Consider the following 56736-nt stretch of genomic DNA (forward strand, 5'->3'; position numbering starts at 1 on the left):
CCGCCCGGCCGCCCGCGGCCGGCGGGGGGCGGGGGGCGCCCGCGCGCCTGCCGGGAGGGTGTTGACCCGCCGTTCCATGGCTGGCTAACTTCACCGCACGGATCATCGTTTCCGTACAGCGGAAATGGCTGGAAGGGCGGCGAACGGACATGGAGCCTCAGGAGACGGTGCGGACCAGTCTGACCGGTGCCGTACGGGCGTCCATCGCCGACTCCCTCGCCGCCGTCGACGCCGATCTCGCCCGCCGCTACCCCGGCGACCCGGGCACCCGCCAGCCCGTCCACACCGTCTACGTCCCCGCCGACCTCTTCACCGCCGGTACCGTGCGCGACTGGGGCGACCAGGCGCTGGCGGCCCTCGACCGGCACGCCCCCGACGCCGCCTCCTTCGCCGCCGTCCTCGGCCTCCCCGACGAACTCGCCGAGCCCGTCCACACCCGGGTGCGGGCCAAGCTGGAGCGCGAGCCCGTGGAGGACCTGCGGATCGACTTCGAGGACGGCTACGGCCCCCGCCCCGACGCCGAGGAGGACGCCGCGGCCGCCCGCGCCGCCTCGCTCGTAGCGGCCGCCCGCGCCGACGGCACCGCGCCGCCCTATGCGGGCATCCGCATGAAATGCCTGGAGGCCGCCGTACGCGACCGCGGCATCCGCACCCTCGACATCTTCCTCACCGGGCTGATGGCGGCCGGAGGGCTGCCGGACGGCCTGGTGCTCACCCTCCCCAAGGTGACGTACGCCGAGCAGGTCACCGCGATGGCCCGGCTGTGCGAGGAGTTCGAGAAGGCGCACGGGCTCGCCCCCGGCCGTATCGGCTTCGAGATCCAGATCGAGACCACCCAGGCCATCCTCGGCCCCGACGGCCGCGCCACCGTCGCCCGGATGATCGACGCCGCCGAGGGGCGGGTCACCGGACTGCACTACGGCACCTTCGACTACAGCGCCTCCTGTGGCGTCGGCGCCGCCCATCAGTCCATGGACCACCCCGTGGCCGACCACGCCAAGGCCGTCATGCAGGTCGCCGCCGCGGGCACCGGCGTACGGCTCTCCGACGGCTCCACCAACGTGCTGCCGGTCGGCCCCACCGAGCGGGTCCACGACGCCTGGCGGCTCCACCACCGCCTGGTCCGGCGGTCGTTGGCGCGCGCGTACTACCAGGGCTGGGACATGCACCCCGGCCATCTCCCGACCCGCTACGCCGCCGTCTACGCGTTCTACCGCGAGGGCCTGGAGGCGGCGGCGGAACGGCTCGCCGCGTATGTGGACCGTACGGCCGGAGGCAGCGGCATCGCCGACGAACCGGCCACCGCGAAGGCGCTCAGCGGCCATCTGGTGCGCGGGCTGGACTGCGGGGCGCTCGACGGCGCCGAGGTCGAGCGGCTGACCGGGCTCGGCCGCGCCGAACTCGACGCGCTGGCGGGCCGCGCCGCCCCGGCCGCCTCCTGACCGACCCCGGAACACCGGATCCGCAGGAACCCACAGACCGGCCCGTCCCGCCGGGCTGATCCGCTTGGCCATATCCGCTCACCCGCACGTGTCACCCGGGATGCGGCCCCGCCGCTGAAGGCGGGAGATGGGTGTCATGGCCAGAAGCGCCGTGTCGGCCCTGCTGATCCTGCTCGGTTGCCTCCTCGTACCGGTGTCCGTGCTGACGGTCTGGGTCCATGACATCGTCCTGGACACCGACCGCTATGTGGCGACCGTCGCCCCGCTCGCGAAGGACCCGGCGATCCAGGACACCGCCGTGGAACAGGTCAGCCAGGCCGTCGACATCCGCCACAACAGCCAAGAGATCACCGCCGACATCGCCTCCTGGCTGCGCGCCCACGGCCTCCCGGAGCGGGCCGCCGACACCATCGAGGGGCTGGCCCCGCAGCTGGACTCGGCCCTGGACCAGGCGGTGCGGAAGGTGGCCGCCCACATCGTCCGCAGCGAGCAGTTCCCCGCGGTGTGGACCGGCGCCAACCGGGCCGCCCACACCGCCGTCGTGAGCGCCCTCACCGGCAAGGGCGGCGGGCCGGTCGGCGTCGAGGGCCACACCGTCACCCTCAACGTCGGCGCCGCCGTGGAGCGGGTCAGACAGCAGCTGGTGGACGCCGGGCTCCCCGCGGTGACCGGCGTCCCCGACATCCACCAGCGGCTCGTCCTCTTCCACTCCGACCGGCTCGACACCATCCGACGGTCGGCGCGCCTGCTCGACCTGGCCGGGAACTGGCTGCCCGCGCTGACCGTGACCCTCGGCGGTACGGGAGTGCTGCTCGCCCGCCGGCGCCGCCGGGCGCTCGCCCGCGCGGCCCTGGGCACCGCGCTCACCTCCCTCGCCCTGGCGCTGGTCCTCGTGGTGGGCCGCCGCTACTACCTCGACCATGTGCCGACGAGCGTGCTGTCCCGGGAGACCGCCTCGGCCCTCTTCAACACGGTGGTGCGCTTCCTGCGGGTCACCGTGCTCACCGTGCTGGTGCTCGGCCTGGTGGTCGCGCTCGGTGCCTATCTGGCAGGCCCGGGGCGGCTGCCGAGCACGGTACGCGGCCGGGCCGAGGTCCTCGCCGACAGCGCGGCCCGCTGGGGCGCGGCCCACGGGATGCGCACCGGCCGGGCCGGCACCTGGACCGCCGACCACCGGCGAGGACTGACGACGACGGCCCTGCTGGTGCCGGTCGCGGTGTTCGCCCTGTGGAACCACCCCACCGTGCTCACGGTGCTCTTCCTGGTGCTGATCCTGCTGGCCGCCCTCGCCGTGATCGCCCTTCTGGCCGCCACGGGCCGCATGGGCGCACCCGGCCGGGGCGGTTGAAGCCGGGTTCTCCGCCCCACAGGCCGTCAGCCGGGGCCGCCCAGAGGCGGCCGTCAGGGGGCCAGGATGAGCACGATGAAGATCAGGCACGCGGCGACATTGACCACCCAGCTATGGGTGGTGAGCCACTCCCGGAGCCGGGGCATCGCATGCCGCGCCCGATCGCCGAGAAGGAGGTAGAACAGCAGCGGCAGCGCCGCGATCAGCACAGTGGCGGCGACGAACGGCAGCGCCGCCGTCCAATCCGCGTCATGCTGCTCCAGATTCGCCCCCACGGTCAGCATGACCGCGATGTCGGACGGCATGAGCAGGATGATCAGAAAGCCGGTCGTGAGCGCCTTACGGGGGCCGACTTCCATCAGCGAGCCCAGCCACTTCGGCAGTTCGACCGTCCGCCGCTTCACCACGTTCTTCACGGCGACCAGCGCCAGCAGCCCCACCAGCACCAGCTGGACGATGACCGCCGCCACACCCCGATCGGACGAGTTGCCCGGTGCGATCGCCTGCCCCAGCAGCGCGAAGATCCCCCGGGCCAGGGCGACTCCCACCGCCGTGGCGATCGCCACCCCCAGCAGAAACGCCAGGCACACCCGCACCGGCCGCGCCGTGGTCACCAGGACGACGGCGGCCACGATCTGCGGCCCCGCCATCATGGTGACGGCCAGAGGAAGAACCTGGAGCTCCATGGCCCACCCGCCCTTCCGGCCTCCGCCGCGTGGTGACGCCCCGCCTTCCCATTGGTACGCACCGCTGGCCCTCATGGCATCCGCTGCTGCGCCGACCGGGGACCGCCGTAAGCTGAAGATGTGGGCCTTGGTGGGGCCCTGGCGGCCCCGCCGGGCGTGTCCGACGGGAGGCAGACGATGGACTATCCACTGCTGAATGTTTTTCTGACCACGATGTGGGTCTTTCTGTGGATCCTGTGGCTGTTTCTGTTGTTCCGCGTGTTCGCCGATCTCTTCCGCGACGACTCGCTGAACGGATGGGCCAAGGCGGGCTGGACCGTCTTCGTCCTGGTGCTGCCCTTCCTCGGCGTCCTCGTGTACCTGGTGGCACGTGGCCGCGAGATGGGCATGCGTGAGATGAAGCGGGCCGAGAAGGCGGAGGCGGACTTCCGGGAGTTCGTGCGGACGACCGCCACCACGGGCCACGCGGAGGAGCTCGCGCACCTCGTGGAGCTCAAGAATCACGGCGACCTCACGCCCGAGGAGTACGAGCGCGCCAAGGCCAAGGTGCTCGCCGCCTGAGAGGTCGTGGAACGGACCGGCGTGGGCGGGGTGGGTGCGTGGTTCAGCGTGTGCCCACATGGGTGCCGAGGAACTTCCGCATCATGGGGACCACCTCGTCCAGGCCGGTTTCGAGGAGGAAGTGGCCGCCGTCCCGGAGGTGCGTCTCGGCCTTCGGGTTGTCGCGGGCGAAGGCGCGGGCGCCGTCGGGGCCGAAGATGGGGTCGTCACGGCCCCATACGGCGAGCAGGGGCGGCTGGTGGGCGCGGAAGTACTCGTGCACCCGGCGGTACAGGGGGCTGTTGGTGGCGTAGTCCCGGAAGAGCTTGAGCTGGATCAGGTCATTGCCGGGGCGGGACACCTGCTGGAAGTCGTGGTGCCAGGCGTCGGGGCTGACCAGGCTCTCGTCGGGAGCGCCGGTGACGTACTGCCACTTGATCAGGTCCAGGGAGAGGGCCTGGCGGATGGCCTCCTCGTGCTTCGGGCTCTGATCCTCCTGATAGGCCCATACGGGCCGCCAGAAGTCCTCGACGAAGCCCTCGTCGTAGGCGTTGCCGTTCTGCGTCACGATCGCGGTGACCGCTTCGGGGGCGCGCAGGGCCAGGCGCCAGCCGATGGGCGCGCCGTAGTCCTGGACGTAGAGGGCGTAACGGTCGAGGCCGAGGTGGTCGAGGAGACCGGCGGTGAGGTCGGTGAGGGCGTCGAAGGTGTAGTCGAACTCGTCGACGCCGGGGGCGTCCGAGAAGCCGAAGCCCAGGTGGTCGGGGGCGATGAGGTGGTAGCCGTCCGCCAGGCGCGGCATGAGGTCGCGGAACATGAACGAGCTGGTGGGGAAGCCGTGCAGGAGGACGAGCGCGGGCGCGTCCGCGGGACCGGCCTCGCGGTAGAACAGCCGTCGGCCCTGGATGTCCGCGAACCGGTGGTGCACCTGTGACATGGCCTCTGTGCCTTTCGAGCCTGGTCCCTGGTCCCCTGGGGGCCTTGGGTCCACGGGTCCACGGGTCCTCGGGTCCTGGTGGTCAGTGCCGGTCAGTACGGTCAGTACCGCACCGCCGTGCCCACGTTCGCCGTGATGCGGCCGGTGAGCTTGCGGTGGCTGCGGGCGGTGGCCGGGGTGGGCTGGTTCGGGGGCACCTTGGACAGGCGTAGGACGACGGCGTCCACCAAGTCCCCGCTCGCGTCGCGGAAGTTGACCTCGATGGCGTAGCCGGCCGGGTGCTTGCTCCCGTTGGTCACGGTCAGCGGTGCCACGGCCCGTCCCGCGCCGTCGCGGCTCACCCGGCCGACCTTCACCTCGCGCTTGGCCGGGGAGCCGCCCTTGATCTTGTCCAGCTCGGCCTGGGCCGACGCCCTCGCGGACGCGATGGCGGCGGAGGCCCGGGACACTTCGGAGGACGGGGTGCCCCCGTCCTCCGAACAGCCGACGGCGGCCGGCGCCAGCACGGCCATGAGGCTCACCGCGCAGATCGTCCGCGTTCGGCGCCCGCTCATCGCGTCTCCCTCGTTCCGTCGGACGGGCCCCGGGCCCTCCGCCTCCACCCTCGGGGGAGTGGGAGACCGAGGCAACCGGAACGGGGCCGTTCAGGCGTTCGGAGGAAACGGGCCGTTCGGGGAGAGGGCGCTCAGGATGTCGGGGGCGGGGGCAGCTCGCCCGAGCCGCGCGGGATCAGCCGGGTCGGCAGGACGAGCCGCCGGGGATCCCCGCCCGCGCCGTCGAGGCGGCGGAAGAGCAGATCGGCGGCGGTGCGGCCGAGCTGGGCCGAGTCCTGGGCTATGACGGTGATCCCGGGGGAGAGCAGATCGGCGAGCTCGAAGTCGTCAAAGCCGATGAGGGCCACCGGCGTGGCGGGCGCGGGGCGCTCGGCCAGGACCCGTACGACCGTGACGGTGACCCGGTTGTTGCCCGCGAAGAGCGCGGTGACCGGCTCGGCGGCGTCCAGCATCGCGGTGGCCGCGGCCCGGACCCGCTCCGGGTCGGTGGGGCCGAGCGAGACCCAGGCGTCATGGACCGGCAGCCCGGCCTCGCTCATCGCCGCGTGATAGCCGCGCAGCCGCTCGGTGGCGGTGTGGATGCCCGGCAGGTCGCCAAGGAAGCCGATCCGGCGGTGGCCGTGGGCGATCAGATGGGCGACGGCGTCGTGGGAACCGCCGAAGCTGTCGGCGAGCACGGCGTCGGCGTCGATGCGCCCCGCGGGCCGGTCGACGAAGACGGTGGCGACCCCGGCCGCTATCTCGGGCGCCAGATAGCGGTGGTCATGGCCGGCCGGGATGATGACGAGGCCGTCGACCCGGCGCGCGCACAGCGCGAGCACCAGCTCCTGCTCCCGCTCGGGGTCCTCCGCGCTGGACCCGTTGATCAGCAGCGCGCCATGGGCGCGGGCGACCTCCTCGACCGCGCGGCTCAGCGGACCGTAGAAAGGGTCGGCCAGATCCTCCAGCACCAGTCCGATGCTCGCCGTACGGCCCTTGCGCAGAATGCGGGCGCTGTCGTTGCGGCGGAAGCCGAGCGCGGTGATGGCCTCCTGGACGCGGCGCTCGGTGTCGGGGGTGACGCCAGGCTCGCCGTTGACCACTCTGGAGACGGTCTTGAGGCCGACCCCGGCCCGTGCGGCCACATCCTTCATAGTGGGCCGGGTGCCGTAACGGCGTGTGGGGGTGCGGCTGGCGGTGCCCGGGGCGGTGTCGGTCACAGTGCGCTCGTCCCGTCGCTGGTCGTCGTGGGGGAAGGAGTGACGAGCATAGCCCCTGGACAACGTTGTCAGCGCCGGGAAGACTATTGCCGCACGCCGAACACGTCCATGCCCACCAGCATGCCCACCAGGAGAGTCGACACCTATGCCACGTGACCTCATCGCCGCACTGGACATCGGCGGGACCAAGATCGCGGGCGCCCTGGTGGACGGGAGCGGAAAGCTGGTCGTACGGACCCGCCGCGCCACCCGCGCGCAGGAGGACGGCGCCACGGTGATGCGGCAGGTCACCGCCGTGCTCGAGGAGCTCGCGGCCACCGCGCACTGGTCGCGGGTCGCCGCCGTCGGCATCGGCAGCGCGGGCCCGGTGGACGCCTCAGTGGGCACCGTCAGCCCCGTCAACATCCCCGGCTGGCGTGACTTCCCGCTGGTCGCCGGGGTCCGGGAGACCACCGGCGCACTGCCGCTGTCACTGGTCGGCGACGGGCCGGCGATGACGGCCGCCGAACACTGGCAGGGCGCGGCGCGCGGCCGTAAGAGCGCGCTGTGCATGGTGGTCTCCACCGGCGTGGGCGGCGGGCTGGTCCTGGGCGGCCGGCTGCACCCGGGCCCGACCGGAAACGCCGGGCACATCGGCCACATCAGCGTGGAGCTGAACGGCGACCCGTGCCCCTGTGGCGGACGCGGCTGCGTGGAGCGGATCGCCAGCGGCCCCAACATCGCCCGCCGCGCCCTGGACGGCGGCTGGCGCCCGGGGCCGGACGGCGACACCAGCGCCGAGGCCGTCGCCGCCTCGGCGCGGGCCGGAGACCCCGTCGCGCGGGCCTCCTTCGAACGGGCCGCCCAGGCCCTGGCCGCCGGGATCGCCGCGACCGCCGCGCTCGTCGAAATTGAGGTGGCGGTCGTCGGCGGCGGCGTGGCGGGCGCCGGGGACGTGCTCTTCGCGCCCCTGCGGCGCGCCCTGCGCCACTACGCGACCCTGTCGTTCGTCCAGGGCCTGGAGGTCGTCCCGGCGCAGATGGGCACCGACGCCGGGCTGGTGGGCGCGGCCGCCGCGGCGGCGCAGGAGGCGCGGCTGGAGGGGTTCGGCCCGGTGGCGGAGACATCTCCCACCGGCGACTGAGCCCCGCTCCTTCACCGTTTGACCATGACCCGCTGTCACCGTCTGCCCCTAAGCTGTTCGCCCTGAGCCCGGCAGTGGCCGGGCGGGACCGAGGAGCGCGCGAGGGGAGGCGGCCCGGTGGCACCGGCGGACATGGGCGGCGATCTGGCCGGGCGGCTGCTGGGCGGGCGGTACCGGGTGACGGGCCGCCTCGGCCGGGGCGGCATGGGCGTGGTCTGCAGGGCCGTGGACGCGGTGCTCGGCCGGGAGGTCGCGGTCAAGGTCTTGCGCACCCACACCGACGCGTCCAGCGCCGAGTTGGCCGATCTGCGCACCCGGATGCAGCGGGAGGCGCGGGCGGCGGCCCGGATCCGGCACTCCGGTGTGATCACAGTCCACGACGTGGCCGAGGAGGGCGGGCTGCCGCTCATCGTCATGGAGCTGATCGACGGGCCCTCGCTCGACGATGTGCTCGACGAGCGGGGCACCCTCGACCCCCGGGAGGCCGCGGGGATCGGCGCCGAGGTCGCGGACGCGCTCGGCGCGGCCCATGGTGCCGGGGTGCTGCACCGGGATGTGAAACCCGGCAATGTGCTGCTGGACCGCGAGGGCCGTGTCGTCCTTACGGACTTCGGCATCGCGAGCCTCGAGGCGCCCGAGGACGGCGCGACCACCAAGCTCACCCGCAGCGGCGAGCTGATCGGCTCCCTGGACTATCTCGCACCCGAGCGCGCCCAGGGCCAGGACCCGAGCCCGGCCTCGGACATCTGGGCGCTGGGGATGACGCTGTACGCGGCGGTGGAGGGCTCGTCGCCGTTCCGCCGCACCTCCGTATGGTCCACGCTCACCGCGATCGTCAACGAGCCGCTGCCCGAGCCCCGGCTGGCCGGGCCGCTGGCGCCCGTGCTGCACGCGCTGATGGACAAGGATCCGCGGGGGCGGCCGTCCGCCGCCGAGGCGCGCCGGATGCTGGCGGAGGTGGCGGCGGGGGAGACGCCGCGCGGCGCGGCCGGGCCGCCGTCCGTTCCACTGAGCGGGTCAACCCCCTCCGCCCCGCCTCCGGGCTTCGGCCCGCCGCCCGTGGCGGAGCCACTGGTGAGCGGGGAGCCGGGCGCGGCGGACGGGGCCGGTGCGCGAAGCGCGGGGCGCAGGCGCCGTGGAGCGCTCATCGCGGCCGCGGCCGCCACCGTCGCGCTCATCGGCGGCGGGCTGACGTACGCACTGGTCGGAGGCGATGACCACACCACGGAGTCGGGGCGGACGAAGGATCCGCCGAGCGAAGCGGGCCGGGGGAAGACCGCCGCACCGGGCGGCGGTAAGGCGAGCGCCACGGCCGGGCAGGGCAGCACCGAGTCGGATGACACGGCCTCACCCACTCGGGACGGCGGGAAGGGCGACCCGAGCGGCCCGGCGGCGTCATCGGCCCCGCCCTCGGGCGCCGCGCCCGTCTGCCATGGCGGCGACGGCGGGCGGTACGACTGCGAGGTGTGGCGCGACGCCACCTCCTACACCCACGGCGGTGAGCCGGTCGGCGCCCTCAAGCACGGCGTGAACTACTTCTACTGCCAGGAGAACCTGGGCCGCCGGGAGACCTATGGCAAGTGGACGAACGTGTGGTGGGCCAGGACCGACGACGACAACGGCCATCGGGATGTCTACGTGAGCGTCGTCTACGTCAAGGGCGGCGACAATGACGCGCCCCTTCCCGGGCGGCCCGAGTGCTGAGCCCGGGACGGCCGCGGGAAGGGGCGGATCTCAGCGGTGGATCTCAACGGTGGATCTCGGCGCGGCCGAGACGTCTCAACGTGGTGGTCTCAGCGAGGTCTCAGCAGGTGAAGGCCGCGTCGGCCCAGTCCCCGTGGTCGCTGGTGACCCCGTCCCCGCCGTCGGTGACGACCAGCCGGACCGTCTTCGCCCCGCCGATGGCGGCGTCGAGGGCGGTGGCCGGATCGGCGTTGGTCAGCGTCTTCGACGATGCCACCTTGGCGTCGTCCGCCCAGACCTCGAAGCCGACCGTCCCGGCGGTGCCCTCCTCGTCGTCCACGCCGACCTGCGCGGTGAAGCGCGAGCACCGGCCCCCGGTGTAGTACGTGACCTCACTCGGCGCGTGCACGCCCAGGCCCTTGTCGTATGTGGTGCCGCCGAGGGTGAGCGGATGGCCGTCACCCGCCTCGTTCTCGCCGACGCTGGTGTTCTTCTCCACCGGGCCCCAGCCGTTGAGCGCGCTCAGCCAGGGCAGATCGCTGGCGTACGAGCCGCCGGAGGGCGGTGCGACCACCACATGGACCGCCGAGACCAGCCGGGCGGTCGCCTTGTCGCCTCCCGGTGAGCGGTAGTCGGCGCTGACCGTCAGGTCGTACGCACCGGGCGTGGCCCCGGTGGGCGCGGTCACCTGCCAGCGTGTGGCCAGCTTCGAGCCGGTGGGCAGCGAGGCGGCCCGGGTCGGGGAGGTGGCCTTGATCCGCCAGCCGTCGGGGCCGGTGAGCCGGACCGAGACCTGCTGGGCCGGGGTGCGGCCGAGGTCGGTGAGCGTGGTGTCGACCTGGGCCATGGCCCCGGCCTCGGCCAGCGCCGTGCCGTCGAGGCCGAGTTCGGCGGCGGGCGGGTAGGAGGCCCAGCGAGTGTCGGCCGAGGCCCGGTAGAGCACGGTGCCATGGGCCGGGACGGTGGCCGAGATGGCTCCGGCGGTGTTGTAGTCCTTGTGCGCCCACAGGTCGCGCAGCCGGTACGCGGTCGCCCGGGGCAGCCCGACCCCGGTCGCCGTGGTGGCGATGTGCTGCGGCCGGTCGGTCTCGTTGAACAGCGCGACGGCACGGCTGCCGTCCGCCATCTCCTTGGCGACGACCCAGCGCCCGCCCTCGGAGGAGACCACGGTGCCCTGCTTGCCCAGCGGGTCCTGATCGACGGCGATCACCTCGTGATTGCCGAGGATCTCGTAGGTCTCGGCGCTGGCCTTGCGCAGATCGGTGCCGATCAGCAGCGGTGCGGCCATGATCGACCAGAGCGAGAAGTGGCTGCGGTACTCGGTGGCCGTCATCCCGCCGTTGCCGACCTCCAGCATGTCGGGGTCGTTCCAGTGGCCGGGCCCGGCGTACTTCGCGAGTGGCAGGTTCTGCTTGGCGATCGACAGCATGCTGCCCCAGCTGTCGCTGATGTCGCCCGTGGTCCGCCACAGCTGGCCGACTTCCCCAGCCCACTCCCAGGGCTTGTTCTCGCCCCATTCGCAGATGCTGTAGACGATGGGGCGGCCGGTGGTCTCGGTCGCGGCCTTCAGGGCGTCGCGCATGGTGCGGTAGCGCTGCTTGGCGTCGACACCCTGGTTATTGCAGTTGTCGTACTTGAGGTAGTCGATGCCCCAGTCGGCGAACTGCTGGGCGTCGGACTTCTCATGGCCGAGCCCCCCGGGGAAGCCGGCGCTGTTGCAGGTCTTGGTGCCCGCGCTGGTGTAGATGCCGATCTTCAGTCCCTTGGCGTGGACATAGTCGGCGACGGCCTTGATGCCGTTCGGGAAGCGGACCGGGTCGGGCACCAGCTTGCCGTTGGCATCGCGCTGCGGCAGCGCCCAGCAGTCGTCGAGGTTGACGTACTGGTATCCGGCGTCCTTCAGTCCCTTGGCCACGAAGATGTCGGCGATGCCCTTGACCATCGACTCGTTGAACTCCGCGCGGCAGTGGGTGGAGTTCCAGTTGTTGAAGCCCATCGGAGGGGTGAGGGCGAGCCCGTCACCGGGCGCGGCGCCCGGGTCGGAGGCCGGTGTGGTGACCTCGGCGGGGTGCGCGGGCTGGGCGACGGCCGGGAGGGCCAGGCCGACCGTGGCCAGCAGACCGGCGCTCAGTGCTCCGATGACTCTTCGTCTCGCGGGTCGAAAACAGCGGTGGCGCACGATGCGGGTCCTCCGTTCTCAACGGGGGTAACGCAGTGTCATAGCTGCGTCACATGCGAGCGTTTACGGTAGACCCTGTTGGAGTCTGTTGGAAGAGATGCGATAACAGTTGTTCGATATCTCGTCAAAACCCTTGACGATCCGCCTGGCCGCCGGGTGAGATCCCCTCACTCGCGTTCGGTTGTGTTTGATTGAACCTCTGTGGAGGGGCACATGGCACCGTCATCGTCAGGACATCGGATCTCCCGCCGTGCGCTACTACGAGGCACCGCGGCCGGAGCCGGCGCGGTAGCCCTTCCTACGCTGCTGACCGCCTGCGGTGGTCCGGGCAACGAAGTGAAGATCGGCTCCAATGCCTCCGACGCCGTGCCCCGCAAGGCGTTCGCCGAGGTGTTCGACGCGTACGAGAAGAAGTCGGACAAGAAGGTCAAGGTCAACACCGTCAACCACGAGGCCTTCCAGGAGGGCATCAACCGCTATCTGAAGGGCACCCCCGACGACGTCTTCATGTGGTTCGCCGGGTACCGCATGCAGTTCTTCGCCGAACAGGGGCAGCTCGCCGAGATCAGCGACCTCTGGAAGGGCTTCGACGGCTTCTCGGACGCGCTCAAGGCGCAGTCCACCGGCAAGGACGGCAAGCAGTACCTCGTGCCGTACTACTACTACCCCTGGGCCGTCTTCTACCGGAAGAGCGTCTTCGCCCAGCACGGCTACGAGGTTCCGAAGACCTTCGACGAGTTCCGGGCGCTCGCCAAGCGGATGGACAAGGACGGCCTCGACGCCATCGCCTTCGGCGACAAGGACGGCTGGCCCGCCATGGGGACCTTCGACTATCTCAATATGCGGGCCAACGGCTACGACTTCCATATCTCCCTCATGGGCGGCAAGGAGTCCTGGACCGATCCCAAGGTCAAAAACGTCTTCGACCTGTGGCGCGGACTGATGCCGTACCACCAGAAGGGCGCCAACGGGCGGACCTGGCAGGAGGCCGCCCAGAGCCTGGCGCAGAAGAAGTCCGGTATGGCGGTCTTCGGACTGCCCCACCCCGGGCAGCAGTTCTCCGCCGCCGACCGCGATGATCTGGACTTCTTCCCCTTCCCCGAGATCGACTCCGCCTACGGGCAGGACGCGGTGGAAGCGCCCATCGACGGCTTTCTGCTGGCGAAGAAGTCCAAGCGGCAGAAGGAGGGCAAGGAGCTGATGAAGTACCTCGCCACCCCCGCCGCCGAGGAGATCTACCTGAAGCGGGACCCGAACAACATCGCCGTCAACGACAAGGCGTCCACCTCGTCGTACAACGCGCTGCAGAAGAAGGCCGTGGACCTCGTCTCGAATGCCAAGCAGATATCGCAGTTCATGGACCGCGACACCCGGCCGGACTTCGCGTCCCAGGTGATGATCCGGGCCATTCAGCAGTTCATCAACAAGCCGAACGACATCGATACCCTCACCAAGGACATCGAGTCCCAGAAGAAGACCATCTTCGCCAGCGACTAGGAGATTCGCGCCGTGCCGCTCACGACCGCGCGGCGTGCCAAACGGCGGGGTCCGCGGAGATTCACCTCCCGCGACCTCGCCGTCATCGGCGTGCTGCTGGGCATACCCATCCTGCTCGACCTGGCCCTGATCTGGGGCCCGACCCTCGCCTCCATCGGCCTGTCCTTCACCAGCTGGGACGGCATCGGCGATATCCACTGGGTGGGCATCGACAACTACAAGACCCTCTTCACGGACTATCCGCCGTTCTGGCCCGCGGTCCGCAACAATCTGCTCTGGGTGGCCTTTCTCGGCTTGGTCGCGACCCCCTTCGGGCTGCTGCTGGCCGTACTGCTGGACAAGGGTGTCCGGTTCAGCCGCTTCTACCAGTCCACCCTCTATATGCCGGTGGTGCTCTCGCTCGCCATCGTCGGCTTCATCGCACAGCTGGTCTTCTCCCGTGACCAGGGTGCGCTGAACGCGATCCTCGCCAACAAGAACGACCCGGTGGACTGGCTCGGAGACCCGGACCTCAATATCTGGATGGTGCTGCTGGCGGCAGCCTGGCGGCACACCGGGTATGTGATGATCCTCTATCTGGCCGGGCTGAAATCCGTCGATCCCTCGCTCAAGGAAGCGGCCGCGATCGACGGCGCAAGCGAGACCCAGACCTTCTTCCGGGTGGTGCTGCCCACCCTGCGGCCGGTCAATATCATCGTCGGCGTCATCACCGTGATCGAGGCATTGCGCGCCTTCGACATCGTCTACGCCATCAACCACGGCCGTAACGGGCTCGAACTGCTCTCGGTGCTGGTCACCGACAACATCATCGGCGAGGCCAGCCGGATCGGATTCGGCTCCGCGATCGCCGTCGTCCTGCTGACCGTGTCCCTGGGATTCATCGTGACCTATCTGGTCCAGGAGCTGCGAGGGGGGAAGAAGGGATGACCGTCACCACTCCGCCCGCCCCCGTACGGACCGTGACCCCGGTGACCGGCACCGCCAAGCGCCGGGTGACCCCTGGCCGGCTCGGGCTGCACGCCTTTTTGATGGTCGTGTCGCTCGCCTTCCTCGCCCCGCTGCTGCTCGCCATCTACGCCTCGCTGCGGCCGTACGAGGAGACCGCGAAATACGGCTATTTCTCGCTGCCGCGCCATCTGTCGTTCGACTACTACGCCAAGGCGTTCAACGACTCCGGGATGGGCAAGTACTTCGTCAACTCGCTCATCATCGCGGTGCCCGGGGTGCTGTTGACGCTGTTTCTCGCCTCGTTCGTCGCCTTCTGTGTGACCCGGTTGAGAATACGCGGCGGGCTGGTGCTGCTGATGGTGTTCACGGCGGGCAATCTGCTGCCGCAGCAGGTCATCGTCACCCCGCTCTATGTGCTCTTCACCAAGATCGATCTGCCCTATTGGATGTCGGACTCGATGACGATGTACGACTCCTACTGGGCCGTGCTCGCCGTTCAGGTCGCCTTCCAGGTGGGATTCTGCGTCTTCGTCCTCGCCAACTTCATGCGCACCATTCCCGATGAGATCGTGGAGGCGGCGCGGGTGGACGGGGCGGGGGTCTGGACGCAGTACTGGAACATCACGCTTCCGCTGTGCCGGCCCGCGCTGGCGGCGCTCGCCACCCTGCAATTCACCTGGATGTACAACGACTTCCTCTGGGCGCTGGTCTTCATCTCCGATGGTGACAAGCTGCCCATCACCTCCGCGCTCAACAATCTGCGCGGCCAGTTCTTCACCGACTACAACCTGCTCGCGGCGGGGTCGGTGATCGTGGCGCTTCCCACGGTGCTGGTCTTCCTGCTGTTGCAGCGCCACTTCATCGCCGGACTCACCCTCGGCGCCAGCAAGGGGTGATACGACAGAGGTCACTGTGGCTCATGTGGCCACGGTGACCCCTGTGGCACAAGGGCCACACGATCCCCGACCATGCGCCCCCGCACCGCCCCGCGTCCCGCGCCCAACCCGTCCGGAGCGACGCGATCCGTCACTCGGTCGTCTTCGCGCGTTTCCGTGACAGGGTGATGCGGGCAACTGTCAGGAGGCGATGGAATAGGGGGAAATGTGATCGTCTGGCTGAACGGTGCTTTCGGTGCGGGTAAGACCTCCGCGGCCCGCGAATTGGTGGACTTCATGCCCGGCAGTACGTTCTACGACCCGGAACTGGTCGGTAACGGTCTGCGGATGATGCTCCCGCGGAAACGTCTTGAGCAGGTGTCCGACTACCAGGATCTGCCCTCCTGGCGCCGGCTGGTGGTGGACACCGGAGCGGCGCTGATCGCGGAGGTCGGCGGCCCGCTCGTGGTCCCGATGACGGTCCTCAGACAGGAGTACCGGGATGAGATCTTCGGCGGTTTCGCGGCCCGTCGCATCCCCGTACGGCATGTTCTGCTGCACACCGATGAAACGATCCTTCGCGAGCGCATAGCCGAACGCGAGGAGATACCCGGGGACGCGGACGCGAGCGAGTCCGTACGCCAGTGGTGCCTGGCCCATCTCGCGCCCTACCGGGCGGCCCTGACCTGGCTGACCACCGATGCCCATGTCGTGGACACCACCGGGCTCACCCCGCGCCAGACCGCCCAGCACATCGCCGACGCGGTCCGCGAGGGCGCCGGGACCTGCGACATCGTGCAGACCCCGGAGCCGAGGGCGGAGACGCTGGCCGCCGGGGTCCTGCTCTTCGACGAGGAGGACCGGGTGCTGCTCGTCGACCCCACCTACAAGCCCGGCTGGGAGTTCCCCGGCGGTGTCGTCGAACCGGGCGAACCCCCGATGTGCGCCGGGGTGCGCGAGGTCACCGAGGAGCTGGGGGTACGGCTGGACGAACCGCTGCGGCTGCTGGTGGCCGACTGGGAACGCCCCCAGCCGCCCGGCTACGGGGGCCTGCGGCTGCTCTTCGACGGCGGCAAGCTCTCCAGCGCGGCCGCCCAGGAGGTGCTGCTGCCCCGCTCCGAACTGCGCGGCTGGCGCTTCGTCACCGAGAGCGAGGCCGCCGCGCTGCTGCCACCGGTGCGGCTGAGCCGGCTGCGCTGGGCGCTGCGCGCCCGTGAGCAGGGCCGCCCGCTGTATCTCGAAGCGGGCGTCCCCATGGGCTGACCACGCCGGCCCAGCCCATGGGGCCGCCCGCCGACCGGGTGCGGGGCGAGGGGGCCTCAGTCCTTGCCCGCCGCGTACATCCCCAGGAACAGCGCCTCGGTGAGCGAGAGCTTCTCCAACTCCTCCGGTGAGACGCTCTCGTTGACCGCGTGGATCTGCGCCTCCGGCTCGCTCAGCCCGATCAGCAGAATCTCCGCCTTCGGGTAGAGCGAGGCCAGTGTGTTGCACAGCGGGATCGAGCCGCCCTGCCCGGCGATCGCCATCTCCTGGCCGTCGTACGCCAGGCGCATCGCCTCCCGCATCGCCGCGTACGCCGGGCTCGTGGTGTCCGCGCGGAACGGCTGGCCCTCGCCGATCTGCTCCACCGAAAGCCGCGCGCCCCACGGCGCCGAGGACCGGAGGTGGTCGGCGAGCAGCCGGTTGGCCTCGGCCACGTCCACGCCCGGCGGCACCCGCAGGCTGATCAGCGCCCGCGCGCCCGCCTGGACGGACGGGGTGGCGCCGACCACCGGCGGGCAGTCGATGCCGAGCACGGTGACCGCCGGGCGCGCCCAGACGCGGTCCGCGACCGTACCGGAGCCGATCAGCCCGACCCCGTCGAGCACCTTGGCGTCCTTGCGGAACTCCTCGTCCGGATACTGCAGCCCGTCCCACACCGCGTCCGCGTCGAGGCCCTTGACCGTCGTCGAGCCGTCTTCGGCGCGCAGCGAGTCCAGGACGCGGATCAGCGCGGCGAGCGCGTCCGGGGCCGCCCCGCCGAACTGGCCGGAGTGCAGATTGCCCTCCAGGGTCTCCACCGAGACCCGCAGCAGCGTCATCCCGCGCAGCGTGGCCGTGACCGTCGGCAGCCCCACCCGGAAGTTGCCCGCGTCGCCGATCACGATCGTGTCGGCGGTCAGCAGCTCCGGATGGGCCTCGGCGTAGCGCTCCAGACCGCCCGTGCCCTGCTCCTCCGAACCCTCCACGATCACCTTGACGTTGACCGGGACCCCGCCGTTCGCCTTGAGCGCGCGCAGTGCGGTGAGATGCATGATCACACCGCCCTTGCAGTCCGCGGCGCCCCGCCCGTACCAGCGGCCGTCGCGTTCGGTCAGCTCGAAGGGCGGGGTGTGCCAGGCGTCCTCGTCCAGCGGGGGCTGCACGTCGTAGTGCGCGTAGAGCAGCACGGTCGGGGCACCGGCCGGACCGGGCAGGAAGCCGTAGACGGACGGGGTGCCGTCGGGGGTGTCCAGCAGTGCCACGTCCTCGAACCCCTCGGCGCGCAGCGCGTCGGCGACCCACCGGGCGGCGGCCTCGCATTCGCCGGGCGGGAACTGCGCCGGGTCCGCCACCGACTTGAAGGCCACCAGCTCGGCCAGCTCGGCCCTGGCGCGCGGCTGCAGGGCGGCGACGGTGGCGGCGAGAGGCGCCTTCTCCATGGGGGGACCCTCCTGGGGTGCGACGGGCCGGCGGCGGGATGCGCGGCGATGGGCACGTATGTACGGCTTGATGCCGCGTGGCCGATCATCCCACAGCGGGGTCATCCGCCGGGGAGCCGTAGGATGCCGGGTAGGCGCATCAGGTCGGTCGATTGGGAGCGGATCCACACGTGAGCAGCGACAACGCAGCCCCGGACAATGAGACGGTATGGGACGTCGTCGTGGTGGGCGCGGGCCCCGCGGGTGCCTCCGCGGCCCATGCCGCCGCCTGCGCCGGGCGCCGGGTGCTGTTGTTGGAGAAGGCCGAACTGCCGCGCTACAAGACCTGCGGCGGTGGCATCATCGGCCCCTCGCGCGACGCCCTTCCGCCGGGTTTCGAACTGCCGCTGCGGGAGCGGGTGCACGCGGTCACATTCTCGCTGAACGGCAAGCTGTCCCGCACCCGCCGCTCCAAGCACGCGCTCTTCGGTCTGATCAACCGGCCGGAGTTCGACGCGGCCCTGGTCGACGCCGCCAAGGACGCGGGCGCCGAGGTCCGTACGGGCGTCGCGGTCACCCGCGTCGAGCAGCACGGCCCGGCGGTGCCCGACCGGCGCACGGTCGCCGTGGTGCTCTCCGACGGTGAGACCGTGCTGGCGCGGGCCGTGGTCGGCGCGGACGGCAGCGCGAGCCGCATAGGCGCGCATGTCGGCGTGAAGCTGGACCAGGTGGACCTCGGCCTGGAGGCGGAGATCCCCGTTCCGGAGACCGTCGCGGAGGACTGGGCGGGCCGGGTGCTCATCGACTGGGGCCCGATGCCGGGGAGCTACGGCTGGGTCTTCCCCAAGGGCGACACCCTTACCGTCGGCGTCATCTCGGCGCGCGGCGAGGGCGCCGGTACCAAGCGCTACCTGGAGGACTTCATCGCCCGGCTCGGCCTCGCCGGATTCGAACCGAGCATCTCCTCCGGCCATCTGACCCGCTGCCGCGCCGACGACTCGCCACTGTCGCGCGGCCGGGTCCTGGTGTGCGGCGACGCGGCCGGGCTGCTGGAGCCGTGGACCCGCGAGGGCATCTCCTACGCGCTGCGCTCGGGCCGGCTCGCGGGGGAGTGGGCGGTGCGCGTCGCCGAGGCGCACGACGCGGTGGACGCCCGCCGTCAGGCCCTGAACTACGCCTTCGCGATCAAGGCGGGGCTCGGCGTGGAGATGGGCGTCGGCCGCCGAATGCACACGATCTTCGCCCGCCGCCCCGGGATGTTCCACGCGGCGCTCACCGGCTTCCGTCCGGCGTGGCGCGCCTTCACGAAGATCACCCGCGGTACGACCACGCTGGGCGACCTCGTCCGTACCCACCCGGCCGCCCGCCGCGCCCTGGGGGCGATGGACCGGGGCTGAGCGCTCCGCTGGACGTGTCGCGAAGCGTCGTCGGCCGACCGCGGCGCCGTCGTGGCTGGTCCCACGCGGCGGAGCCGCATATCGACACAGCCGCGGCGGAGCCGCAATCCGACACAGCCGCGGCTGAGCCGCACATCGACACAGCCCCGCGCCCTTTCGGGGCGCTGCCCGAATCGTGGCGGACTTCCTCCGACCTGCTCAGGGCCCGGCCTCGGCCCTGGCCCACGATCTGCCCGGCAGGCCCGCGATCTGCCCGGCAGGGCATGGGCGCCTACTCCGCCGGGAGTAGGCGCGGGCACCGCGCAGGGGGGACGCCGGGGGCGCCCCGCCGGTTTAGCGTTGCCCGTATGCACGGATTCACGGGGGAGCACGGCCCGGGGCAGCGGCCGGGCGGATGGTGGCGCGGGGCGCCCTTCGGCCCATCGCGTCCGGCCGTGCCCTGGCGCTCCTCGCTCGTCATCGCCGTCGTCCAACTGGTGGGTACGGGGTTCGCCGCGCATAAACAGCCCGACCGGATGGACCTCGGGCCCGCGGCCGCCGTGCTGCTGCTCGCCGGGCCCGCGCTGCTGCTCATGCGCCATCGCCGGCCCGGGACCGTCGTGGTCGGCACGGCGGCGGTGACGATGGTCTACCTCGCCGCCGGATATCCGTACGGGCCCGTCTTCTTCAGCGTCGTCGTCGCCTGCGTGACCGCCGTCGCCGCCGGGCGGCGGGTCGCCGCGTGGAGCGCGCTCGGACTGCTGTGGGGGAGCCATCTGCTCATCGGCCACTGGCTCTACCGCTGGCTGCCGCCGGACGGTGACGGGCCCGTCGACTGGGGCCAGGAGCTGGTGATCACAGCCTGGGCGATGGCGATCGTGGCCGCGTCCGAACTCGTCCGCGTACGGCGTGAGCAGTGGGCCCGGGAACGGGCCGAACGGGAGGCGGCGGCGCGGCGCCGGGCCGACGAGGAACGGCTGCGGATCGCCCGCGAACTGCATGACGTCCTCGCCCACAGCATCTCGGTCATCAACGTCCAGGCGGGCGTCGGGCTCGCCCTCCTCGACCAGGACCCCGAGCAGGCCCGCACCGCGCTGACCACCATCAAGGCGGCCAGCAAGGAGGCGCTGGGCGAGGTCCGCCAGGTCCTCGACACCCTGCGGACCTCCGGCTCCGGCGCGCCCGGCGCCGCGCCGCGCTCACCCGCGCCCGGCCTGGACCGGCTGGAGGAGCTGACCGGGCAGGCGGCGGACGCGGGGCTCGCGGTGCGGGTGGAGGCGGAGGGCGTACGGACGGCCCTGCCGCCCGGCGCCGATCTCGCGGCGTTCCGTATCGTGCAGCAGGCCCTGACCAACATCGTCCGCCACTCCGGCTCCCGGAACGCCCGGGTGCTGCTGCACTATGCCCCCGGCGAGCTGGAGCTGCGGGTGGACGACGACGGCCCCGCGACCGGGGACGGGGCGACGGGCGGCGGCAACGGCCTGGTCGGCATGCACGAGCGGGCCGCCGCGCTCGGCGGCACAGTGGAGGCGGGCCCGCGCCCGGACGGCGGCTTCCGCGTCCGGGCCAGGCTCCCGTTCAAGGGTGGGAGGGAGACCCCATGAGGGATGGAGACCCCATGAGGGATGAGGACGGGCCCGAGACCGTGATCCGTGTCGCGCTCGCCGACGACCAGCTCCTCGTCCGCGCCGGATTCCACGCCCTGCTGGCCGCGCAGCCGGATATCGAGGTGGTCGGCGAGGCGGCCGACGGGGAGCAGGCGCTGGCGCTCGTACGGGAGCGGCGCCCCGATGTCGTCCTCATGGACATCCGCATGCCGGTGCTCGACGGCCTCGCCGCCACCCGCGGGATCACCGGGGACCCGGCCCTCGGCGAGGTGAAGGTGGTCATGCTGACCACCTTCGAACTCGATGAGTACGTCTTCGAGGCGATCCGCTCCGGCGCCTCCGGCTTCTTGGTCAAGGACACCGAACCGGATGAGCTGCTGCGGGCCGTGCGCGCGGTGGTCGGCGGCGACGCGCTGCTGTCGCCCGGGGTGACCCGCCGTCTCATCGCCGAGTTCGCGGCCCGCTCCAGGGAACCCGCGCCCGCGGCGGTGCTGGCGGAGCTGACCGAACGGGAGCGGGAGGTGATGGCCCTGGTCGGCTTGGGGCTGTCGAACCAGGAGATCGCCCGGCGGCTCGTGGTCAGTCCACTCACCGCAAAGACCCATGTGAGCCGGACGATGGTCAAACTGGGCGCCCGGGACCGCGCCCAACTCGTCGTGCTCGCCTATGAGTCGGGCCTGGTCCGGCCGGGGTGGCTCGGCTGAGCGAGGCACCGCGGTCCGGGCTTTGTCCTCCGGGTCCCGCGCCCAGCGTGGCCCTCCGTCCAGCACGGCCCTCCCCCAAGGGCAGTTCCTCCGCTCAGAACGGTCCCTCCGCTCAGAACAGTCCCTCCGGGGCCTCCGTCTCCCGCTCCCGCCGCGCCACCGGCGCCGTCGTCGGGGCGTCCGCCGCGGCCGCCGCCAGTGGCCAGCCCGCCAGCTGCCGGGTGTCCAGCAGCAGGGCCCGGCCGTCCGTCGAGCTCAGATGGATGTCCGGGCCCGCCACGGCGTCGATACGACCGGCCACGGTGGTCTCGGGGACGAGCCGGATCAGCCCCGGTGCGGGGCGCACCCGGTCCAGATGGAACGCCGCGTCATGGTGCACCGGCTCGAACGGGGCCAGGGCCAGCGACTCCGGCAGACCGCCCAGGCCGCGCGCCCGCTGGTGGAGCGCGGCGAGGTCGGCGGCCCGCCGCTCAGGTGGCGGCGGGGCCTCGCGGGCGGTGCGCTTGGCGGCGTACGGGAAGCGGTCCGGGACGCCGAGCGCGGCGCCCAGCACCGCCTCGGCGCGGCGCGCGGCCATCAGCGGGCCACGGCCCAGCAGACAGTACGAGAGCGCGGCCTGCTCCAGCAGCCGTGCCCCCTCCCGCTCGGCCGCGGTGATCCCGACCTTGACCAACTCCGGGCCGAACCAGGCGAGATAGACGTCGTAAGGGCGCGGATCGTCCGTACGGGTGTCGGCGGCCACGGAGTACGAGCGGTCCAGCCGGGCGCAGTCCGGGCACTGCGCCGATACGGCGGAGGCCGGGACCTCGGCCCCGGCCGGGCACGGGGTGTGCCGGGCGCCCCTGCGGACGCCGACGCAGGCACGCCGGGGCCCGGTGGTGAACGAGAGCGGGCGGTCCGGCGTCAGCGGGGAGAGCCGTTCCCCCTGGGCCGGATGGCGCCAGACCAGCGCGGGCCCGCCGCGGCCCCAGCGCGCCCCGGCGCACTGCCACCGTGCGGGCCGCGGGTCCTGGCTCCGGCCCTGGGGCATCAGCGCCGCTGCCGGGAGAACAGCCACAGTGCCCGCACCAGGCGGACGGCGAATCCGATGGTGGCCACCGCGAAGGCGGCGCCGTGCCAGGCCCGCTCCTGGGCCCGGCCCAGGTCGCCGAAGAGAGCGGGGCTCGCGACCGCCACGTAGAGCACGGCCGCCAGCAGACCGGCCGTGACCAGGGCGAAGACTATCTCGATGGTGAGCGCGTCGCGTTCGCCCTGGGTACGGGGTCCGGTCATCTCGTCTCAGCCCTTCGCCTGGTGTCCGGTGGCCGCCGCCGGGTCGGTCGTCCCCGGCCCCGGCCCGCGCTGCCCGTCATGGCGCTTCCGGCGCACATACAGTTGCTTCCGCACGCGTGCCACGACCGTACCGTCCGCGGCGACCACCTCGTTCTCGAACCACGGCAGCGCCTTGCCGCCGTCCGCCGTGGCCTCGCGGATCTCCGCGAGCCGCTCCTCGGTGAGCTTGAAGTCGGCGAACACGTCGCCGCGGCCGGGCGAGACGAAGTCGATCTCGCCGGCCCTGTCCCAGACGATGTAGTCCGGGCCGAGCCGTTGCATCACCAGCAGCATCCAGAACGGGTCGCTCATCGAGAACAGCGAACCGCCGAAATGGGTCCCCACGTAGTTGGAGTTGAAGCGGCGCAGCCGCAGCCTGACGCGGGCGCTGCTCCAGTCCTCCGCGAGGTGGACGACCCGCACTCCGGCGAAGAGATAGGGCGGCCACCAATTCATCGCGCGGCGCAGTCCGCGCGGCGACATCGATCGACGTGACATGGCAGGAAACTAACACGGGTTATTACTCGCCGGTAACCCAAGCGGCCGGCCTACCCGAGCGGTTGGCACGGCCAAGTGGCGCGCGTACCCGCGCGGTGGGCGCGACCCGAGCCGTGTGGGCGCGCCCCGAGCCGTGTGGTCGCGCCCCGAGCCGTGTGGGCGCGCCCGAGCGGCCGGGAGATCAGATCCCCGAGTGCTCCCGCCACAGCTCGGCCAGCTTCTCGTCCCCCTCCGTGGTCAGCGCGGTGATCGGCAGCCGGTTCCAGAGCGCGAGATAGAGGTCGCGGGCCGGGCCGCTGAGCTCGCAGTCGGCCGCCCCCTCGCCGTGGCGCTCGGTGCGCGGAGCGTCCTGGGACAGCCGTATCGTCCAGACCGCGCCCTGGTCCGTGGCCCTCACCCGGAGCGTGCGCGGGGTGTCCGTGCGCACCCGGGACCGGTCCAGGCTGTGGAAACCGGCCAGCAGCTCATCCACCCCGTCGGCCGCGAACTCCGGGGTGAACGGGGAGAAGTCCCCGCCGCGCGCCGACTCCGCGTCGATCCGGTGGATGGCCGTCTCATGGGCCTGGCGCCGGGCCCAGAACGTCAGCGGGGCATCGGAGGGGAGGAAGGTGAAGCACTTCACCTCCGGGTCGGTGTGGGTGAGGACGTCGACCAGCCGGCCATGGACCTCGCGGTACCACGACACCAGCTCGGCGTCGGTCGCCGGTGCCGCCTCGACCGCCGGCCGGACGGGCTCGGTCAGGCCCTCGGCGACGATCCGGGCGGCCCAGCCGTGCACCTGGCCGATGTGGGACAGCAGATCACGGACGCGCCAGTCGGGGCAGGTGGGCACGAGGGCGTCCACTCCGGCTTCGGCCGCGGCGTCGGCCAGCAACCGGCCCTCGCGGTCGACGATTTCGAGCAACTCGGGAGTCTCCATGGCGGAATCATGCCAGCCGCCTCTGACAACGCCCGGCCGGACCGGGGGAATGTCAGCCTCCGGCCGTGCGCGCGGCGTTCCGCGTGCCGTACGCGACGACGGCCGCCACGGCCGCCAGTGCCGCGACCGTGGTGAGCGCGACCGGCAGCGAGTACCAGTCGGCGAGGAAGCCGATCGTCGGCGGGCCCAGCAGCATGCCGCCGTAGCCGAGCGTGGAGGCCGCGGCGACCCCGTCCGGCCCCGTCAGCGCGCCCGCCCGCGCGACGGCGACGGGGAAGAGGTTGGCCAGCCCCAGCCCGGTGACCGCGAAGCCGAGCAGCGCGAGCCAGATCGTGGGCGCGAGCGAGCCCAGCACCATTCCGGCCGCGGCCGTGGCACCGCCCGCGACCAACGTTCTGGTCTGGCCGAGCCGCTCGAGCAGCGCGGTGCCGCTCAGCCGCCCGATGGCCATCGCCAGGGCGAAGACGGCGTAGCCCGCGGCGGCGAGCCCGGCGGACGCGTCGAGGTCCTGGTGCAGATGGAGCGCGGCCCAGTCGGCCATGGCGCCCTCGCCGTACGCCGTGCAGAGCGCGATCAGGCCGAACACGGCGACAAGCCACCGGGCGCGGCCGGGCCGCCGTGCGCCGGGGGACGAATCGAGGTCGGCGGACCGCTCCGACTCGGCCGCGGGCCCCGTGCCGCCCCGCGGCGTGGGCACCGGCAGCGAGATAAGCGTCCGTCCCGCGACAGCCGCGAGCAGCAGCCCGAAGACCGCGAGCAGCGACAGATGACGGGTGGGGGAGAGGGAGCCGGCGAGGAGTCCGCCCAGCCCCGCCCCGGCCATCCCGCCCAGGCTGAACGCGGCGTGGAAGGCGGGCATGACCGGGCGGCGCAGGGCGGCGATGAGGTCGACGGCCGCGCTGTTCACGGCCACGTTGAGTGCCCCGAACCCGGTGCCGAAGACCAGCAGCACCAGCCCGAGGGCGAGCGCGGAGTGGGTCAGCGGCGGCAGCGCGACCGAGCCCGCGAGCAGTACACCGGCGGCCACCGTCGTCGGATGGCTGCCGAAGCGGCGGCACAGGCGTCCGGTGGCCATCATCGTGGCCGTACCGCCCGCCGACACGCCGAGCAGCGCCAGCCCCAGCGCGCCCTCCGAGGCGCTCGTCTGGTCCTTGATCGCGGGGATCCGGGCGACCCACCCGGCGAACACGAATCCATCGAGGAAGAAGAACGCGGTGATGGCGGCCCGGAGTCGGGTGAGGTCGCGATCCGTGGAGACGGAGCGGCGCGCGCCCGGAGTGGCCGTCCGTGTTTTGTTTGGAGTCGGCACAAAGTGAGAATAGAGGCGTGACCCAGACACGGACAAGGCTCGAGCGCGGCCGAAGCGCTCTTGGCCCGGCACTGGCACTCGTCCACACCGGCCGCGCCCCCACCCGCGCCGTGCTCACCTCCGAACTCGGGGTGACCCGCGCGACCGCGGGCGCCGTCGCCGCCGAGTTGGAGGCGCTCGGCCTGATCCAGGTCGACTCACGGCCGCTCGGGGCCGCCGGGGCACAGGGCCGTCCCTCCCACCGGCTGTCGATCGCCCCTCACGGGCCGGTCACGCTCGCCGCCCAGGTGCACGCCGACGGCTTCCGGGCGGCGCTGGTCGGGCTCGGCGGGCAGACCGTGGCCACCGCGCCCGGCTGTATGACCGTGCCCGCCGACCCGGCGCATGTGATCGACGCGGTCGTCGAGGCCGGTGTCCGGCTGCTGCGGGAGACCGGCCGCCGCTGTGTGGGCGCGGGGCTCGCCGTCCCGTCCGCGGTCGCCGAACCGGAGGGCACCGCCCTGAACCCGCTGCACATCGCCTGGCCCGCGGGCGCTCCGGTGCGCGAGCTGTTCAACCGCAGCTTGGCCGCGGCCGGGATCCGTGGCGGCGACGGCGAGCCGGTCAGCGGCTTCGCGGGCAATGACGTCAACCTGGCCGCGCTCGCCGAACACCGCCATGGCGCGGGCGGCGGCGCCCAGCATCTGCTCTGTGTCGCCACCGGGCACCGGGGCGTCGGCGGCGCGCTGGTGCTCGACGGACGGCTGCACACGGGCAGCGCGGGGCTCGCCCTCGAGGTGGGCCATCTGACCGTCAACCCCGAGGGCCCGCCCTGCCACTGCGGCAGCCGCGGCTGTCTGGACATCGAGGCCGATCCGCTCGCCTTCCTCACGGCGGCCGGGCGCGAGCCGGGCCCGGAGGTGTCCCTGCTGCAGCAGGCCCGCGATCTGCTGCGTGAGGAGTACGCCACGGCGCCGTCCGTAAGGGCGGCCACCGAGCAGCTCATCGACCGCCTCGGCCTCGGGCTCGCCGGTCTGGTCAACATCCTCAACCCGGACCGCATCATCCTCGGCGGGCTGCACCGCGAGCTCCTGGAGGCAGACCCGGAGCGGCTGCGCGCGGTGGTGGCGGAGCGCAGCCTGTGGGGCCGGAGCGGGGGCGTGCCGATTCTGCCGTGCACACTGGACCACAACAGCCTGGTCGGGGCGGCGGAGTTGGCGTGGCAGCCGATGCTGGACGACCCCTTGGCGGCCCTGGGCGTGGGCTGAGCCGCTCTGCGGTCACCAGTGCCGCCCCCGGGGCAGCGCGTCCAGGTCCGGGGTCGACAGATGGAGCACCTGGTAGCGGTCGCCGGGTTCCGAGGGCGGTGCCGACTCCGCCCAGAGCGTGAAGTGGATCAACTCCCAGCCGCGTGGGTCGATGCCGAGGGCCGTCGTGTGGACGCCGTCCTTACGGGCGCGCTCGGCCAGCCGCGCCAGCGCGCCCTCGACGGCGGAGGCGGGATCGGCGGCGGCCGGGACCGGCTCGGCGTAGCGGGTGGCGGCGCGCGGCACGGTGCCCGCGGCGGGGCCCCGCTCGAAGCCGAGCCCCTGCCAGTGTTCGACCGGGGGCCTGCCGAAGTCCCGGACGATGCCCTGGAATCCGGGGCCCCACAGAAAGCGGTTCATGGCCTCGGGCGCGGTCCACAGATAGAACGGCGCGTACTGATGGACCGGCGAGCCGTCCACACCGCGCTCCCGGATGCCGTACGCCTTGAGGCCCAGCCCTGAGAGGTCGTCGAGCAGTGGCCCCTTCGTCTCCACCCGGTGCCGGATGATCTTCATGTCGTAGTCGGCGGGCAGGGTGATCCGGTACTGCATGGCGAGCATCGGTAACTCCTGTCGGTAGGGCGTGTGTTCGCGCGCCTGTTCGTTCTCGGCTCGTTCTCGGCGCCTTCGATCGTACACACTAGTAGGTACAGAGCGAGGCCGAGCCGGTGCACGTACTCCCCGGGAGGTACCGGAACTGTCGTCGGCCGTACGACGACCAGGGCACCGTAAGGGAGTGATCCTCGTAAGTGGCCACGAGATGAGGGCCATGAGAAACCCACTCCCGAGGAGCGCGATCACCATGAACACCCTGGCGCACGGCTTCGCCGACGGCGATGGCCCCGGACCGTGGATTCTGCTCGTCCCGCTGATGTGGGCGCTGGTCGTCGGCGGCGCGGTCTTCGTGCTGCGGCGCGCCGGATGGCGTGGCCGCGCGCCCTGGCGGCACGGCCCCGGCCCCGTGGACTTCGGCGAGCGATCGCCGATCGCGGTGCTGGGTCGTCGCTTCGCGGCCGGTGAGATCGACGAGGACGAGTACTGGCGCCGACTGTCGGTCCTGGATGAGCAGTTCGGCCGCCATGCGGCGAAGGGCGGGGCCCTCTGACGGCGGAGGCCGGGGCGGTAGGGGCCGCCGGATGTATCCGGGCTGTCCCGCCTCGCTGGAGGCGGGACGCTCGCATGCTCAGCGGGAGGCTGCCGACCGGGCGGCCGCGGGGGCCCGCTCACGCACCGCGGGCGCCGGAGCGGCGGCAGCGGGGGCCGGTGCCGCGGCGACGGGTTCGGGGGCGACGGGTGCGGGCGTCGGTGCCGGTGCGATGGGTGCCGGGGCGGCGGGCGCCGGTGCCGGGGCGGTGGCGGGCTCGGCCGTGGGCGCGGGGCCGGTGAGGGGCACGGTGGGTGCCGGCGCCGGACGGGAGGCGTCCGTGCGAAGGGGCGGGGCGGTGCGGCCCGTTCCGTGCGAGGCGAAGGGCGGCTTGGCGGTGGCGGTGGGCCGCGGCACGGCCAGCGTGAACCAGACGACCTTCCCGCCGCCGTCGTCCCGCGCGTGCATCCCCCAGCTCTGGCTGACGGCCGCGACCAACGCGAGCCCCCTGCCATGGGTGGCGAAGGGATCGCACGCCTGAACGCGAGGCAGTCGCGGATCCTGGTCGCGGACCGAAACGGTCAGCCGGTCCAGCATGAGAGCGATCTCCACCGTGCACTGCTTGTCCGGCTCGGCGTGCCGATGGACATTGGTGAGCAGTTCGGTGACGCCGAGCGCCGCCGGGTCGATGAGCGGATCCAGATGCCAGTAGCGCAACTGCGCCGACACGATTCTGCGGACCTGTCCGATCCGCGACGGCAGGGCCTGCAGCTCCACCGTGCAATGCCTGCTAGGACGACTGATCACGGCTGCGACTCCCTGAAGACGTGGGGCTAGCCTGATTCAGATGCGGGCGACGAACACGTTCAGCAGTGGTGGCTGCTGGGCGCGACCGGTGGGACGGTTCTCAGCGTCACCGCTTGTTGACCCTCAGTGATACTGATACTCGTCCAGGGTCGGTCCCACCGCGCGCACGCGCAACTCGGCCGCCTCACCTCTTCGAGGCGTGCCCCCGGGCGGACCGGACGGCGTCGAGGAAGCGGCTGGCGGCGCCCGAGCCGGACTTGGCCGAGGTGGACTTGGCGTCCTGCGAGCCGAGGGTGAGGCGGTACCGGGTGCCGTTCACGGTGGCCATGGCCTGGTCCCCGTCCACGAACCAGGGCTTGCTCGCGCGCACCGACTGCACGGGCGCGCTGTCGATCTCGCTGCCGTAACTGGTCAGCAACTGCAGCCTGCCGTCCTTGATCATGACCTGTCCGGCGCGGGTGACCGAGCGCAGGAATCGCTCGATCCGCACTCCCCTGGCGTTGAACTCCGTATCGGCCATCACAACCGCCTCCCCGATGGCTCCGACTGGCACTGTGCCGCCGCCTCTCATTTTCCCTGTTGCGCAGTGTGCCCGTCACCGGCCCCGGACACCAGGGCGCACTGGGGGACAATGAGGATCGAAACGGCATGAGTATGCCACCTGGGCTGGGCATGAGGCACAAGCAGGAGGAGTGGGCGTTGGACGGCACGGCGCGCGGGAGTATCGAGACGATTGACGTGGATCGCAGCGACCACGGCTACCGCGAGTGGCTGAAGGAAGCCGTCCGTAAGGTGCAGGCCGACGCCCAGCGGTCCGCGGACACCCATCTGCTGAGCTTTCCGCTGCCCGAGCGCTGGGGGATCGACCTCTACCTCAAGGACGAGTCCACCCACCCCACGGGAAGCCTCAAGCACCGACTGGCACGCTCGCTGTTCCTCTATGGGCTGTGCAACGGCTGGATCCGGCCGGGCAAGCCCGTGATCGAGGCGTCCAGCGGCTCGACCGCCGTATCCGAGGCGTACTTCGCCAAGCTGATCGGGGTGCCCTTCATCGCGGTGATGCCCCGCACGACCAGCCGGGAGAAGTGCCGCCTGATCGAATTCCATGGCGGCCAGTGCCATTTCGTGGACGACCCACGGACGATGTACGAGGAGTCCGCCGCCCTCGCGGCGGAATCCGGGGGTCACTACATGGACCAGTTCACCTACGCCGAGCGGGCCACCGACTGGCGCGGCAACAACAACATCGCCGAGTCGATCTATCAGCAGCTGCGTCTGGAGCGCTATCCCGAACCGGCATGGGTCGTGGCCACGGCGGGCACCGGCGGCACCTCGGCGACGATCGCCCGCTATGTCCGCTACATGCAGTACGACACCCGGGTGTGCGTCGCCGACCCGGAGAACTCCTGCTTCTTCGACGGCTGGGTCCACCACGACGCCCACGCCTCCAGCGACCAGGGCTCACGCATCGAGGGCATCGGCCGCCCCCGGATGGAGCCCAGCTTCGTACCGGGCGCGATCGACCGGATGATGAAGGTCCCGGACGCGGCGAGCGTCGCGGCCGCACGCGCCCTGGAGCGGGCCATCGGCCGTAAGGCGGGCGGCTCCACCGGGACCGGGCTGTGGAGCGCGCTGCGGATCGTCGCGGAGATGGTCGCCGAGAGGCGGACCGGCAGCGTGGTGACGCTGCTGTGCGATCCGGGGGAGCGGTATCTGGACAAGTACTACTCGGACGCGTGGCTCGAGGAGCAGGGGCTGGACATCGAGCCGTATGTGAAGACGCTCGACATCTTCCTCGCCACCGGCGACTGGACGGACTGACCTGCGCCCTTACAGCCGCCGCCACGCGCGTAGGGCCGCCGCCACGCCCTTACGGTTGCTGTCACGCTCGTACGGCCGTCGTCAGGCCGCCGCCACCATCCGGTCCAGGTTCCGCACCGCCTGGTGGAACGCGCGCCGCAGACCCGGCCGCATCGCCCGTACGGCACCGCGCAGCACCGCCGTGCCGTCCACCGCGAAGACATAGCGCACCACGGTCCCGCCGTCCGAGGGCCGCAGCGTCCACTCCTCCAGCAGCGCCCGCACCCCCGGCGCATTGGTCTCGTCGACGCGGTAGGCGTAGCGCTCATGCGGATCCGCCGCCATGACCGTCTCGCGGAAGCGGCCGCCGCCCACGAGGCGGATCTCCCTGCCCTTGCCGCCGTCCGTGGAGCGGGCGTCCTTCACCTGCCGGAACCACCGCGGCCAGCCCTCGACATCGGTGAACGCCTCGAACACCGCCTCTGGAGCGGCCGAGACCTTCGCGACGAAGACGAGCCGCACCGGGGCGGTCTCGGCGTATTCCAGCCCGACGGAACGCAACCGGTGTGTCATGGACACACGATAACTGTCGGGGTGTCAGATGTCTGCGGTGCGGACCGGCTCGCCCGCCACCACCAGCTCCGGCAGATACTCGGAGATCTCCGCCCGCGCCTCCTCCGGCAGCCCCGGGTCCGTGACCAGCGCGTTCACCTGGTCCAGCGAGGCGAAGGAACTCAGCCCCACCGTGCCCCACTTGGTGTGGTCCGCGACCACCACCACCCGCCGCGCGGCCCTGACGAAGTGGCGGTTGGTCTCCGCCTCGGCGAGATTCGGCGTCGACAGACCCGCCTCCACCGATATCCCGTGCACGCCGAGGAAGAGCACATCGAAGTGGAGCGAGCGCACCGCCGCGTCCGCGACCGGCCCCACCAGCGTGTCCGACGGCGTCCGCACCCCGCCGGTGAGCACGACGATGGCCGCGCCGGGACGTGGGCCCACCCCGCCGAGCGCCGCCGACCGCTGGGCGTTGTAGAACACATCGGCCACCCGGACCGAGTTCGTGACCACTGTCAGATCGGGCACCTCCAGCAGCTGCTGGGCCAGCGCGAAGGCCGTGGTGCCCCCGGCCAGGGCGATCGCGGTGCCCGGCGTGGCCATCGCGGCCGCCGCCTTGGCGATGTCCTCCTTGGCGCTCAGCTCAAGGCCCGACTTGGCCTCGAACCCGGGCTCGTACGTGCTCGCCTCGGCCACCGGCACGGCCCCGCCGTGCACCTTCTCCACCACGCCCAGCCTGGCCAGCGCGTCGAGATCGCGACGAACCGTCATGTCCGAGACATTGAGCTTGCGTGTCAGCTCGTTGACCCGCACCCCGCCGCGCCGCCTGACCTCATCGAGAATCAGGGCACGCCGCTGCTCCGCGAGCAGGTTCTGGTTGTCGCTCACCCTGCCACGTCTCCCTCCGGTCGGCCCTCGTCGCCCGAGCGTTCATCTTCGCATGAGGCGAGGACAGCCGGGCGCCGGTGCACCCAGGGTTACGATTTCGCCACGCCCGCCGTGTCAGGGTCGGGGAAGGTGACCGATGGGCACAATCCTGGAGCCAGAACGACCGCACCACACCGGATCGGGGGACACGGTGCCATCCACCATGCGTACGGACACACCGGCCGACGCGTCGGAACAGGCGATGACGGCCCGCAAGGGCGGGGCACCACCACCCGATCTGGAACTCCTCGTCCACGGAGTGGGCGGCACCACCCCCGAGGAGATGCTGGGCGATCCGCGCACCAGCCTGGTCACCGGCGACGAGACCGCGGCGGTCTACCGCAGGGCGGACGACATCGACGCCGAGCAGCGCCCGCCGGAGGACCGCGAGGGCCCGGACCGCGACGGCCCGATCCGTGAGGCGTACGTCTGGTGCAACCTCACCTCGGGGAACAGCTCCCGCGCCCTGTGGCTGCTTTTACTGCCGTTCATGGTCGCCAACCTCGCCCACTGGATGCGGCCCCCGGCCGACCGGCGGGAGCGGACCGTGCGCACCTACGGCCTGCTCGTCCGGCTCGTGGCGCTCACCCTGACCGTGCTGCTGATCGCCGGAGCCTGCGAGGTGGCCCTGGACCTGGTCGCCTGGCAGTGCGCCGGTTCGGCCGACTGCGCCGGGGGCAAGTCCTGGCTCGGCTTCCTGTCCCCGGAGAACCACGGCTGGTGGAGCCAGCCCGGCCGCAGGCTCGCGCTCGCCGCGGTGCTGCCCGGCGCGCTCACCGGGCTGCTGTGGTACCTGTCCAACCGCACCTGGAGCGCGTACGAGGCCTCCCCGCCGCTGGAGCGCCCCGTCGACGAGTCCGCCCCCGAGGCGGGCAACCGCCCCGCGCTGTGCCTGCCCGGCTTCTGGTACGGCCGCAGGATCGTCGCCCGGCTGCGCGCGGCGCACACCGCCGCGGGTTTCCTCACCATCGCGGCCGGCCTGACCCTGCCCACCACCACCTACGACCGCGAACCGGGCGGCAGCGGGCTTCAGGACACCGCGGGCTGGGCACTGCTGACGCTGCTCTGCGCGGGCGCGGTCACGGTGGTGGCCGTGGTGTGCTACCGCGGCCGCAGCGAGTCCAAAGTCGACGGGGAGCTGGACCGCCTCACCATCACCGCGCTGCCCGGCGCGGCCCTCGCGGTGCTGGCGCTCTCCGTCCTGTACGCCGGCTGGTCCCGCCCCGGCTGGGTCTCCACCGACCAGTTGCCGGGCAACCAGGCGTTCTGCGCCATCGCCATCGGGGAGGGCGCGCTGATCGTGACCATGGCGGTGTGCGCCCTGGTCCTGCACCGGGCCGCGCCCGGCCGCACCCCGCTGTACGGGCTCGCCGGGCCCGCCGTCGCCGTGCTCGCCTGCGGGCTCGGCGCGGTGCTCGCCGGTGGCGTCGCCCAGCGCTTCGCCGACTGGCTGGACGGCGGTGGCACCCCGGGGGAGGGGCCGGGGATAGCGCCGCCGGTGCTGCTGACCTGGCTGGCCACGGCCATCCCCGCGCTGCTGCTGGTCCTGGTCGTCCTGCTGGTGATCTTCACCGTAAGGGTGTGGCGGGTGCGCAACCGGCTGCTGCCGACCATCATGGACGGCTATCCGGGGGAGCGGCCCGACGCCGTACGCACCCGGCGGATAGCGGGCACCATCGCCCGCGCGGGCCTCACCGACTCCGCCCCCTGGATCGTCGGCCCGGTCGCGCTGCTGACCCTGCTGTTCGGAGCCCTGGCCGTCACCGCGGCCTGGGTCACCGACGAGGTGCCGGGGCGGGCCGCCGACGGCGCGCCCGGGGCCGTGGACGCCGCCGCCCAGACCGCGCAGGCACTGGGCTCCTGGCTGATGGGGCTGGCCTTCCTGATGCTGGTCACCTTCGCCCGCCGCGCCTACCGCAGCCCCTCCGCCCGCCGCACCATCGGCATCCTGTGGGACGTGGGCACCTTCTGGCCGCGCGCCGCCCACCCCTTCGCGCCGCCGTGCTACGCCGAGCGGGCGGTGCCCGATCTCACCTGGCGGATGGAGACCTGGACCCGCCGGCACGGCGGTCGGCTGGTCATCTCCGGCCACTCCCAGGGCAGTGTGCTGGCCGCCGCCGCGGTCTGGCAGGTGGACCACCGCACCCGCGGCCAGGTCGCGCTGCTCACCTACGGCTCACCACTGGAGCGGCTCTACGGGCGCTGGTTCCCCGCCTACTTCGGGCCCACCCAGCTGCTCTCGCTCCACGGCGAGGTGCGCTGCTGGCGCAATCTGTGGCGCTACACCGACCCGATCGGCGGCCCCATCAAACTGCCCGACGGCAGCGGGCCCGAGGTCGACTGCGACGCGCTCAAGGACCCGCTGGCCTACGGCCGTACGACCGAACATCCGCTGCCCGCGTCGATCCTGGGGCACGGCGACTACCAGGCCGACCCCGTCTTCGACCGGGAGCGAGCCGGGCTGCTGGCCCGGCTCCCGGAGCAGACGCCGCCACCGGCGGAGGAGGAGGCAGCCGGTCAGATGAGCTCCGGCAGGTCCTCCGGGTAGAGGAGTGTGAGGTCGTCCGTGGTCGGGTCGCTCAGCTGGGCGACCCGGCCCGCGTGCCGCTCCACCATCGCCTCGAAGGTCTGCCGTGCGGTGCGGCCGTTGCCGAACGCCGGGCCCTTGGGGAGCGCCGTGAAGTACTTCAGCAGCCCCTCCGACGCCCCGTCGCCGATCCGGTACTCATGCTCCTCGGCCTGCTGCTCCACGATCCGCAGCAGCTCCTCCGGGCTGTAGTCGCCGAAGGTGATGGTGCGGGAGAAACGGGAGGCCACACCGGGGTTGACGGACAGGAAGCGCTCCATCTCCGCCGTGTACCCCGCGACAATGACCACGACCGAGTCCCGGTGGTCCTCCATCAGCTTGACCAGGGTGTCTATGGCCTCGCGGCCGAAGTCCCGGCCGGAGTCCTCCGGGGAGAGGGCGTACGCCTCGTCGATGAACAGCACTCCGCCGCGCGCCCGGTCGAACGCCTCCTGGGTGCGGATGGCCGTGGAGCCGATGTGCTCGCCGACCAGGTCCACCCGGGAGACCTCCACCAGATGGCCGCGCTCCAGCACCCCGAGGGAGGCCAGGATCTCCCCGTAGAGCCGGGCGACCGTCGTCTTACCGGTGCCGGGGGAGCCGGTGAAGACCAGATGGCGGCGGACGGAGGCGGCCTTGAGTCCGGCCTCCTGACGCCGCCGGCCCACCTCGATCATGTCGGTGAGGGCCCGCACCTCGCGCTTGACGCTCTCCAGCCCGACCAGCGCGTCCAGTTCGCCCAGCACCGCCGTGGACGGGCGGACGGCGGCCGGGGGCTCGGCGGCGGGCGCGGAGGTCTGGGCGGCGCGCTGTGCCGGGACGCCGCCCAGCAGCCCGCCCGTCGAGGCGGTCTCCACTGCGGGCGCGGTGACCTGGGGCTGGGTGGGGGAGCCCAGCGCCGTGGTGGCGCTCTCGTCGCTGGTGCAGTCCTCGACGATCGGCCCCGCCTCGGAGAACTCGTAGCCCCCGCGCGCACACCGCTCCGTACGGCACCGGGTCAGGGTGGTGCGGCAGCCGTCGATGATGTGGAAGCCATAGCCCCCGCTGCCGGTCACCCGGCAGCCGGTGAACGTGCCGCGGCCCTCGGCGGAGACATAGAAACCGGCCTCCGTCGGCCCGGAGACCGTGGTGCGCTCGACCGTCGGATCGGCGCCCTTGGTGACGATCACTCCGGTGGCCGCGCCGTCTATGGTGCAGTTGGCGAGCGTGCCGCCGCTGCCGTGGTCGCGGAACCACGCCCCGGTGGCCGCCTCCCGGATGCGGCAGTCGTCCAGCTGGACGATGGCCCCGTCGCTGACCGAGACCGCGGTGGAGCGCACCTGGGACAGATCGCTGTCGACCACATCGACCCGCGACCCACGGTCCAGGACGAACAGCGCGTCCGGCACCTCGCGCACCCGGCACGAGTCGAGCACGGCGGTCGCCCCGTCGCTCACCCACACCGCGGGATAGTCGCCGGTGCTCTCGTGCAGCTCGCACTGGTTGGCGTCCACCCGGGTGCCCGGGTCCCACACCGACAGGCCGTTGCGCCCGAACCGGCGCACCGTGGAGCGGGTCAGGGTCAGCACCGAACGCGACCGCAGGTCGATCGCGTTCTCCGGGATGTCATGGATCTCGCAGTCGGCGAGCGTGAGCACCGCGTCCGTGTCCAGGTTGACCCCGTCGGTCGTCGTCCGGTGCACCCGGCAGTCGGTCAGATGCCCGGTCGCGCGCCCGGAGACCTGTACCCCGGCGCCCCGGATCTCGTACACCTCACAGCCCACGGCCTCCAGCGACGAGCCCTCGCCGGTCAGCGAGAAGCCCGCCCCGGACGCGTGGTGCACCCGGCAGCGGTCCAGGCGCGGGCGGGCGCCGCCGCGCACCGCCACCCCGGACTGCCCGGCGGCCACCACCTCGCACTCCTCGAACACCCCGCCCGCGCCGTCCAGCACGCTGAGCCCGACGCCCGCGGGGTTGTCCACGGTGCAGCGCCGCACGGTTGGGCGGGCGCCACCGCGCACCTCGATACCGACTGCCGATCGCGTGGCCACCCGTACGTCCGTCAGCTCCGGGGTGGCGTCCTCGATCAGCAGCGCGGGGGCGGCCGAGTCCTGGCCCTCGACATGCAGATCCTGGACCACGGCGGAGGCACGTATCGTCAGCGCGACTCCGTCCACCGGCGCGATCCGCACCGAACCGCGTGCCGAGCCCTCGGGCCCGCGCAGGGTGACGGCCCGGCCCACCACCAGATTCTCGCGGTAGGTGCCGGGCGAGATGGAGAGCACGTCACCGTCCCCGGCGGCCTCCAGGGCCGCCGTGAGGGAGGCGTACTCTCCGGTGCGGCGCCGCCACCGCGACGTTCCGCTGTGCGTCACCTGGACGACCGAGCCCTGTGCCATGGTGCTGCTGTGCCCCCACCTCGTGCGTTGCCGGTGTGCGCGCCGGACCGCCGCTGCTGACTGCCGCTGCGCATATGGAATGCCCCACCGTAGCGTGCGCGAGGCGCCATGAGTTGACGTGGCTGTGGAGCACGGGAGGAGTTGTGTGTTCGTATGACAACTCCCGGCCGGGCGTTGCCCGCTCGCACCGGTCAGCTGTCGGCGTCCGCCCGTCCCCAGTCCTGACCGGCCCGCTCCCAGGCGATGCCCCACTGTGTGTAGCGCCGGCGCATGAGCCGCCATACGACCAGCCGCCGGGCGCCGTCCACCAGGACCACCGTCACCCCGGCCGCGCCGATCCCGGCCAGCACGGCGTGGGTGGCGGCCGTCGCGGTGTCCAGCGGGCGGCCCATCGGGCGGCCGTGGTCATCGGTCCAGATCCGGAACCGCTCACCGGGATCCGCGCCGGGGTGAGCACCCAGCGTGCCCTCGTGTCTGCTGCCGTCCGGCCCCGTCCAGCGGGCGAGGACGCGGCGATGGGCGTCTCTCGCGGAAGCGGTCTCGGGATCGGAGTCGATGGGCGGATGCGGCAGCACCTTCACCACGGTGGCCGAGAGCAGATGACGCTCGGCGCGCTGCTTCTGCGCGGCCTTCACCAGCGCCCCGTGTGCCAGGGACCCCGACGTCCAGCCGACGGCGGGGGCGACGAGCAGGATGAGCACCGCGGCGATCAGCGCCGCGCACGCCTCCATCACATCGGTCTTACGGCGCAACGGGTTGCGCCGCCAGCGCCACAGCCCCCAGATCATTCGCATGGATCACATACCCCCTTCCCCATTCGTGAGTACCGCATGGCAGGCCGGATATGCGCGTTATTCGGTGGAGAGAGAGCAATATCACGGGGCCAGCCCTTTCGCCGTTCCGGCGGGCCGTCGGCGGTGCAGGGGGACACACCAGATCAGCCGGGTGCCGCCCGCCTCGGGCGCCTCGATGTCCAAAGTGCCGCCCAGGAGTTCGGCCCGGGACCGCATATTGATCAGTCCTCCGCTGGGGGCGGCGCCCCCGGTGCCCAGCCCGTTGTCCGTGACCTCCAGGGTGATGTCGGCGCCGACGGTCAGCCGGACCTCCACCCGCTGGGCATGGGCGTGCCGCACGGTGTTGCTGAGCGCCTCGGCCAGCACCGCCAGCACATGGTCGCCGGTCTCGTCCGGCACATCGGTGTCCACCGGGCCGTCCATCAGCAGCGACGGGGCGAAGCCCAGGGTGTCCGAGGCCGAGCGAACGGCGTTGACCAGCCGGCGCCGCAGCGTGGCGGGTTCGCCGCCGTCGTCCCCGACCGTGCGCAGGGCGAAGATCGTGGAGCGGATGATCTTGATGGTCTCGTCCAGGTCGTCGACGGCCCGCCCCACCCGTTCCGCCGCCTCCGGGCGCTCGATCAGCCGGCCCGCGCTCTGCAGGGTGAGCCCGGTCGCGAAGAGCCGCTGAATGGCCAGATCGTGAAGGTCCCGGGCGATCCGGTCCCGGTCCTGGAGCAGGGCCATGTGCTCGGACTCGGCGCGGTGCCGGGCCAGTTCCAGGGCCAGGGCCGCCTGCGCCGCGAACCCCGAGAGCAGCTCCACCTCATGGTCGTCGAACGGCTGCCGCCCGGCCAGCCGGCACAGCCGCAGCGCACCGGAGGCCCGCTCGCCCGCGACCAGCGGTACGGCCACCACCGGGCCGAACTCGCTCTCCGGAGCCGGCAGCGGCCAGGACCGGGCCCGCGAGTCCACCCGTACGTCCGAGGCGACCGCGGGGCGCCCGGTGCGGGCCGCGAGCCCGGCCAGCGAGCCGTCGGACGGCACCACGAGCCCGCCGATGAGCTCGGCGTCATGCCCCTCGGCCACCTCGACCATCAGCGAGTCCGCGCCGGTGGCCGGCAGCAGGATCGCCGCCGAGTCGGCGAGCGCCACCTGGAGGGCGAGCCGGGCGATCAGACTCAGCACCTCACCCGCCGAGGTGCCCGCCAGCAGCGTACGGGTGATGACGCCGAGCGCTTCCAGCCACTGCTCGCGGCGCCGGCTCTCGTGGTACAGCCGGGCGTTGTCGATGGCCACCCCGGCGGCGACCGACAAAGTGGTCAGCACCGCTTCGTCATCGGCGTCGAACTGGGCGCCGCCGCGCTTCTCGGTCAGGTAGAGGTTCCCGAAGACCTCGTCACGGACCCGGATCGGCACGCCCAGGAACGAGCGCATCGGCGGATGGTGCTCGGGGAAGCCGTAGCTGGCCGGATGCTCCGACAGATCGGTGAGCCGCAGCGGCTGGGGGTGGCGGATCAGCTCGCCGAGCAGCCCATGGCCACTGGGTAACGGGCCGATGCGGTGCGCCTGTTCCTCGGACATGCCCACCGGCAGGAACTGCGAGAGCCGATGCCGGTCGACCACGCCCAGCGCGCCGTACTCCGCGTCGGCCAGCACCACCGCGGACTCCACGATCCGGCGCAGCACCTGCTCCAGGTCCAGCTCGCGGCCCACGCTGAGCACGGCCTCCAGGAGGCTGTGCATCCGGTCCTGGGTGGACCGGGCCGCGTCCAGCCGCGCCTGGAGCTCGTCGAGGAGCTGGTCGAGCCGGAGTTGGGGAAGGGCCGGATGGCGCCCCTGATCCACACTGCCCGACACCTGGCCTCCATCCCCCCCATGACCCTCTCACCAGCAGGGTAGCCGGGGCGGGGGCCGGTGGTGGCGGGGATGGAAGGAACTCGGCCAGGGTCGGGAGGCCGCTGGGGGACCGGTGCCTAGGAAACCGGCACCACGGCGACCGGGCACTTGGCGTGATGCAGCACGGCGTGGTTGACAAGGCCCAGTTGCATGCCGAAGTGCCCCTGCCGCCGCCTGGCCCCCACCACCAGCAGATCCGCGTGCGCGGAGGCGTCCAGCAGCGCCTTGCGCGCCGGGCCCTCGACCGGGCGGTGGGCCACTGGCACCGGCGGCAGCCCGGCCGCCGTGGCGCCGCCCAGCGTCTCGTCCAGGAGCTCGGCGGCGCGCCACTCGTGCGCCTCACGCGCGCTTTGCGTCTCACGTGTCCTGTGCGTCTCACGTGTTCCCCGTGCCTCACGCGCCCCCTGCTCCTCGCGCCCACCGTGATTCCCGCGCCCACCGTGATTCCCGCGCCCACCGTGATTCCCACGCCCGCCGTGGTTCCCGGGCCTCGCGTGCTCCCCGGGCCTCGTGTGGTCCTCCGGGCCCGCGCAGCGCCAGGCGTGCACGGCCTCCAGCTCACCGCCGCGCAGCCGCGCCTCGCGGAGGGCGAACGCGACGGCGGCGGAGGGCGGCGCGGGCTCCTGCTCGCCCGGGCGCTCACGCTCGGCGATCCCCACCACCACCCGGTTCATCGCGCCGCGCACGTTCTCCGGGCGGCCGCGCACCACGACCACCGGGCACTGGGCGCGGGCCGCGATGCCCAGTCCGACCGAGCCGAGCAGCAGCGAGGCGAACTCGCCGCGGCCGCGCGAGCCGACCACCAGCGCCTCGGCGCTCTTCCCGGCGCGCAGCAGGGCGGTCACCGCGTCGTCCGCCGCCAGGTCGGTCATCACCTTCAGGGCCGGCACCCGCCGCCCGGCCCGCTCGGCCGCCGTGGCCAGCACCGCCTCGCTGTGGAGCCGCTCGGCGGGGCGGTCGGCGGCCGTTCCGGGGATGTAGCCCTCGTACCGCTCCCACAGCGAGGCGTGGACGACGCGCAGCGGCAGCCCGCGGCGCCCGGCCATCTCGGCCGCCCAGTCCAGTGCGTCCGAGGCGGCGTCCGAACCGTCGACCCCGACCACCACGGGAAGCTCCACCGTGCCCACCGCCTCTCCTGCCGGCACCTGGGAATGTCCCTTCCCATTGTCTCGCCGAAGCGGTCGCCGAGGGAGTCCGGCGGCTCACTCAGCGCAGCCGCATGGCCAGCGTCACCACGGCGCCCACCGCCCCCGCGCTGATCACCAGCCGGTCGGTGACCAGCTGGGTCAGCCACAGTCCGCGGCCGCTCGTCGCGCCGTCCAGCCCTGGCAGGATCCGCGGGATGACGTCCTCGGAGAAGCCGGGCCCGGAGTCGCTGATCCGGCACTCCAGCTCGTCGCCGATCCGCCGCAGCAGCAGGGATCCGGTGCCGCCCGCGTGCTCGATGGCGTTGTTGGCGATCTCGTCCACGGCCAGCACGAAGTCCCCGCGACGGGTCTCGCTGAGCCCGGCCCAGGCCGCGCACTCCTCGACCTGCACCCGCAGCCGGGGCAGCTCGTCGGCGGTGAAATGACGGTGGAGCAGGTGTTCTCCGGCTCGATCGGCGGACCGACGACGAGGGTCGGCTAGCACCAGTGCCTCCCGTTTGGTGACGAGTACGAGCGACAACACAGGGTCGGTGAAGCAGCCGAGGGTACGGGGAGCGGGGTCTCATCGGGCACGACGACCACGAATGACGTGTCATATCGGAAACGTGACCGGAAATGGGTAAGGGTGAAGCGATAGCCGATCGACGGTGTATCGGTTTGGATCGACTGCCTCTCGTGCGCACAGGCCGTACGCACAGTGACCGCCGAGGGGCGAGGGGGGAGAGGAGACGGCAGAGTGAGGTCATGATGGGACTGCTGAGCGCGCTGAAGACCGAACACCGTGAGCGGCTGATGGCGCTCGCCCACGATGTGTCCTTCCCCTCGGGCGGCCGCATCTTCGAGGAAGGCCGTAAGGCCGACCGTTTCTGGATCATCCGCACCGGCGCGGTCACCCTCGATCTGCATGTCCCGGGGCGGCGGGCCGCCGTGATCGAGACCCTCGGCCCCGGAGAGCTCATCGGCTGGTCCTGGCTCTTCCCGCCGGACACCTGGCACCTGGGCGCGGAGGCGCTCAGCCCGGTGCGGGCGCACGAATTCAACGCCGAGGTGGTGCGCCGGCTGTGCGACGAGGACCCGGAGCTCGGCTATGCCCTCGCGCTGGCCTGCGCCCAGGTGATCGGGCGCCGGCTGCAGAGCGCCCGCACCCGGTTGCTGGATCTGTACGGGCCCTACGCGGGCGGAATCTCGCCATGACCGGGCCGGAGGTGTAGCGGGCGGCCCGAGGGCCGAATGGCCCCTTACGCTTCCCCGCGCCAGAACGTAAAGCTGGGCAGCCGGATCGCGACCGGCGACCCGCGCGCCATGGAGGAGAGGCCGTGCCCCAGACAGCCGACCCCGACGGCCCCATCGGGGTCTTTCTGCTCGACGACCACGAGGTGGTGCGGCGCGGACTACGTGATCTGCTCGACGCCGAATCCGATCTGAAGGTGGTCGGCGAGGCGGCCAACGCCCGTGAGGCGATCGCCCGCGCCCCCGCCGTACGGCCACACGTCGCGGTGCTCGACGTACGGCTCGGCTCCTCGGGCGAGGGCGGGGACCACGAAGGGATCGAGGTCTGCCGGGAGTTGCGGGCCCGGCTCCCCGACCTCGCCTGTCTGATGCTGACGTCCTTCGACGACGACGAGGCGCTGTTCGACGCCATCATGGCCGGGGCCGCGGGCTATGTGCTCAAGCAGATCAACGGGTCCGACCTGGTGTCGGCGGTACGCACCGTGGCCGAGGGCCGCTCCATGCTCGACCCCGGCGCCACCTCCCGGGTGATGGCCCGGCTGCGCGGCCCCGCGCCCAGCGGGCCCGTGGAACTGGAGAAGCTGTCCCCGCGGGAGCGGGAGATCCTCCAGCTCATCGGCGACGGACTGACCAACCGGCAGATCGCCGAGCGGCTGTTCCTGGCCGAGAAGACCGTCAAGAACCGCATCTCCTCGATCCTGTCCAAGCTGGGCGTGGGCCGACGGATCCAGGCCGCGGTGATCGCCGAGCGGATCAAGGAGCGCGAAGCGGGTCAGTGAGCCCGTGGACGACGCCCGGTGCGGGCATCCGGATGACGCCCTTACGGTGGCCGCCACGGTGGCCGCGTGCGTTTCGCGTGGAGCGCGAGACCGGTCCCCTTCCGGCCCCGCGCCCCACGCCGAACGGGGCGGGACCGGTCGACATGCTCATCACCGCAGTGGAGTGAGAGCCCGGCTGCCCACCCCCGGTGGTGGAGATGGCTCGCGGAACTGCTCGGTCCAGCATCGCGGTGCGCCCCGCCGCCGGGGAGGGGCCGAACGGCCCTCATAAATCGGGCGCGGACGGCCCTCACAACGAATCAGGGGCCGGACGGGGATACCCCATCCGGCCCGGACCTTCCCACGACCGGGCACGCCCGGTCGCATCACCTCCCGACGTGTGTCAGTAGCCGCCTCCCGGCTGCGGTGCCCGGCCGCCCGGGTACTGCTGACGCCCGTAAGGGTCGTCGTACGGAGAAGGCGCGGGCGCGGGCGCGGCCGGGCGAGGCGCGACCGGACGCGTCATGGCCGGGCGCATCGCCTCGTACCCCATCGGCGAGGCCGGCGCGGGGCGCTGCGTCTGCGGCTGCTGGGCGCCCGGGTAGCCCCGCGGTCCCGTCGGCTGCGGCGGGATGTAGGGCGAGTGCGCCTGCTGCAGGCCGGTGGGCTGCGGCGCGTGCTGCTGGTACCCCTGGTGCATGGGCTGCGGGGAGGGGGCGGCCGGCAGCGCGGGGAGCGCCGAGGGCAGCGCCGGAAGATGACTTCCGGTGTCATAGGCCGACGGCACCCTGATGGGCGCGATCTGCGGTGTCCCCCGCTCGGCGACAAGACTGTCGTAGATGGGGGTGTCCGGGAAGGACGGCGAGGAGTAGTAGCCGCCACCGTAAGTGCTGCGGGGGGAGGTCATAGACCATAAGTTAAGCCCACCATGTGCTGATTGGGGAGTCCGGTAGGAGGGTTGTTTTCAGTGTTCGGAGTGGCCGTGGATCCCCAATCCGAGCGAACCCGGGAAAATCGGTCGTCAGGGTACGTTGAGATCGTGTAAAGAGCGCGTTTTCAGCGGGTAGCCACCCGTCGTCCGCGCTGTGCGGCCGAGCGGCCCGATCTGAACGAACAGAAAGGCAGGGGGACGGAAATGGCGATGCGCAAGGGCGGTAACACGCCAGTACCGGCTGAAGCGGTGCGGATCGAGCTCGGCTGGCGCGCCGGACCGGGGGCACCGGACGTGGACGCCTCGGCGCTGCTGCTGGTGTCCGGAAAGGTCAGGTCCGACGGGGACTTCGTGTTCTACAACCAGGCGGCGCACTCCTCCGGCGCGGTGCGCCACGAGGGGAAGCGGACCGCGGGTGACACCGTGACCGACACCCTTTCGGTGGACCTCGCCCGGGTCGAGCCCGCCGTCGACACCGTGGTCCTCGCGGCCTCGGCCGATGGCGGAACGTTCGGCCAGATCCCCGGTCTGAACATCCGGGTGCTGAACGCGGCGGGCGGTGCGGAGATCGCCCGCTTCGACAGCGAGGACGCCACGGTCGAGACCGCCTTCGTCCTCGGCGAGCTGTACCGCAGGCAGGGCGCCTGGAAGTTCCGCGCGGTGGGCCAGGGGTACCAGAGCGGTCTTGCGGGGCTCGCCACGGACTTCGGCATCTCGGTCGACGAGCCGCAGCAGGCGCCGGCTCAGCCCGCCGCCCCGGCTCCGGCCCCCGCCGCCCCGCCGAACCCCGGGCAGAACCCGTACGCGACGCAGAACCCGTACGCGGCCCCCGCGCCGCCGTCCGGCCCGCCGGCCGGGGCGTACCCGCCTCCGACGCCCACGGCCGTCTCCACGCCCCTGCCGCCGCCCCCGCCCACCGCACCGGCCGCCCCGGCCCCCACGCCCGCCGCGGCGCCGGTGAGCCTCAGCAAGGTCACCCTGACGAAGGAGGCGCCCTCCGTCTCGCTCACCAAGCAGGGCGGCACCTCAGGCACCATGCGGGTCAACCTCAACTGGCAGGTCCACAAGCAGTTCTCGGGGTGGGCCTCCAAGCTGGGCCGGGCCATGGCCATGCACAACGACCTCGATCTCGACCTGGGGGCGCTGTTCGAACTCGCCGACGGCAGCAAGGGCGTGGTCCAGGCGCTCGGCAACTCCTTCGGCTCGCTGCACCAGCCGCCCTTCATCCACCTGGACGCCGACGACCGGACCGGCGCCCGGGCGGCCGGTGAGAACCTCACCATCAACCTCGACCACCAGAAGCTGTTCCGCCGGATCCTGATCTTCGTGACCATCTACGAGGGCGCCCGCAGTTTCGCCAACCTCCACGCCACGGTCACCCTGCAGCCGCAGTTCGGCGCCCCGATCGACTTCTCGCTCGACGAGTGCACCGTCCCGTCCCCGGTCTGCGCGCTCGCGCTCATCACCAACACCGGCGGCGAGCTCGTCGTGCAGCGCGAGGCCCGCTATCTGGTGCCGCAGCGCGGCACCAGCCCGCAGCGCACCCTCGACCACGCCTACAACTGGGGCATGAACTGGACCCCCGGCCGCAAGTAAAACCACGGTGTACGGGGCGCGGCCGTCAGGGCGCGGCGCTGGGGCGGGCGTAGGTGCGCCCCTTCCAGGCCGCGCCCTGCCCCAGGTGGTGCCGCACCGCCGAGTCCACGGTCATCAGCAGATAGAGAAGGGCCGTCAGGGGCAGCAGCGGCGCCAGCCACAGCGTCTGCCGGTAGTAGCGCAGCATCGGGATGTAGCTGCCCGCCATCAGCGCCCAGGCGGCGGCGCCCAGCGCTGACGGCCCGGGACGCCCCGTCAGCACCCCGGCGACCACGGCCGCGGGCGGCACGAGATACACCACCGCCAGCCCCGCGACCGTCATCAGCAACACCAGCGGGTTGTGGCGCAGCTGGGTGTACGCGCTGCGCGAGACCATCCGCCACAGCTCGCCCAGCCGCGGATACGGCCGCACGCTGTCGACCCGGTCGGCCAGCCCCAGCCAGATCCGTCCGCCGGACCGTTTCACCGCGCGGGACAGCGCCACGTCGTCGATGACCGCCTGCCGGATCGCCTCCGGGACCCCGGCCCGTTCGGCCGCCTCCCGGCGCAGCAGCACACAGCCGCCCGCGGCCGCCGCGGTGCGCCCCCGGGGCCGGTTGACCCACCGAAAGGGGTACAGCTGCGCGAAGAAGTAGACAAAGGCGGGCACGATCAGCCGCTCCCAGTAGGTCACCACGCGCAGCCGCGCCATCTGGGAGACCAGATCCAGCCCGTTCGCCTCGGCCGCGCGCACCAACTCCCGCAGGGAGTCCGGCTCATGGGCGATATCGGCGTCCGTCAGCAGCAGGTAGTCCACGCCGCCGTCGTCCTTACGGTCCGCGTCCCGGCCGTCCTCGCCCTTACGGTCCGCACCGTCCGTGTCCCTACGGTCCGCACGGTCCGCGGCGAGGCGGGTCGTGGCGAGCGCCATGCCGTGCCGCACCGCCCACAGCTTGCCGGTCCAGCCGGGGCCCGGCTCGCCGGGGGAATCGACGGTCAGCGGCAGCCCGCCGTGTTCGTCGGCCAGTTCACGGGCCAGCTTTCCGGTGCCGTCCGAGCTGCCGTCGTCGATCAGGAAGATCTCCGCCGGCCCCGGGTAGTCCTGGGCGAGCAGCGAGGGCAGACTGGCGGGAAGCACGGCGGACTCGTCCCGGGCGGGCACCACGACGGCCACCGAGGGCCACACCGCGGGTTCCGGTGGCCCGAACCCGTCCGGCTCCGGCGGCCCCGAGCCGTCCGGGCCGGTCCGGGGCAGCCGTACGTCCGTACGCCAGAAGAAGCCCTGGCCAAGCAGCAGCCACAGCCATGCGGCCAACGAACCGGCGGCGATCCACATCAGCGCGCTCACCCGCCGAAGTCTGCCCGAAGGTGTGCCCGGCCGCCGGGCGCACCGGACCGATCCATTAAAGTGACCGGGTGAAGATCGCGCTTATGGACTCCGGAATCGGACTGTTGCCCACCGCCGCCGCGATGCGCCGACTGCGACCGGACGCCGATCTCGTCCTCTCCTCCGACCCCGCGACCATGCCGTGGGGCCCGCGCACCCCCGAGAACGTCACCGAGCTGGCCCTGGGCTGCGCCCGGGCCGCCGCCGCACACCGCCCCGACGCGCTGATCGTCGCCTGCAACACCGCCTCCGTCCACTCCCTGCCCGCGCTGCGCGCCGAGCTGGAGCCCGGGCTGCCGATCGTCGGCACCGTGCCAGCCATCAAGCCCGCGGCGGCCGGGGGAGGGCCGATCGCGATCTGGGCCACCCCGGCCACCACCGGCAGCCCGTACCAGCGCGGACTGATCCGTGACTTCGCGGACGGCGTCGAGGTGACCGAGGTGCCGTGCCCGGGGCTCGCGGACGCGGTGCAGCACGCCGACGACGAGGGGATCGACGCCGCGGTGGCCGCCGCGGCGGCCCGCACCCCGCGCGATGTCACGACCGTCGTCCTGGGCTGCACCCATTACGAACTCGTCGCCGACCGCATCCGGACCGCCGTACAGCGGCCTGACGCGCCGCCGATCGTCCTCCACGGCTCGGCCGGGGCCGTCGCCGCCCAGGCCCTGCGCCGGATCGGCGCCGACCCCTTCCCGCCGGACGGCCCGGTCCCCCCGGGTGGTCTGACCGTCATCCTCAGCGGAGACGAGGCCACCCTGCCGGAGGTCGCCCTGACCTACGCCGAAGGCGTGCTGCTGGCCCCCGTCGCCCCGACGCGCGCTTGACAGCGGTGCCTCCTGCGGTGAGCTGACCGAAACGCTCCTCACCAGCGGATTCACCCGCCCCGCTGCCGTGGTGCCGGAAGGTGAGTACGCTGCCAACCATGAGGCACCACGACCACGGAGAGCCGAGCGCCCACGGGCAGCCGCCCGCGGTCTGGATCGGACGCGCCCACAATCGCGTGCAGTGGCTGCTGGCCGTGGCGGGCGCCGCGTGCCTGGCGCTCGGTGTCGACCTCGCCGTCGACTCGCCCTGGGGCTCGGGCATCGCCCCGCTCCTGATGGCCGTCATCGGCTGCGTCGCCGCCGGACTGCTGATGCTCTTCGGCACCCTCGCCTTCGTCCATGTGGCGGTACGGGTCGACGACGAGGTGCTCGAGATCCGCTGCGGCCATATGGGGCTCCCACGGCGCCGCATTCCGCTCAGCGACGTGGTCGACGCCGATGTGGTCCGTAAGGTCACCCCCTGCCAGTGGGGCGGCTGGGGCTACCGCTGGCGCCCCGAGAAGGGCACCGCCGTGGTGGTGCGCCGGGGCGAGGGCGTGGTGGTCCGCCTCGGGGACGGCCGCGTCTTCACGGTCACGGTGGACGACGCGGAGGCGGCGGTCCGGGCCATCCGCGACCGGCTGCGGCTGATCGCGGCCCGCACCTCCCAGGTCTAGCCGATCCCCGTTCCCCTCTTTCGGGGGATGCGTTCCCTTCCGGGGGCGCCGGCGCTCGCTCATGGCACCACTCCCGGGCCGTCGTCCAGGCGGCGGGCGGTCGCCAGTCCGGCGAGGAGGCCCGCTCCCGCGGTGATCTGGGAGAAGCTGAGGGCGTTGCCCAGACAGGACTCGACGGCCAGGGCCGTGAGGGTCGCGGCCGCCGTAAGGACCACGGGAGTGGGGCGCGGGGAGCGCCACAGGGCGTGGAGCATCCAGCCGAAGGCCGCGCCCAGCAGGGCCACCCCCGGCAGCCCCTGACCGGCCGCCTGCTGCAGCGGCGCCGAATGCGGCTTGGCTTCCGGGCCCAGCGGCTGGGCCACCGCGGGGCTCAGCTCGCCGAAGCGGTCCGGGCCCGCGCCGCGCAGCGGATCCGTCCCCTCGATACGGGCGGCGTCCTGCCACAGCCGGATCCGGTGCTCGGTCAGATGGGCGCGCAGGGCGGACGGCAGCCCGCCCGGGACCGAGCCCTTGGCCACCGCCCAGGTGCCGCCGACCGCGACCGCCGCGATCAGCGCGCACGCGGCGAGCGTCGGCAGCCGCCGCCGCGGCCGGGCGGCGATGAGCGAGCACACCAGGACGGCGCCGCTCGCCACCCAGCCGACCGTCGAGCCGCCCACCACGGCCGTGAGCGTGATCGCCGCGGCCGGTAGCCCCAGCGCCGGGCGGAGGACCCGCGGGGCGGCCCAGGCCGCGCAGCAGACCGCGCCCGTGGCCAGGGTGAGCTGGGCCGCGCCCGGCCCCTCATGGCCGCTGAGCCCGTACGGCGAGGTACAGGCCAGGCCGAACCCCGCGAGCCCGGCGGCCGCCGCCCCGGCGACCGGCAGCAGCGATCCGGCGATCCGGCCGCAGGCGTACCCGGCGGCCACCGCCAACACCGCCAGCAGGACTCCCTCGGGGCGGGCCGGCCGCCCCATGGCCGCGATCAGCGCCCATACGGCGCAACCGGCCAGGATCAGAACCCCCGCGATATCGGACGCGTTCGCGCAGCCGTCGGCCGGTCGGCCGTGGTCCTGCACGACAGGCTCCACCACTGATGACGTCATCCCGCCGACCCCCCGTCGTGACGGGCACCGCGCCGACGCCCTTACGGCCGTCGCGCGAGCCATGACACCCGAAACCGTAGCGCTTGTCGTAAGGAATGTGTATATGGTGCGCAGAAACGATGAGTCGGTGGTGAAACGCCCGCCGTGGAGGGCGCCGTACGGCCGCCGCGCGCGCCCCCGTTTCCGCCCGATACCCTCGGCCCATGCCGACCCCCGACTTCATCCGTGACCTCAGGGCCTCCATCGGTCATGAACTGCTCTATCTGCCGGGCGTGAGCGCCGTGGTCTTCGACGACCAGGACCGGGTGCTGCTGGGCCGCCGGGCCGACAACGGCCGCTGGACCATCATCTGCGGCATCCCCGAACCCGGTGAGCAGCCGGCCACGGCGGTGGTCCGCGAGGTCGAGGAGGAGACCGCGGTGCGCTGTGTCCCCGAACGCATCGTGCTCGTACGGACCCTGGCGCCGGTGACCTACCCCAACGACGACAAGTGCCAGTTCGTGGACGTCTGCTTCCGCTGCCGCGCGGTCGGCGGCGAGGCGCGGGTGAACGACGACGAGTCGCTGGACGTCGGCTGGTTCCCGCTCGACGCGCTGCCCGAGATGGAGGACTTCTCCCTGTCCCGGATCAAGCAGGCGATCGAGGACGGCCCGACATGGTTCGAGCCCATCGTCGGGGAGTGAAGTATGTGCCGCCCCCACATCGGTCCGGGCCCGACGGCTGCCTAATGTGCCCCTCATGAGCGCGTCCACCACACCAGGCCCGGACCCACGGCCGTCCGGCGGCCTCGATCTCTCCGGCCGTACCGCACTCGTCACGGGCGCCGCCGGGGGCATCGGCCGGGCCTGCACACTGCGGCTGGCCGCCGCCGGGGCGCGGGTGCGGGCCGTCGACCTGGACGCCGAGGGCCTCACCGACCTGGTCGCCGCGGCCTCCGGACTGCCCGGCCCGGTCGAGGCCCACCGCCTGGACCTCACCGACCTCGACGCCGCCGAGCGGGCCGCCGCGGGCACCGACATCCTGGTCAACAACGCCGGGCTCCAACTCGTCCGGCCCATCGAGGACTTTCCGCCCGAGGTCTTCTCCCGGGTGCTCACCGTGATGCTCGAGGCCCCCTTCCGGCTGGTGCGCGGCGCGCTGCCGCACATGTACGCCCAGGGCTGGGGCCGGATCGTGAACATCTCCTCGGTGCACGGGCTGCGCGCCTCCCCGTACAAGTCGGCCTATGTGGCCGCCAAACACGGTCTGGAAGGGCTCTCCAAGGTCGCCGCCCTGGAGGGCGCGGAGCACGGGGTGACCTCCAACTGTGTCAACCCCGGCTATGTGCGCACCCCGCTCGTCGAGCGGCAGATCGCCGACCAGGCCGAGGCCCACGGGATCTCCCCGGAGCGGGTGGTCTCCGAGGTGATGCTGGCCGACGCGGCGGTCAAGCGGCTGGTCGAGCCCGAGGAGGTCGCCGAGGCCGTCGCGTACCTCAGCGGCCCGCACACGTCCTTCATCACCGGGGCCTCGCTCAGCATGGACGGCGGATGGACCGCCCACTGAGCGGCCCATCGGATCGGTCACCGGCGTTCGATGGCCGATTGGCTCAGCCACTGGACCATGAAAGCGGATTGGCCGAGCCACTGGTGGATGGTGCCGGATTGGCTGAGCCACTGGCGGACGGTGGGCGATTGGCTGAGCCATCACCGGACGGTGGCTCATTGGCTCAGCCACCGGATCGCCTATTGCCCGGCCGCCCCGTCGACAAGACACCGGGCCGCCTTACGGCTGGCGCCGCCGCGCCCGGCGGGAGTATGCCTGTGCCCATGCCCGACGACCGGCCGGAGAACCCCTACCTGGAACTACTCGCACGCGGCGCGCCCGCCGAGGCGTACGAGCGCCCGGTGCTGCGCGCCCGCGCCGACAAGGCCCCGGCCGACCGGCTGGCGGCCCTGGAGGCCGCCAAGCTGCTCGCCCTGCGGGTGCGCGGTGAGCTGGAGGGGCGACGGCGCCGCGAGGCCGAGCTGTCCGCGCTCTTCGAGACCGCCCACGACCTGGCGGGGCTGCGCGACCTGGACGCGGTGCTCCAGGCCATCGTGCAGCGCGCCCGCTCCCTGCTGGGCACCGAGGTGGCCTATCTGACGCTCAACGACCCGACGGCCGGTGACACCTATATGAGGGTCACCGACGGTTCGGTCTCGGCCCGGTTCCAGCAGCTGCGGCTCGGCATGGGGGAGGGGCTGGGCGGTCTGGTGGCCCAGACCGCCCGCCCTTACGTGACCGAGAGCTACTTTCACGATCCTCGCTTCCAGCACACTCACACCATCGACGCGGGCGTCAGGGACGAGGGGCTCGTCGCCATCCTCGGGGTGCCGCTGCTGCTCGGCAGCGGTGTCATCGGGGTGCTGTTCGCGGCCGACCGCCGGGCCCGGGTGTTCGAACGCGAGCAGATCGCGCTGGTCGGCTCGTTCGCCGCCCACGCGGCGGTGGCCATCGACACCGCCCATCTCCTCGCCGAGACCCGTACGACGCTCGCCGAGCTGGAGGCCGCCAACGAGATCATCCGGGACCGCAGCCGGGTCATCGAGCGCGCCTCAGACGTCCACGACCGGCTCACCGAGCTGGTGCTCCGCGGTGGCGGGGTGCACGCCGTGGCCGACGCCGTGGCCGAGGTGCTCAGCGGCTCCGTGGAGTTCCTCGAGGCCGACGAGGCGCCCGCGGCGGCCGTCGACCGGTCCCGGGCCGACGGCCACGCGGTGCGCGACGGCGAGGAGGACTGGGTCGCCGCGGTCTCGGCGGGCGGCGAACTGCTCGGCGCGCTCGTGCTGCGCGGCCACCCCCGGCTCGACCCCGTGGACCAGCGCACCCTGGAGCGCGCGGCGATGGTCACCTCGCTGCTGCAGCTCGCCCGCCGCTCCGCGGGCGAGGCCGAACAGCGGGTGCGCGGCGAGCTCCTGGACGACCTCCTCGACGCACCCGACCGCGAGCCCCGGCTGCTGCGCGAGCGCGCCGCGCGGCTCCAGGCGGACCTGGACACGCCCCATGTGGTGCTCGCGGCGGGCATCGAGGCCCCGGGCATGGGCACACCCACCACCGGCACCGGCAACACACACGCCACCGGCACCGGCACCGGCACCGGCACCGGCAACGCACACGACGCCACGCACGGCACCACACACGGAAGCGGGCCCGGAAGCACGTCCAGCACGTCCGGCGGCGCGCCCGCCGAGGACGCCGCGGGCCGTCGGCGGCTGTGGGCCGCCGCGTCCCATCTGGCGGCCACCCGGCACGGTCTGGCCGCCCCCCGCGACGGCGGCACCGTCCTGCTGCTGCCGCTCGCTGACGGCGACACCGCCGACGCCCTCGCCCGCCGCACCGCCCGGCAGCTGGGCACCGCCGCGCACGCCGTGGTCACCGTGGGCGCCTCCGCGCCCGTTCCCGCGCCCGCCGCACGGCCCGGGGAGGTCGCCGCGGGCTACGTCGAGGCGCGGCGCTGTCTGGCCGCCCTTCGGGTGCTGGGTCGGGCCGGACAGGGAGCCGCCGCCGAGGACTTCGGCTTCCTCGGTCTGCTGCTGGCCGGGACTCGCGAGGGTGCCCCGGACGGCACCGGCGTCCAGGACTTCGTGCACCGCACCGTGGGCGCCGTCATCGACTACGACGAGCGGCGCGGCACCGAGCTGATCCGCACGCTCGACGCGTACTTCGCCGGCGGGATGAGCCCGGCCCGTACGAAGGACGCCCTCCACGTGCACGTCAACACGGTGGCGCAGCGGCTGGAGCGGGTCGGGCGGCTGCTCGGCCCCGACTGGCAGTCGCCCGCCCGCTCCCTGGAGATCCAGCTCGCCCTGCGGCTGCACCGCCTGACCTCGGCCATGGGCGGCTGCTCCGCCTGACCTCGGCCATGGGCTGCTGCCTCGGCCGTGGGCTGCTGAGCCTCGGCCGTGGCTACTGGGGCGAGGCCGAACGGGCCGTGCGCTTCGCCGCCTCCGTCGCCGACCCGGGGGAGGGGGCCGAGGTCGGTTCGACGGCGGCCAGATCGCGGTCCCGGGTCTCCTTGGCGACGCCCACGGCCACCAGGGTGAGCAGGGCGGCCGCGATCACATAGAGGGCGATCGGCGTGGCGCTGTGGTAGTCGGCCAGCAGTGCGGTGGCGATGAGCGGGGCGGGCGCACCGGCCGCGACGGACGAGAACTGCGCACCGATCGACGCCCCCGAATACCGCATCCGGGTCGCGAACATCTCGGAGAAGAAGGCCGCCTGGGGCGCGTACATCGCCCCGTGGAAGACCAGCCCGACCGTCACGGCGAGCACCAGGGCCGGGAAGCCCTTGGTGTCGATGAGGAGGAAGAACGGGAAGGCCCACGCGCCCACGCCCACCGCGCCCAGGAGGTACACCGGGCGGCGCCCGACCCGGTCCGACAGCGCGCCCCAGGCCGGGATGACCGCGAAGTGCACGGCCGAGGCGATCAGTACGGCGTTGAGCGCGGTCTGTTTGCCGAGGCCCACGTCGTCGGAGGTCGCGTAGACGAGGACGAAGGCGGTGATGACGTAGTAGCTGATGTTCTCGGCCATCCGCGCGCCCATGGCGATCAGCACATCCCGCCAGTGGTCGCGCAGGACCGCCACCAGCGGCATCTTCTCGGTGGCGTCCTCCTCCCCGCCCGCGGCCGCCTTACGGGCCTCGGCCCGGGCCAGCGCGGCCTTGAAGACCGGCGATTCATCGACAGAGAGACGAATCCACAAGCCGACCAGTACCAGCACCCCCGAGAGCAGGAACGGCACCCGCCAGCCCCATGACTCGAAGGCGTCGTCGGAGAGCGTGGCCGTCAGCGCGGAGAGCACCCCGGTGGCCAGCAGCTGCCCCGCGGGGGCGCCGGTCTGCGGCCAGGACGCCCAGAACCCGCGCCGCCGCGGGTCCCCGTGCTCCGACACCAGCAGCACCGCCCCGCCCCATTCGCCGCCCAGCGCGAACCCCTGGAGCAGACGCAGCGCGGTGAGCAGTACGGGCGCCGCCGAGCCGACCGTGGCGTGGGTGGGCAGCAGCCCGATGGCGCAGGTTGCGCCGCCCATCATCAGCAGACTCAGGATCAGCAGCTTCTTACGGCCGAGCCGGTCGCCGTAGTGGCCGAACACCAGGGCACCGACCGGCCGGGCGGCGAAGCCGACCGCGTAGGTCAGGAACGACAGCAGCGTGCCGACGAGCGGGTCGGAGTCCGGGAAGAAGAGCTTGTTGAAGACGAGCGCGGCGGCCGAGCCGTAGAGGAAGAAGTCGTACCACTCGATGGTGGTGCCGATCAGGCTCGCGGCGACGATACGGCGCAGTGAGCCGGGTGGGGTCGGGGGAGCGGAGGCCGGGGAATCCGGGGTGGGCATGGGTCACCACTTCCGAGCGGGGTGCGGGGACGGTTCTGTGTTGCCACACCGTAGAAATGCGCAGTTCGGCTCGGATATGTAGGCGGGCGACATACTTCACCCGGCCGCTGTGGTGACACACCCCGCCCCGGAGGCGACCCCCTAGTCGGCGCGGCCCGTGCGCGGTCGCCGTACCTTGCCGAGCTGGAGCATGGCGGCGTTGAGCTGGTCCGGGGTGAGCGACGGGGCCGGGAGCGGATGGGACCCCTCGGGGCGCAGCCCGTCGAGCAGCAGGGCCAGATAGCGGCGCCACGCCTGCGGCGCGGCCACGGTCGAGCCGGGGACCGCGCGGCCGAGCGCGGCCAGCATGAACTGCAGGTCCTCCGCGGTGGCGTCCGGCCGGACTTTGCCCTGCTTCTGGGCGCGGCCCAGAAGGTCGTCGAGCGTCTTGTGGTTCTCCTCACGGAGCGCGTCGAGCGAGGGGACGCCCTGGATGCCGGTGGTCATCAGGTCGTTGGTGCCCCGGTCGGCGGCGAGGAGCCCGAAGATGCGCTCCAGGTAGGCTGTGAGCCCGGCCCAGGCGTCGGTCGCGGAGCGGGCCTCCTCGGCGGCCCGCAGAATGTCCCGAAGGGAATCGCCGAATACCGCCTCGATGAGTTCCGCCCGGCCGGCGAAGCGCCGGTAAAGGGTGGCGCTGCCGACTCCGGCCCGACGGGCGATGTCGTCGAGCGGGGCGTCCACACCCTGATCCGTGTAGATCTCCCGGGCGGCAGCTATCAGCATCTCGCGGTTGCGCCGTGCGTCTCGGCGCAACGGTGTCTCTTTCTCCACACGGCTGCCCATGGCCCGCAACCCTAACACTAACCGGGGGAATCTCTCCGGTTAGGTGTTAAGATCATCGCCAGAGCGGGGAACGATCCCCGGTTCTGGCTTCGGGGGAAGCCGCCGACCGACTGAGGGGATCACATGCCCCAGGATCTGTCCGCGCTCGGCGCGGATTTCGTCGTCAACCCGTATCCGGTCTACGCACGTCTGCGGGAGCGGGGCCCGGTCCACCGGGTGCGCACCGACACCTCCGGTGAGTTCTGGCTCGTCGTCGGCCATGAGGAGGCCCGCGCCGCGCTGACCGATCCCCGGCTGAGCAATGACGTCCGTCACTCGGCCGCGTGGCAGGACGACGGCGGCAATGCCATCGGGCGGAACATGGTGCAGACCGACCCGCCGCACCACACCCGGCTGCGGGGGCTGGTGGCCCGCGCCTTCACCCCGGCCCGGATCGAGGCCCTGCGTCCCCGCGTCCGGCAGATCGCGGACGAACTGCTGGACGCGATGGCCCCGCTGGGCCGGGCCGATCTCGTCGAGGACTACGCGCTGCCGCTGCCCCTGGCCGTCATCTGCGAGCTGCTGGGGGTGCCGGAGACGGATCGCAAGGCGTTCCACGACTGGTATCTCGAGAGCACCGACCTGACCCGCCCGGAGGCAGCCGGTGCCGCCGCCCAGGCCCTGACGGGCTACTTCGCGGAGCTCATCGAGGCCAAGCGCCGCGGCCCCGGCGACGATCTGCTCAGCGCCCTGGTCCGCACCATGGACGGGGGCGGTGACGCGCTCTCCGACGAGGAGATGCTCGGCATGACGTTCGTGCTGCTGGTCGCGGGCTACGAGACCTCCGCCAACCTGATCTCCAGCGGCACCCTCGCCCTGCTCCGCCACCCCGAGCAGCTGGCCGCGCTGCGCGCCGACTGGTCGCTGCTGGACGGCGCGATCGAGGAGATGCTGCGCTACGACGGCCCGGTGGAGAGCGCCGCGTTCCGCTTCACCAGGGAGCCGGTGGAGATCGCGGGCACGTCCATTCCGGCCGGGGAGCCGGTGGGGGTCGTCCTGGCCGCCGGGTCGCGCGACCCCCGGCGCTTCGCCGAGCCGGACCGCTTCGACATCCGGCGCGCACCGCGCGGCCATCTCGCCTTCGGACACGGCGTCCACCACTGCCTGGGCGCCCCGCTGGCCAGGCTCGAAGGGGCCATCGCCTTCCGGGCCCTGCTGGAGCGCTGCCCCGAGCTGGCCCTGGACGCCGATCCGGCCGAGCTCGCCTGGCGGCCCAGCCTGATGCTGCGCGGGCTGCGGCGACTGCCGGTACGTTTCACCCCGGCTCCGGACGCCTGAGCCCCCGGCCCCGGCGAGCGCCGCCGCGGCCCGGCACGCCCCACGAACCTCACCGGTCAGGAACACTCGACGGACCGCGGTGGCCCCCCCCCCCCCCCGCCCCCCTCAGATTGGGGCTGAGGGAGGCACCGGCGCGGCCTCACACCCCGCCGCGCCCGCCGGCGGGGCGGAGCGGGGC

At 72.6% G+C, this 56736-nt stretch carries 50 protein-coding genes and 1 pseudogene; 25 read left to right on the forward strand and 26 right to left on the reverse strand.

Going from position 1 to position 56736, the window contains the following annotated elements; genetic code table 11:
• Positions 1-149 precede the first annotated feature (149 nt).
• Both ACFXB5_RS16435 and ACFXB5_RS16440 read left to right on the forward strand, forming a co-directional pair.
• Positions 150-1442: a DUF6986 family protein gene (locus ACFXB5_RS16435; protein ID WP_385207922.1), complete on the forward strand. Its 1293-nt coding sequence runs from the start codon at positions 150-152 to the stop codon at positions 1440-1442.
• A 136-nt stretch (positions 1443-1578) separates the two neighbouring features.
• Complete coding sequence (locus tag ACFXB5_RS16440; RefSeq protein WP_385207925.1) at positions 1579-2790, forward strand: hypothetical protein; 1212 nt, start codon at positions 1579-1581, stop codon at positions 2788-2790.
• Between the two features lie 53 nt (positions 2791-2843).
• On the opposite strand, the gene ACFXB5_RS16445 is transcribed toward ACFXB5_RS16440, so the two are convergent.
• Positions 2844-3476, reverse strand: a complete 633-nt coding sequence (locus ACFXB5_RS16445; protein WP_385207928.1) for a GAP family protein — start codon at positions 3474-3476, stop codon at positions 2844-2846.
• Positions 3477-3653: 177 nt separating this feature from the next.
• Between ACFXB5_RS16445 and ACFXB5_RS16450 the strand changes: the two genes are divergently transcribed.
• Positions 3654-4037 carry an SHOCT domain-containing protein gene (locus ACFXB5_RS16450; RefSeq protein WP_385207929.1) on the forward strand — a complete coding sequence of 128 codons (384 nt, stop codon included), beginning with the start codon at positions 3654-3656 and terminating at the stop codon, positions 4035-4037.
• A 43-nt stretch (positions 4038-4080) separates the two neighbouring features.
• On the opposite strand, the gene ACFXB5_RS16455 is transcribed toward ACFXB5_RS16450, so the two are convergent.
• The 3 genes from ACFXB5_RS16455 to ACFXB5_RS16465 form a co-directional block, all read right to left on the reverse strand.
• The gene (locus ACFXB5_RS16455) at positions 4081-4953 is read right to left on the reverse strand and encodes an alpha/beta fold hydrolase (protein WP_385207931.1); all 873 of its coding nucleotides are present in this window, start codon (positions 4951-4953) and stop codon (positions 4081-4083) included.
• Between the two features lie 101 nt (positions 4954-5054).
• Positions 5055-5507, reverse strand: a complete 453-nt coding sequence (locus tag ACFXB5_RS16460; RefSeq protein WP_385207934.1) for a hypothetical protein — start codon at positions 5505-5507, stop codon at positions 5055-5057.
• 131 nt (positions 5508-5638) lie between these two features.
• Positions 5639-6706 carry a LacI family DNA-binding transcriptional regulator gene (locus ACFXB5_RS16465; protein WP_385207936.1) on the reverse strand — a complete coding sequence of 356 codons (1068 nt, stop codon included), beginning with the start codon at positions 6704-6706 and terminating at the stop codon, positions 5639-5641.
• A gap of 145 nt (positions 6707-6851) precedes the next feature.
• On the opposite strand from ACFXB5_RS16465, the gene ACFXB5_RS16470 reads away from it, so the two are divergent.
• Both ACFXB5_RS16470 and ACFXB5_RS16475 read left to right on the forward strand, forming a co-directional pair.
• The gene (locus tag ACFXB5_RS16470) at positions 6852-7829 is read left to right on the forward strand and encodes an ROK family protein (RefSeq protein WP_385207939.1); all 978 of its coding nucleotides are present in this window, start codon (positions 6852-6854) and stop codon (positions 7827-7829) included.
• A 132-nt stretch (positions 7830-7961) separates the two neighbouring features.
• Positions 7962-9533, forward strand: coding sequence for a serine/threonine-protein kinase (locus tag ACFXB5_RS16475; RefSeq protein ID WP_385208046.1), 1572 nt, complete (start codon positions 7962-7964; stop codon positions 9531-9533).
• 100 nt (positions 9534-9633) lie between these two features.
• Here ACFXB5_RS16475 and ACFXB5_RS16480 read toward each other — a convergent pair whose 3' ends face one another.
• On the reverse strand, positions 9634-11691 hold the full coding sequence (locus ACFXB5_RS16480; protein WP_385207942.1) for an NPCBM/NEW2 domain-containing protein: 2058 nt from the start codon (positions 11689-11691) through the stop codon (positions 9634-9636).
• Positions 11692-11904: 213 nt separating this feature from the next.
• On the opposite strand from ACFXB5_RS16480, the gene ACFXB5_RS16485 reads away from it, so the two are divergent.
• From ACFXB5_RS16485 to ACFXB5_RS16500, 4 genes are all read left to right on the forward strand, one after another.
• Positions 11905-13188, forward strand: a complete 1284-nt coding sequence (locus ACFXB5_RS16485) for an ABC transporter substrate-binding protein (protein ID WP_201855757.1) — start codon at positions 11905-11907, stop codon at positions 13186-13188.
• 12 nt (positions 13189-13200) lie between these two features.
• Positions 13201-14115 (forward strand): carbohydrate ABC transporter permease, encoded by a 915-nt coding sequence (locus ACFXB5_RS16490; protein ID WP_385207945.1) that lies wholly within the window; start codon positions 13201-13203, stop codon positions 14113-14115.
• Positions 14112-15032: a carbohydrate ABC transporter permease gene (locus ACFXB5_RS16495; protein ID WP_385207948.1), complete on the forward strand. Its 921-nt coding sequence runs from the start codon at positions 14112-14114 to the stop codon at positions 15030-15032. The genes ACFXB5_RS16490 and ACFXB5_RS16495 overlap by 4 nt, the downstream gene beginning before the upstream one ends.
• A gap of 207 nt (positions 15033-15239) precedes the next feature.
• Positions 15240-16274, forward strand: a complete 1035-nt coding sequence (locus ACFXB5_RS16500; RefSeq protein WP_385207951.1) for an NUDIX domain-containing protein — start codon at positions 15240-15242, stop codon at positions 16272-16274.
• Positions 16275-16330: 56 nt separating this feature from the next.
• On the opposite strand, the gene ACFXB5_RS16505 is transcribed toward ACFXB5_RS16500, so the two are convergent.
• Positions 16331-17692 carry a dipeptidase gene (locus tag ACFXB5_RS16505; RefSeq protein ID WP_385207954.1) on the reverse strand — a complete coding sequence of 454 codons (1362 nt, stop codon included), beginning with the start codon at positions 17690-17692 and terminating at the stop codon, positions 16331-16333.
• A gap of 170 nt (positions 17693-17862) precedes the next feature.
• On the opposite strand from ACFXB5_RS16505, the gene ACFXB5_RS16510 reads away from it, so the two are divergent.
• The 3 genes from ACFXB5_RS16510 to ACFXB5_RS16520 all read left to right on the forward strand — a co-directional run bounded on the left by ACFXB5_RS16510 (position 17863) and on the right by ACFXB5_RS16520 (position 21358).
• Positions 17863-19068 carry a geranylgeranyl reductase family protein gene (locus tag ACFXB5_RS16510; protein WP_385207957.1) on the forward strand — a complete coding sequence of 402 codons (1206 nt, stop codon included), beginning with the start codon at positions 17863-17865 and terminating at the stop codon, positions 19066-19068.
• A gap of 347 nt (positions 19069-19415) precedes the next feature.
• Entirely contained in the window at positions 19416-20651 is a 1236-nt protein-coding gene (locus ACFXB5_RS16515) for a sensor histidine kinase (RefSeq protein ID WP_385207960.1), read from the forward strand.
• A 41-nt stretch (positions 20652-20692) separates the two neighbouring features.
• Positions 20693-21358 carry a response regulator gene (locus tag ACFXB5_RS16520; RefSeq protein ID WP_385208049.1) on the forward strand — a complete coding sequence of 222 codons (666 nt, stop codon included), beginning with the start codon at positions 20693-20695 and terminating at the stop codon, positions 21356-21358.
• 112 nt (positions 21359-21470) lie between these two features.
• Here the strand turns inward: ACFXB5_RS16520 and ACFXB5_RS16525 are convergent, their stop codons facing one another.
• From ACFXB5_RS16525 to ACFXB5_RS16545, 5 genes are all read right to left on the reverse strand, one after another.
• Entirely contained in the window at positions 21471-22388 is a 918-nt protein-coding gene (locus tag ACFXB5_RS16525) for a DUF2797 domain-containing protein (RefSeq protein WP_385208051.1), read from the reverse strand.
• Positions 22388-22630: a DUF6332 family protein gene (locus ACFXB5_RS16530; protein WP_385207963.1), complete on the reverse strand. Its 243-nt coding sequence runs from the start codon at positions 22628-22630 to the stop codon at positions 22388-22390. Before ACFXB5_RS16530 ends, ACFXB5_RS16525 begins: the two co-directional genes overlap by 1 nt.
• 6 nt (positions 22631-22636) lie before the next feature.
• The gene (locus ACFXB5_RS16535; RefSeq protein WP_385207965.1) at positions 22637-23167 is read right to left on the reverse strand and encodes a DUF4442 domain-containing protein; all 531 of its coding nucleotides are present in this window, start codon (positions 23165-23167) and stop codon (positions 22637-22639) included.
• 181 nt (positions 23168-23348) lie between these two features.
• Positions 23349-24086 (reverse strand): maleylpyruvate isomerase family mycothiol-dependent enzyme, encoded by a 738-nt coding sequence (locus ACFXB5_RS16540; RefSeq protein WP_385207968.1) that lies wholly within the window; start codon positions 24084-24086, stop codon positions 23349-23351.
• 52 nt (positions 24087-24138) lie between these two features.
• Positions 24139-25395 (reverse strand): MFS transporter, encoded by a 1257-nt coding sequence (locus ACFXB5_RS16545; protein WP_385207971.1) that lies wholly within the window; start codon positions 25393-25395, stop codon positions 24139-24141.
• 17 nt (positions 25396-25412) lie between these two features.
• On the opposite strand from ACFXB5_RS16545, the gene ACFXB5_RS16550 reads away from it, so the two are divergent.
• A complete protein-coding gene (locus tag ACFXB5_RS16550; RefSeq protein WP_385207974.1) occupies positions 25413-26642 on the forward strand; it encodes an ROK family protein in 1230 nt (409 codons plus the stop codon).
• Positions 26643-26654: 12 nt separating this feature from the next.
• Here ACFXB5_RS16550 and ACFXB5_RS16555 read toward each other — a convergent pair whose 3' ends face one another.
• A complete protein-coding gene (locus ACFXB5_RS16555; protein WP_385207976.1) occupies positions 26655-27242 on the reverse strand; it encodes a DUF4865 family protein in 588 nt (195 codons plus the stop codon).
• A 241-nt stretch (positions 27243-27483) separates the two neighbouring features.
• On the opposite strand from ACFXB5_RS16555, the gene ACFXB5_RS16560 reads away from it, so the two are divergent.
• Positions 27484-27786, forward strand: a complete 303-nt coding sequence (locus ACFXB5_RS16560) for an SHOCT domain-containing protein (protein WP_385207978.1) — start codon at positions 27484-27486, stop codon at positions 27784-27786.
• Positions 27787-28116: 330 nt separating this feature from the next.
• On the opposite strand, the pseudogene ACFXB5_RS16565 reads toward ACFXB5_RS16560, so the two are convergent.
• Positions 28117-28572: pseudogene (locus tag ACFXB5_RS16565) on the reverse strand (ATP-binding protein); the annotation flags it as partial.
• A gap of 184 nt (positions 28573-28756) precedes the next feature.
• Positions 28757-29092 (reverse strand): hypothetical protein, encoded by a 336-nt coding sequence (locus tag ACFXB5_RS16570; RefSeq protein WP_020873483.1) that lies wholly within the window; start codon positions 29090-29092, stop codon positions 28757-28759.
• 152 nt (positions 29093-29244) lie between these two features.
• Between ACFXB5_RS16570 and ACFXB5_RS16575 the strand changes: the two genes are divergently transcribed.
• Positions 29245-30393 (forward strand): PLP-dependent cysteine synthase family protein, encoded by a 1149-nt coding sequence (locus ACFXB5_RS16575; RefSeq protein ID WP_385208054.1) that lies wholly within the window; start codon positions 29245-29247, stop codon positions 30391-30393.
• An 81-nt stretch (positions 30394-30474) separates the two neighbouring features.
• Here the strand turns inward: ACFXB5_RS16575 and ACFXB5_RS16580 are convergent, their stop codons facing one another.
• Complete coding sequence (locus ACFXB5_RS16580; protein WP_385207981.1) at positions 30475-30945, reverse strand: SRPBCC family protein; 471 nt, start codon at positions 30943-30945, stop codon at positions 30475-30477.
• 24 nt (positions 30946-30969) lie between these two features.
• Positions 30970-31815 (reverse strand): DeoR/GlpR family DNA-binding transcription regulator, encoded by an 846-nt coding sequence (locus ACFXB5_RS16585; RefSeq protein WP_385207983.1) that lies wholly within the window; start codon positions 31813-31815, stop codon positions 30970-30972.
• A 202-nt stretch (positions 31816-32017) separates the two neighbouring features.
• Here ACFXB5_RS16585 and ACFXB5_RS16590 point away from each other — a divergent pair, with 202 nt between their 5' ends.
• Complete coding sequence (locus tag ACFXB5_RS16590) at positions 32018-34402, forward strand: hypothetical protein (protein ID WP_385207985.1); 2385 nt, start codon at positions 32018-32020, stop codon at positions 34400-34402.
• Here ACFXB5_RS16590 and ACFXB5_RS16595 read toward each other — a convergent pair.
• The 5 genes from ACFXB5_RS16595 to ACFXB5_RS16615 form a co-directional block, all read right to left on the reverse strand.
• Positions 34372-36798: a right-handed parallel beta-helix repeat-containing protein gene (locus tag ACFXB5_RS16595; protein ID WP_385207987.1), complete on the reverse strand. Its 2427-nt coding sequence runs from the start codon at positions 36796-36798 to the stop codon at positions 34372-34374. The two genes, ACFXB5_RS16590 and ACFXB5_RS16595, sit on opposite strands and share 31 nt — an antisense overlap.
• Before the next feature lie 191 nt (positions 36799-36989).
• Positions 36990-37592 carry a hypothetical protein gene (locus tag ACFXB5_RS16600; RefSeq protein WP_385207989.1) on the reverse strand — a complete coding sequence of 201 codons (603 nt, stop codon included), beginning with the start codon at positions 37590-37592 and terminating at the stop codon, positions 36990-36992.
• An 81-nt stretch (positions 37593-37673) separates the two neighbouring features.
• Entirely contained in the window at positions 37674-39431 is a 1758-nt protein-coding gene (locus ACFXB5_RS16605) for a GAF domain-containing protein (protein ID WP_385207991.1), read from the reverse strand.
• Between the two features lie 116 nt (positions 39432-39547).
• Positions 39548-40615: a universal stress protein gene (locus ACFXB5_RS16610; RefSeq protein ID WP_385207994.1), complete on the reverse strand. Its 1068-nt coding sequence runs from the start codon at positions 40613-40615 to the stop codon at positions 39548-39550.
• Between the two features lie 61 nt (positions 40616-40676).
• Entirely contained in the window at positions 40677-41102 is a 426-nt protein-coding gene (locus tag ACFXB5_RS16615; protein WP_051573807.1) for an ATP-binding protein, read from the reverse strand.
• A 260-nt stretch (positions 41103-41362) separates the two neighbouring features.
• Here ACFXB5_RS16615 and ACFXB5_RS16620 point away from each other — a divergent pair, with 260 nt between their 5' ends.
• On the forward strand, positions 41363-41812 hold the full coding sequence (locus tag ACFXB5_RS16620) for a Crp/Fnr family transcriptional regulator (protein ID WP_385207997.1): 450 nt from the start codon (positions 41363-41365) through the stop codon (positions 41810-41812).
• A gap of 122 nt (positions 41813-41934) precedes the next feature.
• Positions 41935-42627 carry a response regulator transcription factor gene (locus ACFXB5_RS16625; protein ID WP_020873494.1) on the forward strand — a complete coding sequence of 231 codons (693 nt, stop codon included), beginning with the start codon at positions 41935-41937 and terminating at the stop codon, positions 42625-42627.
• 382 nt (positions 42628-43009) lie between these two features.
• Here the strand turns inward: ACFXB5_RS16625 and ACFXB5_RS16630 are convergent, their stop codons facing one another.
• Positions 43010-43513, reverse strand: coding sequence for a DUF6643 family protein (locus ACFXB5_RS16630; RefSeq protein WP_385208000.1), 504 nt, complete (start codon positions 43511-43513; stop codon positions 43010-43012).
• Positions 43514-43747: 234 nt separating this feature from the next.
• On the opposite strand from ACFXB5_RS16630, the gene ACFXB5_RS16635 reads away from it, so the two are divergent.
• Positions 43748-45133, forward strand: coding sequence for a TerD family protein (locus ACFXB5_RS16635; protein ID WP_385208057.1), 1386 nt, complete (start codon positions 43748-43750; stop codon positions 45131-45133).
• 25 nt (positions 45134-45158) lie between these two features.
• Here ACFXB5_RS16635 and ACFXB5_RS16640 read toward each other — a convergent pair whose 3' ends face one another.
• Positions 45159-46448, reverse strand: a complete 1290-nt coding sequence (locus tag ACFXB5_RS16640; protein WP_385208060.1) for a glycosyltransferase — start codon at positions 46446-46448, stop codon at positions 45159-45161.
• Positions 46449-46528: 80 nt separating this feature from the next.
• On the opposite strand from ACFXB5_RS16640, the gene ACFXB5_RS16645 reads away from it, so the two are divergent.
• Together ACFXB5_RS16645 and ACFXB5_RS16650 are read left to right on the forward strand one after the other, a co-directional pair.
• Positions 46529-47323, forward strand: a complete 795-nt coding sequence (locus ACFXB5_RS16645; protein WP_385208003.1) for a glutamate racemase — start codon at positions 46529-46531, stop codon at positions 47321-47323.
• 98 nt (positions 47324-47421) lie between these two features.
• A complete protein-coding gene (locus ACFXB5_RS16650; RefSeq protein ID WP_385208006.1) occupies positions 47422-47979 on the forward strand; it encodes a hypothetical protein in 558 nt (185 codons plus the stop codon).
• Between the two features lie 59 nt (positions 47980-48038).
• Here the strand turns inward: ACFXB5_RS16650 and ACFXB5_RS16655 are convergent, their stop codons facing one another.
• The gene (locus ACFXB5_RS16655) at positions 48039-49064 is read right to left on the reverse strand and encodes an O-antigen ligase family protein (protein ID WP_385208008.1); all 1026 of its coding nucleotides are present in this window, start codon (positions 49062-49064) and stop codon (positions 48039-48041) included.
• 203 nt (positions 49065-49267) lie between these two features.
• Between ACFXB5_RS16655 and ACFXB5_RS16660 the strand changes: the two genes are divergently transcribed.
• From ACFXB5_RS16660 to ACFXB5_RS16670, 3 genes are all read left to right on the forward strand, one after another.
• Positions 49268-49747 carry an NUDIX domain-containing protein gene (locus ACFXB5_RS16660; protein ID WP_044579208.1) on the forward strand — a complete coding sequence of 160 codons (480 nt, stop codon included), beginning with the start codon at positions 49268-49270 and terminating at the stop codon, positions 49745-49747.
• Positions 49748-49802: 55 nt separating this feature from the next.
• Positions 49803-50609, forward strand: coding sequence for a 3-hydroxybutyrate dehydrogenase (locus ACFXB5_RS16665; RefSeq protein WP_385208011.1), 807 nt, complete (start codon positions 49803-49805; stop codon positions 50607-50609).
• A 251-nt stretch (positions 50610-50860) separates the two neighbouring features.
• Positions 50861-52939 carry a helix-turn-helix domain-containing protein gene (locus ACFXB5_RS16670; RefSeq protein ID WP_385208014.1) on the forward strand — a complete coding sequence of 693 codons (2079 nt, stop codon included), beginning with the start codon at positions 50861-50863 and terminating at the stop codon, positions 52937-52939.
• A gap of 52 nt (positions 52940-52991) precedes the next feature.
• On the opposite strand, the gene ACFXB5_RS16675 is transcribed toward ACFXB5_RS16670, so the two are convergent.
• Positions 52992-54419 (reverse strand): MFS transporter, encoded by a 1428-nt coding sequence (locus ACFXB5_RS16675; RefSeq protein WP_385208017.1) that lies wholly within the window; start codon positions 54417-54419, stop codon positions 52992-52994.
• Between the two features lie 141 nt (positions 54420-54560).
• A complete protein-coding gene (locus ACFXB5_RS16680; protein ID WP_201855786.1) occupies positions 54561-55241 on the reverse strand; it encodes a TetR/AcrR family transcriptional regulator in 681 nt (226 codons plus the stop codon).
• A 123-nt stretch (positions 55242-55364) separates the two neighbouring features.
• Between ACFXB5_RS16680 and ACFXB5_RS16685 the strand changes: the two genes are divergently transcribed.
• Positions 55365-56558, forward strand: coding sequence for a cytochrome P450 (locus ACFXB5_RS16685; protein ID WP_385208021.1), 1194 nt, complete (start codon positions 55365-55367; stop codon positions 56556-56558).
• Positions 56559-56736 lie beyond the last annotated feature (178 nt).

Source organism: Streptomyces sp. NPDC059455, assembly GCF_042750115.1.
GTDB lineage: Bacteria > Actinomycetota > Actinomycetes > Streptomycetales > Streptomycetaceae > Streptomyces > Streptomyces endocoffeicus.

Coding starts and splice junctions, on each gene's coding strand:
- ACFXB5_RS16620 (WP_385207997.1), top strand. CDS start 41,363: ATGATGGGACTGCTGAGCGCGCTGAAGACCGAACACCGTGAGCGGCTG.
- ACFXB5_RS16505 (WP_385207954.1), bottom strand. CDS start 17,692: ATGGAGAAGGCGCCTCTCGCCGCCACCGTCGCCGCCCTGCAGCCGCGC.
- ACFXB5_RS16650 (WP_385208006.1), top strand. CDS start 47,422: ATGAGGCACCACGACCACGGAGAGCCGAGCGCCCACGGGCAGCCGCCC.
- ACFXB5_RS16635 (WP_385208057.1), top strand. CDS start 43,748: ATGCGCAAGGGCGGTAACACGCCAGTACCGGCTGAAGCGGTGCGGATC.
- ACFXB5_RS16640 (WP_385208060.1), bottom strand. CDS start 46,448: ATGTGGATCGCCGCCGGTTCGTTGGCCGCATGGCTGTGGCTGCTGCTT.
- ACFXB5_RS16440 (WP_385207925.1), top strand. CDS start 1,579: ATGGCCAGAAGCGCCGTGTCGGCCCTGCTGATCCTGCTCGGTTGCCTC.
- ACFXB5_RS16475 (WP_385208046.1), top strand. CDS start 7,962: ATGGGCGGCGATCTGGCCGGGCGGCTGCTGGGCGGGCGGTACCGGGTG.
- ACFXB5_RS16630 (WP_385208000.1), bottom strand. CDS start 43,513: ATGACCTCCCCCCGCAGCACTTACGGTGGCGGCTACTACTCCTCGCCG.
- ACFXB5_RS16535 (WP_385207965.1), bottom strand. CDS start 23,167: ATGTCACGTCGATCGATGTCGCCGCGCGGACTGCGCCGCGCGATGAAT.
- ACFXB5_RS16435 (WP_385207922.1), top strand. CDS start 150: ATGGAGCCTCAGGAGACGGTGCGGACCAGTCTGACCGGTGCCGTACGG.
- ACFXB5_RS16555 (WP_385207976.1), bottom strand. CDS start 27,242: ATGCTCGCCATGCAGTACCGGATCACCCTGCCCGCCGACTACGACATG.
- ACFXB5_RS16575 (WP_385208054.1), top strand. CDS start 29,245: ATGAGGCACAAGCAGGAGGAGTGGGCGTTGGACGGCACGGCGCGCGGG.
- ACFXB5_RS16470 (WP_385207939.1), top strand. CDS start 6,852: ATGCCACGTGACCTCATCGCCGCACTGGACATCGGCGGGACCAAGATC.
- ACFXB5_RS16580 (WP_385207981.1), bottom strand. CDS start 30,945: ATGACACACCGGTTGCGTTCCGTCGGGCTGGAATACGCCGAGACCGCC.
- ACFXB5_RS16685 (WP_385208021.1), top strand. CDS start 55,365: ATGCCCCAGGATCTGTCCGCGCTCGGCGCGGATTTCGTCGTCAACCCG.
- ACFXB5_RS16665 (WP_385208011.1), top strand. CDS start 49,803: ATGAGCGCGTCCACCACACCAGGCCCGGACCCACGGCCGTCCGGCGGC.
- ACFXB5_RS16655 (WP_385208008.1), bottom strand. CDS start 49,064: ATGACGTCATCAGTGGTGGAGCCTGTCGTGCAGGACCACGGCCGACCG.
- ACFXB5_RS16450 (WP_385207929.1), top strand. CDS start 3,654: ATGGACTATCCACTGCTGAATGTTTTTCTGACCACGATGTGGGTCTTT.
- ACFXB5_RS16570 (WP_020873483.1), bottom strand. CDS start 29,092: ATGGCCGATACGGAGTTCAACGCCAGGGGAGTGCGGATCGAGCGATTC.
- ACFXB5_RS16525 (WP_385208051.1), bottom strand. CDS start 22,388: ATGCCCCAGGGCCGGAGCCAGGACCCGCGGCCCGCACGGTGGCAGTGC.
- ACFXB5_RS16540 (WP_385207968.1), bottom strand. CDS start 24,086: ATGGAGACTCCCGAGTTGCTCGAAATCGTCGACCGCGAGGGCCGGTTG.
- ACFXB5_RS16445 (WP_385207928.1), bottom strand. CDS start 3,476: ATGGAGCTCCAGGTTCTTCCTCTGGCCGTCACCATGATGGCGGGGCCG.
- ACFXB5_RS16680 (WP_201855786.1), bottom strand. CDS start 55,241: ATGGGCAGCCGTGTGGAGAAAGAGACACCGTTGCGCCGAGACGCACGG.
- ACFXB5_RS16495 (WP_385207948.1), top strand. CDS start 14,112: ATGACCGTCACCACTCCGCCCGCCCCCGTACGGACCGTGACCCCGGTG.
- ACFXB5_RS16515 (WP_385207960.1), top strand. CDS start 19,416: ATGCACGGATTCACGGGGGAGCACGGCCCGGGGCAGCGGCCGGGCGGA.
- ACFXB5_RS16670 (WP_385208014.1), top strand. CDS start 50,861: ATGCCTGTGCCCATGCCCGACGACCGGCCGGAGAACCCCTACCTGGAA.
- ACFXB5_RS16600 (WP_385207989.1), bottom strand. CDS start 37,592: ATGCGAATGATCTGGGGGCTGTGGCGCTGGCGGCGCAACCCGTTGCGC.
- ACFXB5_RS16485 (WP_201855757.1), top strand. CDS start 11,905: ATGGCACCGTCATCGTCAGGACATCGGATCTCCCGCCGTGCGCTACTA.
- ACFXB5_RS16595 (WP_385207987.1), bottom strand. CDS start 36,798: ATGGCACAGGGCTCGGTCGTCCAGGTGACGCACAGCGGAACGTCGCGG.
- ACFXB5_RS16455 (WP_385207931.1), bottom strand. CDS start 4,953: ATGTCACAGGTGCACCACCGGTTCGCGGACATCCAGGGCCGACGGCTG.
- ACFXB5_RS16675 (WP_385208017.1), bottom strand. CDS start 54,419: ATGCCCACCCCGGATTCCCCGGCCTCCGCTCCCCCGACCCCACCCGGC.
- ACFXB5_RS16460 (WP_385207934.1), bottom strand. CDS start 5,507: ATGAGCGGGCGCCGAACGCGGACGATCTGCGCGGTGAGCCTCATGGCC.
- ACFXB5_RS16530 (WP_385207963.1), bottom strand. CDS start 22,630: ATGACCGGACCCCGTACCCAGGGCGAACGCGACGCGCTCACCATCGAG.
- ACFXB5_RS16660 (WP_044579208.1), top strand. CDS start 49,268: ATGCCGACCCCCGACTTCATCCGTGACCTCAGGGCCTCCATCGGTCAT.
- ACFXB5_RS16590 (WP_385207985.1), top strand. CDS start 32,018: ATGCGTACGGACACACCGGCCGACGCGTCGGAACAGGCGATGACGGCC.
- ACFXB5_RS16560 (WP_385207978.1), top strand. CDS start 27,484: ATGAACACCCTGGCGCACGGCTTCGCCGACGGCGATGGCCCCGGACCG.